Source organism: Paracoccus niistensis, from assembly GCF_042432925.1.
Lineage (GTDB): Bacteria > Pseudomonadota > Alphaproteobacteria > Rhodobacterales > Rhodobacteraceae > Paracoccus > Paracoccus niistensis.
The window spans coordinates 169,327-225,810 of the sequence record NZ_JBHLWE010000047.1 but is presented as its reverse complement, the minus strand read 5'-3'; the positions used below and the strand labels follow the sequence as shown (position 1 = coordinate 225,810).

The following is a 56,484-nucleotide window of genomic DNA, read 5'->3' as shown; positions in this document are numbered from 1 at the left end:
TCCGCAGGATGATCGCGCCGGCGCCGGATTCGCCGTCGTCGGCCTTGAGCCCCTCGCCGCCCAGCCGCGCGGCCCAGCTGTTGTGGGTGGCCTTTGCAAAGCGGCGGACGGATTTCAGCTCGGCCAGCCGCGCGTCGATCCCGGCGCGGTCCGCCACCGCCCCGCCCGAGACCGCATAAACCGATCCCCGGTCCGAGATGATGCGGTCGAAGACGGCCAGTGGCGGGGCGGACATTCAGAACAGTCCCTCGATCCGGCCATGCGAGTCGAGGCCAATGCGATTCGCGGCAGGCTCGCGCGGCAGGCCCGGCATGGTCATGATGTCGCCGCAGATGGCGACGACGAAGCCCGCCCCGGCAGCCAGCCGCACCTCGCGCACGGGGATGGTGAAGCCGGCGGGCGCCCCGTGCAGTGTCGGGTCGGCCGAGAAGCTGTAGGGGGTCTTGGCCATGCAGACCGGAAGGTGTCCATAGTCCGCCTGCCATGCGTCCAGCCTGGCCCGCACGGCTGGGGGCGCTTCGACCCGCGCGGCGCCGTAGATGCGGGTGCAGATCGTCTCGATCTTGTCCCACAGCGGCATCCCGTCGGAATAAAGCGGGCGGAAGTCCGAGGGCTGGGCCGACAGGCGCAGGACCTCGCGGGCGAGGTCCTCGGCCCCTGCCCCGCCCTTGGCCCAGTGGCGGCACAGGATGGCGCGGACGCCCTCGGCTTCGGCGGCATCCTGGACGGCGGCGATCTCGGCGGCGGTGTCGGTGGCGAAGTGGTTGATCGCGACGACGACCGGCAGGCCATAGCCCTGCAGGTTGCGGATGTGGCGGGTCAGGTTCGCCGCACCCGCGCGGACGGCCGTGACATTCTCGGACCCCAGGTCGGCGCGGGCGACGCCGCCGTTCATCTTGAGCGCCCGAACGGTCGCGACCAGCACGACGGCGGCAGGCGACAGTCCCGCCTTGCGGCACTTGATCCCCAGGAACTTCTCGGCCCCCAGGTCCGCACCGAAACCCGCCTCGGTCACGACGAAGTCGGACAGCCGCAGCGCCGTGCGGGTGGCGATGACCGAGTTGCAGCCATGCGCGATATTGGCGAAGGGGCCGCCGTGGACCAGCGCAGGGTTGTTTTCCAGCGTCTGCACCATGTTCGGCTGCAGGGCGTCGCGCAGCAGCACCGTCATGGCGCCGTCCGCTTGCACGTCGCGCGCCGTGACCGGCCGCCCGGCGCGGGTCTGCGCCACGATGATGCGCCCCAGCCGGTCCTGCAGGTCCGCGAGATCGTCGGCCAGGCACAGGATCGCCATCACTTCCGAGGCCACGGTGATGTCGAAGCCCGATTCGCGCGGCACGCCGTTGGCCGCCCCGCCCAGGCCCAGCACCATGTCGCGCAGGGCGCGGTCGTTCATGTCCATCACGCGCCGCCAGGTGATCCGGCGCGGGTCGATGTCCAGCGCGTTGCCCCAGTGGACGTGGTTGTCGATCATCGCCGCCAGCAGGTTGTGGGCGCTGGTGATTGCGTGGAAATCGCCCGTGAAATGAAGGTTCATGTCCTCCATCGGGATCACCTGGGCATGGCCTCCGCCCGCCGCCCCGCCCTTCATGCCGAAGTTCGGGCCCAGCGAGGCCTCGCGGATGCAGACGGTTGCGCGCTGGCCGATCCGGTTCAGCGCATCCCCAAGGCCCACGGTGGTCGTGGTCTTGCCCTCGCCGGCGGGCGTCGGATTGATCGCGGTGACAAGGACCAGCTTCCCCTCGGGCCGGTGCCGAAGGCCGTCGATGAAATCGCGCGAGATCTTGGCCTTGTCATGGCCATAAGGAAGGATCTCCTCGGACCCGATCCCCAGCCGTTCGGCGATCCGGGCGATGGGCAGTTTCGTCGCCGCGCGGGCGATCTCGATGTCGGTCTTCATTGGCGTCCCCTGTTCCGCGCCCGAACCTAGCCTGCGTCGCGCGCGCACAAAAGGCATCGCCGCCCGGACAGGCCGGGCGGCGATCGGTCACGTCCCTCGTGTTATCTTGTGTGACCTTGTCTCAGCTGCAGCCCGAGGTTCCGCCGCAGGTGTTGCACTTCATGCAGGTGCCGTTACGGACCAGCGTGTAGTTGCCGCATTCGCCGCAGGGATCGCCCTCGTAGCCCTGCATCTTCGCCTTGGCGCGCGGGTCCAGCGTGACCGTGGCGACGCCCACCTCGAAGCTCGCCTGCGTCTCGGCCAGGCTGGAGGACACGGCGACTGTCGAGACCCCGCCCTGCAGCACCATCAGGTCGCGCGGCAGGCGCTTGCGCAGGTAGCCGGTCGAGCTGATCTGGCGCAGCAGTTCCACCGACTTCGAGGCAGTCCCCTCGCCCGAGGTCTCGGGCCGGCCCTCGTTCTCGCCCCCGCCCAGCGTATCGAAGCTGGCGCCGTTCGGCTTCACATGCGCAAGGTCCGTACGGTCCAGGTAGGACACGGCCAGTTCCCGGAAGATGTAGTCCAGGATCGAGGTCGCGTTCTTGATCGAGTCGTTGCCCTGCACCATCCCCGCAGGTTCGAAGCGGGTGAAGGTGAAGGCGTCCACGAACTCCTCCAGCGGGACGCCGTATTGCAGGCCCACCGACACCGCGATGGCGAAGTTGTTCATCATCGCCCGGAAGCCCGCGCCTTCCTTGTGCATGTCGATGAAGATCTCGCCCAGCTTGCCGTCGTCGTATTCGCCGGTGCGCAGGTAGACCTTGTGGCCGCCGATGATCGCCTTCTGCGTATAACCCTTGCGGCGCGCGGGCAGCTTCTGGCGGTTCGAGCGGGCGGCTTCCTTGACGATGATCCGCTCGACGATCTTCTCGGCGAGAACGGCGGCCTTTTCCTGCGGGCTGCCGGATTCCAGCACCTCGGCGGCCTCGTCGTCATCCTCGACCAAGGCTGCAGCTAGCGGCTGCGACAGCTTGGACCCGTCGCGGTAAAGCGCGTTGGCCTTGATGCCCAGCGACCAGGACAGTTCATAGGCCGCCAGCGCGTCCTCGATCGTCGCCGTGTTCGGCATGTTGATCGTCTTGGAAATCGCGCCGGAGATGAAGCTTTGCGCCGCCGCCATCATGCGGATGTGGCTGTCCACCGACAGATAGCGGGTGCCCTTCTTGCCGCAGGCATTGGCGCAATCGAAGACCGAATAGTGTTCCGGCTTCAGGAAGGGCGCGCCTTCCAGCGTCATGGTCCCGCAGACATGGTCGTTCGCCGCGTCGATCTGGGCGCGGGTGAAGCCCAGGTGCCGCAGCAGGTCGAAGCTGGGGTCGGCCAGCTTCTCGGCCGGGATGCCCAGCGTGCCCTTGCAGAAATCCTCGCCCAGCGTCCACTGGTTGAAGACGAAGCGGATGTCGAAGGCCGAGGCGAGCGCCGCGTCCACCTTTTCCAGCTCGCGCGGGCCGAAGCCGTGGCCGACCAGCGCGGGATGGTTGATGCCCGGGCAGTTGCCAAGCGAGGCGTGGCCCACGGCATAGGCGACGATCTCCTCGATCTGCGCCGAGGAATAGCCCAGCACCTCCAGCGCGGCCGGAACCGACTGGTTGATGATCTTGAAGTAGCCCCCGCCGGCGAGCTTCTTGAACTTGACCAGCGCGAAGTCGGGCTCGATCCCCGTGGTGTCGCAGTCCATGACCAGGCCGATGGTGCCGGTCGGTGCGATCACGGTGGTCTGGGCGTTGCGGAAGCCGTGTTCCTCGCCCAGCGCCAGCGCCTTGTCCCAGGCGCGCTGAGCCATGGTGGCAAGCTGCGGATCGGGGCAGTTGTCCACGTCCAGTTCGACCGGGTTGACGTTCACGGCCTCGTATTCGCCGGTGCCGTGGGCGGCCGCACGGTGGTTGCGGATCACCCGCAGCATGGCCTCGGCGTTGCGGGCATAGCCCGGGAAGGGGCCAAGCTCGCCCGCCATCTCGGCCGAGGTCGCATAGGAGACGCCCGTCATCAGCGCGGTCAGCGCGCCGCACAGGGCCCGGCCCTCGTCGCTGTCGTAACCCAGGCCGAGGTTCATCAGCAGGCCACCGATGTTGGCGTAGCCCAGGCCCAGCGTGCGGAAGTCATAGGAGCGCTGCGCGATCTCCTTCGACGGGAACTGCGCCATCAGCACGCTGATCTCCAGCGTGACGGTCCACAGGCGCGTGGCGTGGACATAGCCCTCGGCGTCGAACTGGCCGGCCTTGAGGAAGGTCAGCAGGTTCATCGACGCCAGGTTGCAGGCCGTGTCGTCCAGGAACATGTATTCCGAGCAGGGGTTCGAGCCCCGGATCGGCCCGTCCGCCGGGCAGGTGTGCCAGGCGTTCACCGTGTCGTGGAACTGGATGCCCGGGTCGGCGCAGGCCCATGCGGCGTGCCCGATCTGGTCCCACAACTCGCGCGCCTTGACGGTCTTGGCGGTCTTGCCGTCGGTGCGGCGGATCAGCGCCCAGTCGGCGTCGTCCTTCACTGCCTTCAGGAAGGCGTCGGTCACGCGGACCGAGTTGTTCGAGTTCTGGCCCGAGACCGAGGCATAGGCTTCGGAATCCCAGTCGGTGTCATAGGTCGGGAACTCGATCGAGTCGAAGCCCTGGCGCGCGTATTGCAGCACGCGATTGATGTAGGTTTCCGGGATCATCGCCTTCTTGGCGGACCGGATCGCACCCTTCAGCGCCTCGTTCCTGGCCGGGTCGGTCGCATCCTCGGCGGTGCCATCCCACTGGCGGATCGCGGCGAAGATCTCGTTCAGCTTGGCCTCGTGCATCTTCGAGCCGGCCACCAGCGAGGCGACCTTCTGTTCTTCGATGACCTTCCAGTTGATGAAGGATTCGATGTCGGGGTGATCCATGTCGCAGATCACCATCTTGGCCGCGCGGCGTGTGGTGCCGCCCGACTTGATCGCGCCCGCAGCCCGGTCGCCGATCTTGAGGAAGCCCATCAGCCCCGAGGACTTGCCGCCGCCCGACAGCTTCTCGCCCTCGCCGCGCAGGGACGAGAAGTTGGTGCCGGTGCCCGAGCCGTACTTGAACAGCCGCGCCTCGCGGACCCACAGGTCCATGATGCCGCCCTCGTTCACCAGGTCGTCGGCGACGGACTGGATGAAGCAGGCGTGGGGCTGGGGATGCTCATAGGCCGAGTTCGACTTGACCAGCTCGCCGGTCTGGAAGTCGACATAGAAGTGGCCCTGCGAGGGCCCGTCGATGCCATAGGCCCAGTGCAGGCCCGTGTTGAACCACTGGGGCGAGTTCGGCGCGCCCATCTGGCGGGCCAGCATGAAGCGCATCTCGTCGTAATAGGCGCGGGCGTCGGCCTCGGCCGTAAAGTAGCCGCCCTTCCAGCCCCAATAGGCCCAGGCGCCGGCCAGGCGGTCAAAGACCTGCCGCGCCGAGGTCTCGCCCACGAAGCGCTTGTCTTCGGGCAGCCTGGCCAGCGCGGCCTCGTCAGGGACCGAGCGCCACAGGAACTCGGGCACGCCCTTTTCCTTCACGCGCTTCAGCGCGGCGGGGACACCCGCCTTGCGGAAGTATTTCTGCGCGATGACGTCGGATGCGACCTGGCTCCAGCCCTCGGGCACCTCGACGGACTCGTTGCGGAAGACGACCGTGCCGTCCGGGTTGCGGATTTCCGAGGCCGTGGTGGTGAACGCAACGGCGCCATAGGCCCCGCTGTCTTCCGTCGTGAAACGCCGTTCGATCTTCATGATCCGCCCCTTTATCCTTCGATGCCGCCGTTGTTTCCGTCAGGTCCGAGCCATGACCTGCCGGCCCTGCGGATCGGTTCCGCAGGCCCGGCGAGCCCATGGCGGCTCGGCGTCATGTTTTGCTTGTCCCTCGTTACGTTACCACATGTTGTGGTTCGCAACTTGCGTAGCTACCAACTGCAGCCAGCCGCCCTGAGTTTCAAGAAGATTCTTTGTCCCGCTCTTGTCTCCCCGAGGTTGACAATTGATGGTCTTTTGATCCCGCCTTCCCAGTCCCCAGTCTCGCCTGGAATGGGGTAATTTTGGAGTTGGCGAAGTTTTCAAAGCAGGGACGAAGGGTTGCAGAAGGGGGACAGAAGTTGTCCACAGGTTGTCCCCAGACTCGGACGCCGTTCCGGGCGGTCGCCGCTGGCGAACGGCTGTGACCTGTGAGTCACAGTTCCCGACGTAGCATTCCGGCGTCGGTGACGATCATGTCGAGCGGCTGATCGAAAGGCTCGGCCGGGATGGCGGGAAGGCGCTGGACCTCCCAGGCGAGGCCGATGGCCGCGACCGGGCCGGACGTCCGCAGCAGTTCCAGCGTCCTGTCGTAATAGCCGCCGCCATAGCCCAGCCGGTTCAGCTCCCCGTCGAAGGCCACCAGCGGCACGATCAGCACCTCGGGCCTGACCTCGGGCAGCGAATCAGGCGGCTGGCTGGTGCCCAGCGGGCCGGGCTCCAGGGCCTCACCCTGCCAAAGCCGGAAGACCAGCGGCACGGCGCGGCCCGGCACCACCGGCAGGCACAGGGGGCCGCCATGGGCGCGCATAGCGGGCAGCGGATCGGGCTCATTCCGCATCGGCCAGTAGCCTGCAAGGACGCGGCCGGCGTGGGGTGCCAGCGCTTCGCGCAGGTGGCGGTCCAGTGCCGCCTGGTCGCCCCCCTGCCCGCGCGCGGCCAGCGCCTGCGCCCGCAGCCCGGCCTTGGCGGCGCTCAGATCAGAAGCCATGTCGCGAGTCCCAGAAAAGCGAGGAAGCCCATCACGTCGGTCAACGTCGTGACGAAAGTGCCGGAAGCCAGCGCCGGGTCGAGGCCGAAGCGCTCCAGCGTGAGGGGCACCAGCACCCCCCCCAGCGCGGCCACGATCTGGTTCACGATCATGGCCATGGCCAGCACGGCCCCCAAGCGTGCATCCCCGAAGACAAGCATCCCCACCAGCCCCAGGATCAGGGCCAGCCCGAGGCCGTTCAGGACGCCCGCGACCAGTTCGCGCCGGATCACGCGGGGCGCAGTCGAGCGGTTCAGGTCGCGCGTGGCCAGCGCACGGACGGCCACGGCCAGCGACTGCGTGCCCGCAATCCCGCCGGTCGAGGCCACGATCGGCATCAGCGCCGCCAGGACGACCAGGGTGGCGATGGTGTCCTCGAACTGCGCGATCACCAGGGCCGACAGCGAGGCCGTGAACAGGTTGGCCACCAGCCAGGGCAGGCGCTGGCGGGCAGTGGCCAGGGCGCTGTCGGAGACATGGCTGTCGGTGTTGACGCCCGACAGGCGCAGCATGTCCTCTTCATGTTCTTCGTCCAGGACGGTCATGGCGTCGTCGATGGTGATGACGCCCACCAGCCTGTCGTGATCATCCACCACAGGAGCCGAGATGATGTGGTACTTGTTGAAGGCATAGGCGACGTCGCCCTCGTCCTGCCGGGCCGAGATGGTGCGGAAGCTGTCCTCGGTGATGTCGCGCAGGCGGGTTCCGCGCTGCGATGACAGCAGCCGGCCCAGCGTCACATAGCCCACCGGATGACGTCGCGGATCGACCAGGATCATGTGGTAGAACTGGTCGGGCAGCCAGTCCTCGGATCGCAGGTAGTCGATGGCCTCGCCCACGGTCCAGTGCTCGGGGGCGGCGACCACTTCGGACTGCATCAGGCGGCCGGCGGAATGTTCGGGCCAGTTCAGCGACTGTTCGACGGCGGCGCGGTCGGACTGGTCCAGCGCCGACAGAATCGTCTCGCGCCCGGGGCCCTCCATGTCCTCGACCAGGTCCACGACGTCGTCGCTGTCCATCTCGCGCACGGCGTCGGCCAGCACCTCGGCGGGAAGCTGCTCGATCACCTCCTCGCGGATGGATTCGTCGATTTCCGAGATGATCTCGGCGTCGAACTCTCCGGAATAAAGCCGCACGAGGCGCTGGCGGCGCTGGGGCGTCAGTTGCTCGATCAGGTCGGCGATGTCGGCGCCGTGCAGCGGGTCCAGCAGCGCGTGCAGGCGCGCGCCGTTGTCCTCGTCAATGGCTTCGGCAATCTCCGCCACGAGGATCCGGCTGGGGACGAAGTCGTCGTCGCCCGCTTCGGGTTCGGGGCGGATTTCGGTCATGGGACACCTGCCTTTGGCTTGCGCGCCGCGACCATAGGCCCGGCGCGCCGAGGCGGCAACCGGGCCGGGAAGCCTCAGCCCGCCAGCAGCGTCAGGGCCTGTGCGTGAAGCTCGGGCGTGGCGGCGGCGATCACGCGCCCACCCGCATGGGCCGGGCCGCCGGTCCAGTCGGTGACGATGCCGCCCGCGGCCTCGACGACGGCAATGGGCGCCACGACATCATAGGGCTGCAGGCCCGCCTCGATCACCAGGTCCACCTGCCCCAGCGCCAGCAGAGCATAGGCATAGCAGTCAAAGCCATAGCGCGTGAGACGAACCGCATCCGCCACGCGGCGGAAGGCGACGGTGTCGTCGGGGCCGCCGACCTCCGGGTAGGTCGTCATCAGCGTGGCCTGCGCCAGGGCGACGCCCCGGCGCACGGAGAGTTCGCGGCTTCCCTGCGGGGCCGTCACGCTGCTGACACCGGGGCCGCCCTCGAACCGCTCGCCGGTCCAGGGCTGGTCGATCAGGCCGTAAGCCGCCCCTTGCGCGTCCGTCACCCCGATCAGCACGCCCCAGGTCGGCGCCCCGCACAGATAGGCGCGGGTGCCGTCAATAGGGTCCAGCACCCAGGTCAGGCCGGTGGTGCCGGGCGTGGGCCCGTATTCCTCGCCGAGAATGGCGTCATGGGGCCGTCGCTGGGCCAGGATCGCGCGCATGACGCGCTCGCAGGCGCGGTCGGCCTCGGTCACGGGATCAAAGCCGGACGCCGCCTTGTTGTCGGGCGCAAGCAGAGGGCTGCGGAAATGCCTCAGCGTCTCGATCCGCGCAGCATCGGCCAGGGCGGCGGCGGTTTCCCGGATGGCGGCAAGATCCGCATCCGCGATCCGTGCAGGGGAAAGGGTCGGCATCGGCACACTCGGCTTGGGCCGCATTGGTGCGGCGTCAAGCCAGCCTTAGCCGGGCGCGCGCGTCAAGGCCAGCGCGCGCGCCCGTTGCCGTCAGGCGGCTTCGGACAGGACCCGGGCCAATTCAAAGATCTGGCGGCGCTGCGGCTCGGGCATCGCGTAATAGGCGCGCACCAGTTGCAGTGCCTCCTTGTCACCCAGCAGATCCACCTCGGCGTCATGCGCCTGGTCGCCCAGACCCTCGAAGAAGAACGAGACAGGAACGTCCAGCGCGGCGGCGATGTCCCACAGCCGCGAAGCCGAGACGCGGTTCATCCCCGTTTCGTACTTCTGGATCTGCTGGAACTTGATGCCGACAGCATCGGCCAGCTGCTGCTGAGTCATTCCGACAGTCCAGCGCCGGTGCCGAATCCTCTGTCCGACGTGTACATCGACAACATGCTTCATCGTTAACCTCACACAATCTATCCTTGCACTAGCGCAGGCAAACGCAATCAGCGAGGATTATCAGCAGGAAAACGGCCGATTATGTCCAAAAAGATAGGTCCGGAGCGGGCGTTTAACCCTAATTGTCTCCGGAGGCCGCAAGAGGTGGAAAGCATGAGCCGAATCATCGAGATCGCCGAGCCGGGGGCACCGCCCCGGATGGGTCGGGCGGGGCCGCGCGACCCCGGTCCCGGAGAGGTTGCGGTTCGCCTTCACGCGGCGGCGCTGAACTTCGCCGACCTGCTGATGACCGAAGGACGCTATCAGGATACGCCCCCCACGCCCTTTGTCGCGGGGCTTGAAGGCGCGGGCGAGGTCGTCGCCGCAGGGCCGGGCGTGGACCTGCCTATAGGCGCCCGGGTCGCGGTCGCGGCGCAGGGAACGCTGGCCGATCACGGCGTCTTTTCGGCCGAGGACTGCATCCCGGTTCCCGACAGCATGTCCTGGTGCGACGCGGCAGGCTTCCAGGTCGCCTATGGCACCAGCCACCTGGCGCTGACCGGCCCTGCCCGGCTGCGCGCGGGCGAAACCCTGGCAGTGCTGGGCGCGGGCGGCGGCGTGGGCCTGACGGCAGTCGAGATCGGCGCCGTTCTGGGCGCGCGCGTGATCGCGGTCGCCAGGGGCGCGGACAAGCTGGCTGCCGCGCGCGAGGCCGGCGCCACCGAGACGATCGACAGCGCCGAATGCGAGGACCTGCGCGCCGCCCTGCGCGCCCTGGGCGGCGTGGACGTGGTCTATGACGCGGTCGGCGACGCGCCGGGGCTGGCGGCTTTCGGCGCGCTTCGGACAGGCGGGCGGCACCTGGTGATCGGCTTTGCAGGCGGGCGTCCCCCGGCGCTGCCGCTGAACCATGCGCTGGTCAAGAACATCTCGATCCTCGGCTTCTACTGGGGCGGCTACCGCAAGCTGGACCGGGCGGCCATGCAGGACAGCCTGCGGGCGCTGTTCGCGCTGCACGCGGCGGGACGGCTTCGCCCCACCGCCGGCGCGGTCCTTCCGTTGGAACAGGCGTCCCAAGGGTATGAACTGCTGCGCAGCCGCAAGGCCGTGGGAAAGGTAATCCTGACCATGACACCCGAGGCCGCCGCCGGATAGGCGCTCCCAGTTCAAGAACATGTCAAGGTCTTGGAAATCCGGTCCGAAAGTCCACCCGACGGTTGATAAAAAGGGGCAGAGTTACGATATTCCGCAAACGAGGACCGGCCCCTGCCGGACCGTCCAAGAGGGAACACTGATGGTCGACTACAACACGATCCGCCGCCCGGCCACGACGGCCAACCGTGCTGCGGTCTATGACGAGGGCCTTCGGGCCTACATGAACAAGGTCTACGGCCTGATGACCGTGGGCATGCTGGTCACGGCCGTCGTGGCCTGGAGCTTTGCGCAGATGGCCGGGGGCCCGGGCGCTTGGACCGAGTTCGGACGCGTGATCTACACGACGCCGGTGCGCTGGGTCATCATGCTGCTGCCGCTGGTGATGGTCTTCGCCTTCGGCGCGGCGCTGAACCGGCTGTCGACCCAGGGCGCGACCCTGCTGTTCTACGCCTTCGCCGCGGCAATGGGCGCGTCCGTCAGCTCGATTTTCCTGCGCTATACCGGCAGCTCGATCGCCATGACCTTCGTGGCGACCGCCGCGGGCTTCGCGGGCCTGTCGCTTTACGGCTACACGACCAAGCGCGACCTGAGCGCGATGGGCCGCTTCCTGATGATCGGTCTGATCGGCCTGATCGTCGCGATGCTGGTCAACCTCTTCGTGGGCTCCAGCGCGGTGAACTTCGCCATCTCGGTGATCGGCGTGCTGATCTTCGCCGGCCTGACCGCCTATGACACCCAGAACATCAAGAACACCTACCTGGAGCTGGCGAACTCGGACGCCGACTTCCTGGGCAAGTCGGCGATCATGGGTGCGCTGACGCTGTACCTGGACTTCCTGAACCTGTTCACCTTCCTGCTGAGCTTCATGGGCCAGCAGGAGTGATCCCAGCCTGATCGACGGAAAAGGGCCGGCCCAGCGCCGGCCCTTTTTCATTGCTTGCCGCCCGGCTTCAGAAGACCGTCTCGAAGCGCTCGGGAATGCGGTGAAGCTCCTTGCGAAGCCAGCCTTTCCGCTTCCAGAAGCCCTGCTCATCCTGACTTGCCGAGGACAGCCACTTGGCGCGATCCTTCCTGAAACGGATCTTCCTCATCGGCTCGGACGCCTTGATTGCATAACGCTCGAACTCGTTGGTGCGCTGCCAGCTCGGTCCCCCCAGGCCCTCGATGACCTTGCCGGTTCCGGGATCGGTGACCATCGCCCTGCGGTTGGCCGAGCGTTCCTGGTAGACCCCCCTGTCGAACAGCCGCAGATGGAACAGGACAAGGTCTTCGGACAAAAAGACCTCGCGCTTGTCCGAGTAATGTCCGCCCTTGCTCCAGATGATCGGCTCGGACGTGATGCAGGGCTTGGAATAAGGCGCGCTCGAGCAGACGAAGCTGCGCTGCGACAGGATCGGCCGTGACAGGTCGATGGGCGGCAGGTCCAGTTCCGCGGGCTCGACCACGTCGACGCCGTAGGGAGAGATCACCGCCTCGGTCCTGTTCAGGACATGCTCGACCGGATCGCTGCCGTTCTTCGGGTCCAGCGCGATGATCTCGTCCACGTCCGTGTAGATCACCCGCTCGAACATGAAGGTCAGGCTGGAGGCCAGGCTGGACAGCATGCGCCAGCGGTCCACCTCGAGATCCACGTGTACCTGAGGGCGCGCGATGCGGATCGTGTTGCAGCCCCTCGCCATCTCTTCGTAATGGTCGTGATTGGCGTGGATCAGGACATAAAGGTTGCTGCGCGGAACGAAGCGTTCCCAATAGGCCAGCCAGATCTTCAGGTAGATGTCGTCGTCATAAACCATCGTCAGAATGGCGATCGGCTTCATGATGCACTCGCGGTCGGAAGCTCGGCAGCGGACGGGCTGTAGGCTTGGGAAAAGGTCACATTCGGGAAGGCTTGCTTCAGGGAAGCCTCATAGATCGACCGGTTCTTGAAGTAGGAATTGGCGTAAAGATGCACCCGCCGCCCCATCATCGCGGCGGCGATCGAGACATGCAGGCGGTTCGTGTGGATCGTCTCGAAGCGCGCGATGGCCTCCAGGAAGGCCGCCATCGGGGTGCTTTCCGTCCCCTCGGCCGAGATGTCCCGGTTGCCCGGGGGAAGCGCCATCCCCTCGACCTTCTCGACGTCGCGCCGGAAGAAAAAGCCGGTGCCCGAACCGTTGCCCTGACACGCGATCCGCCCGAGGCTCAGCGCCATGTCGTGACAGAACACGGACTTGGGCGCGAATTCCTTGGAGCCGCTTTCGTCGCGGCGGAACAGGATGTCGGACCTTCGAAAGCCCAGCTTGCGCCGGGGAACCGCGTAGGTATGGGGCAGCACGAGGATGCGTTCGGACCGCTCGACCAGGGCGGGGATGCGGCGGTGCATGTGATACTTGTTCAGGAAGGCCCCGCCGCCGCTGTAGACCATCCGCACTTTCGCGCTGGAGGAAGCCTCCCGCAGTTCCTCGGCCGACAGCGACACGGCGCTGGCCACGGGGATGCTGACATAGCGGAAGCCGTTCTGCCGGAAGAACCGCTCGGTCGCATAGCGGATCAGCCCGTCGCCCCAGTTCCCCTTGTTGACCACGAAGACGAAGGTTTCGCCTTCGGCGAAGTCCCGCAGCGTTTCTTCCAGCCTGATGAACTCGATGGCTCCGGCAAGACCGGAGGGCTGAAAGCGCTCGGCATCCGTCACCCGGTTCCTCCGCGGTTCGGTGACAGCCACCAAGGCAGGGCCGTCCCGGTCACATTTCGGAGGACGCTAGCACCTCGGCAGGCTTTTTCAACCTTGCAGCGGCGGCGCGCTGGCGACCCCGGGAGGGCTCGAACCCCCAACCTTGGACTTAGAAGGTCCCTGCTCTATCCAGTTGAGCTACGGGGCCGCGCAGCCCCGTGATTGCGGCAAAGCGGGCAGCGACGCAAGGCGGAAGCTAGAGCGGTCGGCTCATGAAGACGCTGTTCGGGTCGGGGCCATAGCCCTCGAACGGGCCGCATTCCGCGAAGCCCGCCCCTGCATATAGCGCGCGGGCGGCGCGGAAGCTGTCCTGCGCGCCTGTTTCCAGCGACAGGCGCGTCATGCCGCTGTCGCGCGCCTGGGCAACCAGAGCTTCAAGCATCAGGCGCGACAGACCCTGCCCCCGGCGCTCGGACAGGACATGCATCGACTTGATCTCGCCGTGATCCCCGGACAGCCGCTTCAGGGCGCCCATGCCGACCGGCTCGCCCCCCTTGCGCATCACCAGGAAAGTGATGCGGGGCGAGACGAGATCCTCGCGCGGCAGCATGTGGATCGATTCGGGCGGCGTATCGGCATGCATCGCCTGCACATGCCGCGCAAACAGCAGGTCGAGATCCGGCGACAGCGGGCTTTCGGCCGTGATTGCGACCGTCCCCTGGTGTCTCAGTGCGTCCACGGCAGGCGGCGGTCGGTAGCGAAGTTCTCGCCATAGCCGCGCGGACGGATATTGGGCGCGCGGGGCTTGGGCTCGGTCACGATGTAGTCCAACCCCTTGGCCTTCGCATAGGCCTCGGCTTCGGCGCGGGTGTCGAAGCGCAGGCGCACCTGGGCCTGGGTGTCGTCCGAGGTGGTCCATCCCATCAGCGGGTCGAGCGACGGATGATCCTCGCGAGCGAACTCGAGCACCCAGCCCTTGCTGCGGGCGACGCCGGACTGCATGGCATTGCGGGACGGCTGATAGATGCGGACGCGCATGGGTTCCCCTTCGGCGGCTTGACGCAAGCTGGCCTCTTTTGGCGCAGGTCGCGGCCGCGATCAAGCCGCCCTAGGGGAACGGCGCGGCGGTCCGAGGCGTTGACCCGGCGCAAGGACAGACAGGAGAATCCTCGATGACCCGTTCCCGCGCAGAAACCCGCGCCCTGCCTCATCCTCAAGCCCTTGGCGTGCTGATGCTGGGCGCGGCACTGGCCTTGGTTCCCTTTGGAGGCCATGCGCAGACGGCGCAGCCTGCCGATGCCGCAGCCGGGCAGGCCGCGCCGATCGAGAACGCCTCGCCCGCCGCGACCACCGCCGGGCAATCCGCCGGAGGGGCGACAACAACCGACACCGGTGGAAACGACACCTCGGGCCAGGCAGGGGGCGCCTCGGGCCAGGCGGCTTCGGGATCGGCGGCTCAGGGCGCAGCGGCCTCCGGCACGGGCCAGCTTCGGCAGGCAGGCGGGGTCCTGCGCAATGCCGAGGGCGGCGACATGGGCACCGTTCTTGTCACGGAAACCGAGTCGGGCGTGATGCATTTCGTGCTCGACGTGGCCGAAGGCGCCTTGCCTGCAGGTGCCCAGCGCGCGATCCACATCCACGAGAACGGCGTCTGCGAGGGTCCGACCTTCGAAAGCGCCGGTGGCCATCTTCCGGGCGACAAGGAACATGGCGTGCATTCGGCAAGTGGCCCGCATCCCGGCGACCTGCCCAACATCACCATGGGCGCCGCAGGCGCGCTGCATACCGAATATTTCCTGCCGGGCGTGCTGATGGACCAGATCATGGACGACAACGGCTCGGCCGTGATCATCCATGCCGATGTGGACGATTACACCTCGCAGCCTTCGGGGAATGCGGGGGACCGCATCGCCTGCGCGGTGCTTGAACTGGAAAGCTGACGCCTGCGCCGGGACCACGCGGGGGCCGCCTTCCGGGGCGGCCCTCTGCCTTGAAGCGGACAGGGCCTCGCCCCATGTTCCGTGATCGCCCCTACCCCCAGGATCGTCATGGCCCACAACAACACGAACGCCCCGATGCCCATGCTGCTGCAGCCCCAGCGGCGGGCGAAGCTGGAAGGCGGCAAGCGCTTCGTGATGCAAAGCGAGTTTTCCCCCGCAGGCGACCAGCCCACCGCCATCGCCGAGCTTTCGCAGGGCGTCCTGAACGGCGAGCGGGACCAGGTGCTGCTGGGCGCAACGGGCACCGGCAAGACCTACACCATGGCCAAGGTGATCGAGGAAACCCAGCGCCCGGCGATCATCCTCGCCCCCAACAAGACGCTGGCCGCGCAGCTTTACGGCGAGTTCAAGGGCTTCTTTCCCGACAACGCGGTCGAGTACTTCGTCAGCTACTACGACTACTACCAGCCCGAGGCCTACGTCCCCCGCAGCGACACCTATATCGAGAAGGAATCGCAGATCAACGAGGCCATCGACCGGATGCGCCACTCGGCGACCCGCGCCCTGCTGGAACGCGACGACGTCATCATCGTGGCCTCGGTCAGCTGCATCTACGGCATCGGCTCGGTCGAGACCTACTCGGCCATGACGCAGGACATGATCGTGGGGCAGTCTTACGACCAGCGCGGCTTCATCAACGAACTGGTGGCGCAGCAGTACAAGCGGCTGGACACGGCCTTCCAGCGCGGCGCCTTCCGGGTGCGCGGCGATGTGGTCGAGGTCTGGCCCGCCCACCTGGAAGACCGCGCCTGGCGGTTCAGCTTCTTCGGAAACGAGCTTGAGGCGATCATCGAGTTCGACCCCCTGACCGGCGCACGTGAGGGCGACTACAAGCAGATCCGCATCTATGCCAACAGCCACTACGTCACCCCCCGCCCGACATTGCAGCAGGCGATCAAGGGGATACGCTCCGAACTTCAGGCACGGCTTCAACAGCTGACCGATGAGGGCAAGCTGCTGGAAGCGCAGCGTTTGGAACAGCGCACGAACTTCGACATCGAGATGCTCGAGGCGACCGGCGTCTGCAACGGGATCGAGAACTACTCGCGCTACCTGACCGGCCGTGCGCCGGGCGAGCCGCCGCCGACGCTGTTCGAGTTCATCCCCGACAATGCCATCGTCTTCGCCGACGAAAGCCACGTCAGCGTGCCGCAGATCGGCGGCATGTATCGAGGCGACTTCCGGCGCAAGTTCACGCTGGCCGAGTTCGGGTTCCGCCTGCCTTCCTGCATGGACAACCGCCCCTTGAAGTTCGAGGAATGGGACGCCATGCGCCCGCAATCGGTCTTCGTGTCAGCCACGCCGGGCCAATGGGAACTGGACCAGAGCGGCGGCGTCTTCACCGAGCAGGTGATCCGCCCGACGGGCCTGCTGGACCCGGTGATCGAGATCCGCCCGGTCGAAACGCAGGTGGACGACCTGCTGGACGAGGTGCGCCATGTCTCGAAGCAGGGCTATCGCACGCTGGTCACGACGCTCACCAAGCGCATGGCCGAGGACCTTACCGAATACCTGCACGAACAGGGCATCCGCGTCCGCTACATGCACAGCGACATCGACACGATCGAGCGGATCGAGATCCTGCGCGACCTGCGGCTGGGGGCCTATGATGTCCTGGTCGGCATCAACTTGCTGCGCGAAGGCCTTGATATTCCTGAATGCGGCCTTGTCGCGATCCTTGACGCCGACAAGGAGGGCTTTCTGCGATCAGAGACCTCATTGATCCAGACCATCGGCCGCGCTGCCCGGAATGTCGACGGCCGCGTCATCATGTATGCCGACCGCATCACCGGCAGCATGGAACGCGCCATGCGCGAAACGGAACGCCGCCGCGCCAAGCAGCAGGCCTATAACGAGGCGCATGGCATTACTCCGCAGACCGTCCGCAAGAACGTGGACGACGTGCTGGCCGGACTGTGGCAGGGCGACACCGACCAGTCGCGGATCACGACCAAGGTGGACAAGCCCTTGGTCGGATCGAACTTGCAGGCGCATCTGGACGCGCTGCGCACGCAGATGCGCAAGGCCGCCGAAAACCTCGAGTTCGAGGAAGCCGCCCGCCTGCGCGACGAGGTCAAGCGGCTGGAGGCGGTCGAGCTGGTCGTGTCCGACGACCCGCTGGCCCGGCAGACAGCCGTCGAGGAAGCGGCCGAGGCCGCCGTCCGTGCCCAGGGCCGCTCGACTGCCGGTCGTGCCGGGCAGCGAGGCGGCAACAAGCGCAGCAAGCGGCGGGGCTGACCAGCCCCTGGCGCTACAGCTAGCGGATGGTCGCCGCGCCCTCGATGCCGGCCTGCGCCATGATCTCGTCGGCAAGCGCGGTGATCTCGTCCCGTCCGGGGCCGGAGGGACCCTCGGCAACCGCACCGCCGCGCCCCAGGCTTTCGGCATAAGCCACGCGATGGGCCAATTGCGCCCGGGCCACGTCCACGCCCAAGGCGGCCGCCCCGGCCGCGACCTCGGCGCCCAGGCGCGTGTTCGGGCGTGTCCGGTTCAGGACGATCATCACGGGGCGCTTCTCGCGCGCGGCAAGGTCCAGCACGCCCTCGGTCGCCCACAGGTCCACCTGGCTTGAGGCGACAGGGACCAGCACCAGGTCGGCCACGCGCAGCGCAGGGCGCAGATCGCTTTCGATCTTGGGCGGCGTATCGATCAGCACCACGTCGAAGCGCCGCTTGAGCTTTTCGCCCTCGTAGCTCGCGCCCCAAGCCGACGAGGTCGAGAACTCGAGCCCTCCGTCCTCGCCCACCGCCTGCAGCCGCTCCATGAACCAGCGGCCGAGGCTGCCCTGCGGGTCGGTGTCCAGCACCGCGACAGTGAATCCCTTGCGCCGCAGGGCGACGGCGAGATTCGCGGTCAGCGTCGTCTTGCCCGAGCCGCCCTTCTGCTGCGCCACGGTGATGATGCGTCCCGCCATGCCGTCCCCGCTGCAAGCTCCCTCATCCTTGGGTCGCATGCACCCGCCTTCAGGGCAAGCCCAAGGGGCAATCCTCATGGCGCGGCTTGCATCCCTGCCGCCGTGGTGGTCTTCGTGCCCCGCCAGACACAGCCTTGGGACCCGGCCCGCATGATCCCCGTATTCGACGGACACAACGACTTCCTGCAACGTGCGGTGGCCGCAGGCCCCGAAGCCGGTCGGCTCTGGACCGAAGGGGACGGCACTGGCCACATGGACCTGCCCCGGCTGCGCGCGGGCGGCATGGTCGGCGGCTTCTTCGCCATGTGGGTGCCCGACGCTGAAACCGGCGACGTGGCCGAACTGCTGCGCCAGAAGGAAAACCCGCCCTTCGACCTGCCCCTTCCGCCCGAGGTCGCCTGCGACCAGGCCCTGCCGATGGCCTTCGCGCAGGCCTCGGCGCTGTTTGCCCTGGAACGGACCGGCACGCTTTCGGTCTGCCGCAGCGCCGCCGACATTCGTGCGGCGATGGACGCGGGCCACGTCGCTGCCATCCTGCACATGGAGGGGGCCGAGCCGCTGGCCGATCTGGATGCGCTGCACCTGTGGCACGCGATGGGCCTGCGCTCGATGGGCTTCGTCTGGTCACGGCCGACGGCCTACGGTCACGGCGTGCCCTTCGCCTTCCCGTCTTCCCCGGACCGTGGCGAGGGGCTGACCGACCGGGGCAAGGCGCTGGTCCGCGAATGCAACGCGCTGCGAATCATCATCGACCTGTCGCACCTGAACGAGAAGGGCTGCGACGACGTGGCCAGGCTGACCGACGCGCCGCTGGTCGCGACCCATTCAGGCGCCCATGCGATCTGCGAAAGCTCCCGCAACCTGACCGACCGCCAGTTGCGCCGGATCGCTGGCACGGGCGGCGTGGTCGGCCTGAACTTCAACACAGGCTTCCTGGCCCCCGATGGGCGCCGTGAACAGTTCCGCGGCTTCGACATCCTTCTGCGCCATCTCGACCACATGCTGGCAATCCTGGGCGAGGACGGCGTGGCGCTGGGTTCGGACTTCGACGGAGCCGTGATGCCCGCCGACCTGTCCGACGCCGCAGCCCTGCCCCGGCTGACCGATGCCCTGCTGGCCCATGGCTATGGCCGTGAACTGGTCGAGAAGATCGCCTGGAGAAACTGGCTGTCGCTGGTGGAACGCAGCTGGGGCGGGTGACTGGTGCCGGTTGAGGGATTTGAACCCCCGACCCCCTGATTACAAATCAGACGCTCTACCACTGAGCTAAACCGGCCTGCGCTTCCAGATACGCGCACGCCCACGATGGCGCAAGCGCGGCACTAGACTGCCGCGCATCCCTTGCAAGTTTTTCTGCCCCCCCTCCCTCGCAACCCCTTGACCCTGTGTGCACACAAGGCGACGGGACAGGTCGGCAGCAAAGATGAGGTCTGGCCCATGCAGGTCGCCATCCATTTCGGCACCCACGGCACCGAGCCCGAGCGGATGATCCGCACGCTGATGGAAAACCGCGACTGGCTGCTGGCCAACGGGGTCGAGGTCGTGCCTCCCGGCCGCTACAAGGGCGTGCTGGACGAGGCGCTGAGTTCGCTCAAGGGTGGCGAGGCCTCGCCCGAGATGGAGGACGTCATCTACGACGCCCTGCTCGAGGCCGACAACGTCCAGCGGATGGTGCTGTCGCAGGCCTCGCTGATCGGGGCGCCGGTGCGCTGCCTGTCCGACAGCGGCCTCTTCCCGCAGGCGGGCGCGCGGATGCGGGCGGTGGCCGCGCTGTTCCCCTCGGCCGAGGTCGAGGTCTCGCTGGCGATCCAGAACCCGGCGCTGCAGATCCCGCATCTCGTCTCGCGGATGCCCGACCCCTCGTTTGAGCGCGTGCTGGGCAACTGCGACCCGCGCCAGTTGCGCTGGGGTCCCGCCATGCAGCGCATCGTCGAGGCAATGCAGGGCCGCCGGGTCATCGTCTGGTGCTACGAGGACACGCCGCTGATCTGGCCCGAGGCGGTGCGCCGCATCGCGCGGATGCCCGCCGAAGTGCCACTGAAATCAGGCCTCGCCGTGCTGGGCGACCTGCTGCCGCCCGAGGGCATGGCGGAGCTGAAGGAGGCGCTGACGAAATCCGGCCGCCTGACGGTCGACGCCCGCCGGGCGATCTTCGCCGAAATGCTGGGACGCCACGCTAGGCCCGAGGCCGTCCGCCAGGAGATCACCGCGCCGGGCTGGACGCAGGACCTGGTGGACGAGATCACCGACGCCTACGAGGAGGACGTCGCCCTGATCGCCGCCCTGCCGGGGGTCGAGTTCCTCAGCCCCTGACCGGCGCGGGCAAGTCCAAGGACCTGACCTTGCAAGGCACGACTGGCAGCCGCCACAAGGCCCGCTTTCTTCTTTGCTCAAATATCCTCCGGGGGTGCGGGGGTGGAAAACCCCCGGCTCCAACCCTTCGGCAGACGCTCCGGCCGCTGCCCGAGCATCTATGCCCTCAGGCCATCCCCAGCGCGCTCTTGTACATTTCCAAGATCGCTTCTTCCTCGGCGACATCGTCCTTGTCGCGCTTCCGCAGCGCCACGATCCTGCGCATCACCTTGGTGTCGTAGCCCCGGGCCTTCGCCTCGGCCATCAGTTCCTTCTGGCGCTCGGCCACGTCCTTCTTCTCGGCGTCGAGCTGTTCATACTGTTCGATGAACTGGCGCAGCTCTCCGGCTGCGATGCCATAGGCCTGATCGTCGCTCATGTCGCTGTCCTTCGCCGGCGGAGAATGAGGCGCTGCAATAGGCCGTCTTGCCCGGACGCGCAATCGCCGCTAGGCCGGCAGGGCTTGAGGACTGACGGGGGCGCCATGACCATCCACGACATCCTGATCTGGGGCGGCGCGGCTCTGACGGCGCTGGGACTGGCGGGCATCGTCTGGTGCATCGCGGCCGTCGCGCGGGCCAAGCGCGCGCGGCAGGACGATGCCGCCATGCGGGCCACCATGCAGCGGGTGGTGGCGGTGAACATGGCGGCGCTCGCGGCCTCGATGCTGGGGCTGATGGCTGTCGTTCTCGGCATCATGCTGCGCTGAGACGGCCATGCGGGTCCTGATCCAGCGCGTGTCGCAGGCCGAGGTCACGGTCGAGGGCCGCCCGACAGGCCGCATCGGCGCGGGCCTTCTTGTGCTGGTCTGCGCCATGGGCGGCGATGACCAGGCCACCGCCGAACGTTTGGCGGGCCGGGTCGCGCGGCTGCGCATCTTCCGCGACGACCAGGGCCGGATGAACCGCTCGGTCCAGGACATCGGCGGCGCTGCGCTGGTCGTCAGCCAGTTCACCCTGGCCGCCGACACCCGCACCGGCAATCGCCCCGGCTTTTCCACTGCCGCCCTGCCCGACGAGGGCGAGCGGCTGTATCTGGCCTTTGCCGCGGCGCTGCGTGCCCAAGGGCTGCCCGTCGAGACGGGCGAGTTCGGGGCCGACATGAAGGTCTCGCTGGTCAACGACGGACCGGTGACGATCTGGATGGACTCGGCCGACCGGAACTGAAGCCTAGCCCTCGATCAGCCGCCGGGCCACCGCCTCCAGCGACACCGGCTTCCCGCGTTGGGGCGCCACCCTTTCGGCAAGCTCGGCAGCTGTCCGCAGGTCATAACCATTGGCCGAGCCTTCGCCCTCCAGCGCCTCCCAGGACAGCGGCATGGCGACCGGGGCCCCTGCCCTTGCGCGGACGGAAAACGGAGAAATCGCCGTAGCTTGTTCCTCGTTCCTCAGCCAGTCCACGAAGATCTTTCCGCTGCGCTTGGCCTTGGACATGGTGGCGACGTAGCGGTCAGGCTCCTCGGCCGCGACCAGATGGGCGAAGGTGCGGGCGAACAGCTTGACCGTTTCCCAGGTCGCCGTTCGGCGCAGGTCGGCCACGACATGGATACCCTTGCCGCCCGTCACCATGGGCCAGGTCGGCAGGCCCAGCGCCGCCAGCCGGTCGCGGAACTGGAAGGCCGCTGCCTTGACCGCGTCGAAGCCCAGCCCCTCGTCGGGGTCGAGGTCGAAGACCAGCCGGTCGGGCCGGTCCATGCGGTCGCGCCGCGTGCCCCGGATGTGGTATTCCACCACCCCCATCTGCGCGCCTGCGACCAGGCCGGCGGGGGTCGAGACATAGATCGCGGGCTCCTCCTCGCCCTCGATCTGCGTCTGGCGCATCTCGGCCGGAAAGCCCTTGCCCGCGTGCTTCTGAAAGAAGCGCTCGCCCCCCATACCTTCGGGCAGCCGCACCAGCGCCAGAGGCCGGTCGGCGCAGTGAGGCAGCATCAGGGGCGCGATCCGCTCGTAATAGGCGGCGAGGTCGCCCTTGGTCACGCCCGCCTCGGGGAAGACCACGCGGTCGGCGCTGGTAATGGTCACGCCCGCGATCTTGAGGCTGCGGCCCGTGGGTTTCTCGACACGGATGACGGGGGTGGGCGAAGTCGGCGCCATCTTGTCCTCGCGCAATCCCAGAAAACTCGCATGGCGCAGGATGTCATCGCGCGTCATTTCCGCATAGCGGACTTCGGCGACCAGACGCGGTTCGACCCAGGTTGCGCTGCGGGATTCCACCTTCGGGACGCGCGTGGCGGCTGTCTTGCGGACCAACGGGCGCATGAGCGCGGCAAGCTCCGCCTGTGTTTCCGCCGAGAAGCCGGTGCCGACGCGCCCCCGATAGCGCAGGGCGCCGTCCGGCCCGTCGGGACTGGCCAGCAGCAGCGAGGCAAAGGGCCGCCCGGCGCTTTCCGACGGCGTCCAGCCGATCACGGTCATGGCCGTACGATGTTCGCATTTCGTCTTGCGCCAACTGTCGCCTCGTCCCTGCACATAGGGGGCGCGGGCGAGCTTGCTGACGATCCCCTCGCCCCCCGCCGCGCAGATCGCCGCCAAGGCGGCCGCGCCATCGCCGGGCACTGCCTCGCTCAGCTGCACCAGCCCTAGGGGCGGGACACCCGCCAGCAGGCGCTCCAGCGAGGCGCGGCGCTCGACCAAGGGCTGGTCGCGCAGGTCGCGGCCTTCCAGTTCCAGCAGGTCGAAGGCCACGAAGCCAAAGGGCCCGCCGGCCGTGATCGCCGCCTGCAGCGCGGAAAAGCCGAAGGCGCCCGCGCCCGCCACGATCTCTCCGTCGATCAGGGCGGATCGCGGCGGCAGTTCCGCCAGCGCCGGGATCAGCGAGGCGAAGCGGCTCGTCCAATCCAGCCCGTTGCGGGTGCGGATGACCGGCCCTCCTTCCCCCAGATGGACCAGCCCGCGATAGCCGTCGATCTTGATCTCGTGCAACCAGTCCTCGCCCGAGGGCGGCGCCTCGACCAGCCGCGCGAGCATGGGCTCGGCCGATTCCGGCAAGGGCAGCGGATCGGTGGGGCCGAAAGGCTTTGCAGGCACGTCGGCCGTGATCTCGGCGAAGCTGCGGTTGGTCGAGACGCTGGTCCTGTAGCGCTCCACCGGGTCAGGGCAGTGAGCGGCCGCGTCCTCGGCCTTGACCAGCAGCCAGTTCTCGCGCCGCTCGGACGCCTTGCCCTTGATCCGCACCAGATCCCAGATGCCCGTCAGCCGCCGCCCGTAAAGCTGAAAGCGCAGGTGCCCCTTGGCAAGCCCGTGCTCCGCGTCTTCTAGGGGCCGCCAGTGCCCTAGGTCCCACAGCATCACCGTGCCCGCGCCATACTGGCCGCCGGGGATCACGCCCTCGAAGGTGAGATAGGGAATCGGGTGATCCTCGGTCCTGACCGCCAGCCGCTTTTCCGCAGGATCAAGCGAGGGGCCGCGCGTGACGGCCCAACTCAGCAGCACGCCGTCCCATTCCAGCCGCAGGTCCCAGTGCAGCCGCGTGGCGTCGTGGTTCTGCATCGAATAGCGCAGCGCGCCTCCCGAGGGCGTGCCGGCGTCAAAAGGCTCGGGCGTGGCCGAGGGGTCGCGCCGGGCGCGATAGTCGTCCAGCCGCGCCAATCAACTGGCCTTGCGGCTGGGGCGTCGGGCCTTCGCAGGCGCGTCCTCGGACTTGGACTTTGCGCGAGAGGAAGGCTTGCCCTCCTTCTCGGGCGCGCTCCCGCCCGAGGCCTTCAGGCTTTCCCGCAGCGCCTGCATCAGGTCCACCACATTGTCCGACGAGGGCTTGTCGCCCCCGGCCGTCACGCGGGGCGCGCGGCCCTTGCGCTTGTCCTCGATCAGTTGCCGCAGCGCGCGGTCGAAGTTGTCATGGAAGGCCGCGGCGTCGAAGGGGGCGGTCTTCTTCTCGATCAGGGCTGTCGCCACCGTCAGCAGGTCCGAGTCGGCCTCCTCGTCCTCGATGGTGTTGAACAGGGGCTCGGCGTCCTTGATCTCGTCGGCGTAGAACAGCGTCTCCATCAGCAGCCCGTCGCCGCAGGGGCGCACGGCGCAGAGGTGTTCGCGCCCGTGCAGGGTCAGCTGGCCGAGCCCCGTCTTCTGCGACTTGCGCAGCGCGTCGCGGACCACGCGATAGGCATCTTCGGCCAGTTCATCCGCAGGCACGATGTAATAGGGCTGGTCGTAGTAGAGCGGAGAGATCTCGTTGGTGCCGACGAACTGCACGAGTTCGAAGGTCTTCTTCGTCTCGAGCTTGATCGCGTCGATCTCCTCGGGCTGGATCAGCAGGTATTCGTTGTCGCCCAGCGCATAGCCCTTGAGGATTTCGTCCGAGGAGACCTTGCCGATGCCGGGCACAACCTTCTCATAATTCACCGGCTTGCCCGAGGGGCCGTGGATCTGGCGGAAGCTGATGCGCCGGCCCGACTTGGTCGCGGCATGGATCTCGACCGGGATCGACACCAGCGACAGCCGAAGCTGTCCCTTCCAGATCGCCCGCGATGCCATGTGCCGGTCCCCCCTGTCCGTTCCCGGGGGAAACGCCGCGTCCTGTCCGGCGGTTTCCTGTGCCCCGGCAGGCGCTTAGGAAGAGAGAGATTCTTCCGCCTTGTCAGCCAGCGACTCGGCGCGCGCCGCCAATTCGGCCATCGCCTCGGCGACCCGCGGCGGGATCACCGGAACCTCGACACGCGGCGGATTGGCCTTGAGCCGGCCCAATTCGCGCTCGGCCGAGGCCAGGCGGTCCTCCAGCGTTGAGGTTCGGTCGGCCAGCATCAGCCCTGCCAGCAGCAGCAGCCGCGGTTCCGGCATCCGTCCGGCCTGTTCCAGGATCGTGCGCGCTTCGGTGTCCAGCATGGCGGCGGCGCGCTTGAGCAGCCGCTCCTCGCCTTCCTGGGCGGACAGTTCATACTGCTTGTGGCCGATGGTGAACTCGACGACGGGCATCAGCGGTGTTCCTTTTCGCTGTCGGCGGCCTTGGGGAGCGTGGCACCGGCGCGAGGCAGCTGGTCCTCTGCCCCGAGATCCAGCACAGGCTCATCCTCGGGCAGCGGGTCCTCGTCCCGTACGACGCTCAGCTCGCGGATCGGCTCCGAAGAGCTGTCCTCGGGCAATCCGGCCTCCTCCCCGCCGTTCGGCTTGGAGTGGGCCTGCGGCTCGCCCCCGCCCTCCCCGGCCGCCTGCACCCAGGTCCGGGTGGAATGGCTGCGCGGAGTCGTGGTCACACCCAGCATCCGGTCCAGCGCGTCGAGGATTTCGCCCATCTGAGCGACCTCGGCCTCGCGCGCGGCCCGCAGCCCCTCGACCTCGGCCTGAAGCGCAGCCATCGCCGCAGCCTCGCCGCGCTCGGCCCAAGCCTCGGGGCTGGCCGTCGCCTCGATCAGCGCGCGGTTGGCCTGCGCCAGTTCGTCATTCGCCGCGGCAAGTCGCGCCGCCTGCCCGCCCGCCGCCGCGAGCCGTTCATGCGCCTCGGCCAGCCGCGCCTGCATCGCCTCGAGCGTCGCGGCCTGCCGATCGTGCAGCGCGGCAATCTGCGGGGAAAGGCCCGTGTCCGCCCCCTGCGCCGGCGCAGTTGCGGCGGGTCTTGGCGCGGGCATCCGGGCCTGCATCGTGGCCATGCGGTGGGTCGCGCTCTCGACCACGGCGTCCAGGCGGTCCAAGGCGGCGATCAGCCGTCGCTCGGCGGCGGAAAGGTCTTTCATCGACGGGCCTCACTCTGCTTGGCCCTTTGTGGCAAAGCCGGGCGGGCAAGACAAGGCGGCGGCGGTTCCGCAGGGCGCTTGCCGCCGCGCGGCGCGGTTCCTATAACGCGGCTGATGCATTTTGTGGCGCGGATATCCCGAATTAGCGGCCCGGTGGCGTGAGGTTTCGCGCCGCCGGGATGACGCCTGCCCGACCGCATTGCCCCAAGGATTCCGCCCCATGAGCGCCGACCAGACCCCCGACTACCGCGACACCGTCTTTCTTCCTGAGACCGACTTTCCCATGCGCGCGGGACTTCCGCAGCGCGAGCCCGAGTGGCTGGCGCGCTGGGAACGCCTGGGCGTCTATGACCGGCTGCGCAGCGAAGGACAGGACCGCAAGCCCTTCGTGCTGCACGACGGCCCTCCCTATGCCAACGGCCACCTGCACATCGGCCACGCGCTGAACAAGGTGCTGAAGGATTTCATCGTCCGCAGCCAGCAGATGATGGGGCGCGACTCGCGCTATGTGCCCGGCTGGGACTGCCACGGCCTGCCGATCGAATGGAAGATCGAGGAGGAATACCGAAAGCAGGGCCGCGACAAGGACGCCGTGGACGTGGTCGAGTTCCGCCAGGAATGCCGCCGCTTCGCCGAGGGCTGGGTGGACATTCAGCGCGAGGAGTTCAAGCGCCTCGGCATCACCGGCAAGTGGGACGACCCCTACCTGACCATGGACTATCACGCCGAGGCCGTGATCGCGGGCGAGTTCATGAAGCTTCTGATGAACGGCTCGCTGTATCAGGGGTCCAAGCCCGTGATGTGGTCGCCGGTCGAACAGACCGCGCTGGCCGAGGCCGAGGTCGAATACCACGACCACACCAGCCACCAGGTCTGGGTGGCCTTCCCCGTGGCGTCTCAACGCGATTTCGCGCCGCTGGACGGCTGCATGAGGACGGACCTGCTGGGCGCCTCGGTGGTGATCTGGACGACGACGCCCTGGACCATCCCGCAGAACCGTGCTGTCGCCTTCGGCCCCGACATCGCCTACGGGCTGTATCAGGTCACGGGCGACAAGGCGGGCCCCTACCTGCTGGCGGACAAACTGGCGTCCGAAGTCCTCACGGCGGCAAAGCTGGACGCGGACGCATGGCAGCGCCTGCGCGATGTTTCGGCCGAGGAGCTTGGCGCGCTGATCCTTGCCCATCCCTATCGCGGGATCGAAGGCGGCGCGGGCGAATGGGACTATGACGTGCCCCTGCTGCCGGGCGAGCATGTGACCGAGGACGCCGGCACCGGCTTCGTCCACACCGCGCCCAGCCATGGCGAGGACGACTACCAGATGGGCCTGAAATACGGCCTGCCCATGACCTACAACGTCCTGCCCGACGGCAGCTATCGCGCCGACCTGCCGGTCTTCGGCGGCCAAGCGATCCTGACGCCGGATGGCAAGGAAGGCCCTGCCAACGTCGGCAACATCAAGGCGCTGGCCGGACAGGGCGCGCTGTTCGCCAAGGGCAAGCTGAAGCACTCCTATCCGCATTCCTGGCGGTCCAAGGCCCCGCTGATCTACCGGAACACGCCCCAGTGGTTCGCGGCGATCGACAAGCCGCTGGCCGATGGCATGGGCGAGCATGGCGACACGATCCGCGCCCGTGCGCTGGCCTCGATCGACCAGCTGGTCCAGTGGACGCCTCAGACAGGGCGTAACCGCATCTTCTCGATGGTCGAGAACCGCCCGGACTGGGTGTTGTCGCGCCAGCGCGCCTGGGGCGTGCCGCTGACCTGCTTCACCAAGCGGGGCGCCAAGCCCGACGACGCCGACTTCCTGCTGCGGAACGAAACGGTCAACGCGCGCATCCTCGAGGTCTTCGAGAAGGACGGGGCAGATGCTTGGTATCGCTCCGGTTTCAAGGAACAGCTCCTGTCCGGCATCGTGAATCCCGACGACTACGATCAGGTCACGGACGTGCTGGATGTGTGGTTCGACTCGGGCTCGACCCATGCCTTTGTGCTGCGCGACCGCGCGGATGGCGCGCCCGACGGCATCGCCGACCTGTATCTTGAGGGCACGGACCAGCACCGCGGCTGGTTCCAGTCCTCGCTGCTGCAGGCCTGCGCGACCCGAGGACGCGCGCCCTATTGCGGGGTTCTGACCCACGGCTTCACGCTCGACGAAAAGGGCATGAAGATGTCCAAGTCGCTGGGCAACACCGTCGCCCCGCAGGAGGTGATCGCGCAATACGGCGCCGACATCCTGCGCCTGTGGGTGGCGCAGTCGGACTATACCGCCGACCTGCGCATCGGGAAGGAGATCCTGAAAGGGACCGCCGACGCCTATCGCCGCCTGCGCAACACCATGCGCTTCATGCTGGGCGCGCTGGCTGGTTTCTCGGATGCCGAACGGATCGCGCCGGCCGAGATGCCGGAACTGGAACGCTGGGTCCTGCACCGTCTGGCCGAACTCGATGCCCGCGTGCGCGAGGGCTACACAGCCTATGACTTCCAGGGCGTGTTCCGGGCGCTGTTCGACTTTGCCACGGTGGACCTGTCGGCCTTCTGGTTCGACATCCGCAAGGACGCGCTTTACTGCGACGCGTCGGACAGCCCGCGCCGCCGCGCCGTCCGCACCGTCATGGACGCGCTGTTCCACCGGCTGACGCTGTGGCTGGCGCCCATGCTGCCCTTCACGACCGAGGACATCTGGCTCTCGCGCTTCCCGTCCGAAGGTGACAGCGTCCACCTGCACGACTTCCCCGAGACGCCCGTCGCATGGCGCGACGAGGCGCTGGCCGCCAAGTGGGACGCCATCCGCCGCGCCCGCCGGGTCGTGACGGCCGCGCTGGAAGTGAAGCGCGCTGACAAGACCATCGGCGCCAGCCTCGAGGCCGCGCCCGTCGTCCATGTCGAAGACGCCGCGCTGCTGAAGGCGCTTCGCTCGGTCGATTTCGACGACGTCTGCATCACCAGCGCGATCAGCCTGACTGTTGACCCTGTCCCGGCCGAAGCCTTCCGCCTGCCCGAGGTCCCCGGCATCGGCGTCGTCTTCGAGGAAGCCGAGGGCGAGAAATGTCAGCGCTGCTGGAAGATCCTGCCCGACGTCGGCCACCACGACCACGCCGCCACCTGCGCGCGCTGCGACGAGGTGCTGGATGGCATGAAGAACAAGGTCGAGGTTCCGGCCGCAGGCTAGGCCGCTTCAGAACGGCGTATCGGCGCCCCGCTTTTCGCAGCGGCGCCGATACTCTGCCTGCCAATGGACATAGCGCCCCATCACGGCCTGCTGGCTCATCAGCATGGCGATGAAGGCCCGCTTGTGCCGGGCCTTCTTGAGCTTCCTGAACAGCGATTTCTGGTCGCGCGTCATCGAGCAGCCGATGCAGTGCCCCTCGCGCCGGAACTTGCAGACGCTGATGCAGGGCGACAGAACCTTGCCCACCGGGGCTGCCTCAGGCCCGCAGCCCCGCGAAGGTCATGGGATCGAGGCTGACCTGCGCGAAGGTCGGACCTTCGGTCAACAGGCTGACGGCATCGTGGGAATGCAGCGATTCCTGATGGCTGGCGATCACGCGGAAGTCCCCGACGCGGGGTTCCAGTTCAAGCTCATGGGCAAAGGCTCGGACGGCATCCTCGACGAAGATCGGGTTCGCGGCATTAAGCTCGGCAAAGGCCTGCTCGTCCTCGCGCTTGACCATCACCTGCGTCTCGGTCGCGACGGCGCGGCGGCAGAGCGCCACCATGTCCTCGAACCACAGCTTCTCCTCGCCCTCCATCACCGCCGAGATGCGGGCGATGGACCGCTGCGAATGGGGGGTCGCCAGCTGGCTGCGCGATTCGCGGGCATGTTCGGACAGTTCCAGCGAACAGGGGCAGGTCGAGGAATAGACATAGTCGAAATGCATGACCTTCAGGCGCTGCCCGCCCTGGTCGATCAGCTCCATCGCGATGTCGTAATACTGCCAGCCGCTGAGGCCCGAGCGCAGCGAGTCCACCCGCATCGGATAGGACAGCCGCATTTGCAGCCGGGCATCGAAAGAGTCGAGGTGGTCCTTGTAGTCGCTGACCGCCGCCGCCAGCACGCCCAGCGAGAACTGCTTTTCCGCATGGGCGTAGAAGGATCGCATGATGCGGCTCATGTTGATGCCCTTGCGGTCGGCATCCAGGCTGACGCTGCCGGTGACGCTGGTTTCCAGCACGATCTCGCCCCCGTCCTTGCGGCGATAGCGGATCGGCAGTCGGAAGTTGGAAATGCCGACGTGCTGGATGACCTTGCGGGCCCCCACGATCAGGCTGGCCGGGCCGTTCTGCAGGTCGGGCAGGCTGGCGCGATACTGCTCGTCCACCTTGAAGTCGGCCGGATAACTCCGGCTGAGGGCGGGATAAACGGGAACGAACGGCTTGTTGCGGGTCATGGGCGCGTCCAGGGCAAGGGTTGGCCCGAATATGGGGAACCGGCCCAGAAAGGCCAGAGGCTTAGCCCACGGCCCCCAGAAGATCGGCGATCAGGTCGTCCTCGTGCTCAAGCCCCACGGACAGGCGGATCAGGCCCGGTCCGATACCCAGAGTGGCGCGGTCGGACTCGCTCAGCCGCTGGTGGGTGGTTGTCGCCGGATGGGTCGCGATGGACTTGGCGTCGCCCAGGTTGTTCGAGATCGACACCAGTTCCAGCCGGTTCAGCATGGCAAAGGCGGCGTCCTGCGAGCCGAGGTCAAAGGCGACCATCGTGCCGCCCGATCCCATCTGCCGGATCGCCAACTCATGCTGGGGATGCGAGGGCAGGCCCGGATAGATCACCGGCAGCCCTGCGCCTTCCAGCGCCCGCGCCACGGCCAGCGCGCTGTCGGCCATGGCCCGCACGCGCAGATCCATGGTGGTCAGGCCGTTCAGCATGATCCAGGCGTTGAAGGGGCTGATCGCCCCGCCCGTGTGCTTGAGATAGGGCTCGGCTACGCCGCGTACGAAGTCGCGGGTGCCGCAGATCACGCCGCCCAGCGCCCGGCCGCCGCCATCGACGTGCTTGGTCGTGGAGTAAACGATCACGTCGGCGCCCTGCTCGACGGCGCGGGAAAAGACGGGGGTGGCGAAGACGTTGTCGGCCACGACCAGCGCGCCCGCCGCATGGGCGATTTCGGCGATGCCCGTGATGTCCATGACCTGCAACGCGGGATTCGAGACCGTCTCGAAGAAGCAGGCCTTCGTCTCCGGCGTCACGGCCGCGCGCCACTGATCGAGGTCGGTGCCGTCCACCAGCACCACGTCCACGCCGAATTTCTTCAGCACATCCAACACATAAAGGCAAGAACCGAACAACTGACGCGAAGAAACCACCCGGTCGCCCGGCGCCACCATGCTCATCAGCGCACCGTTGACGGCGGCCATGCCCGAGGCGGTGGCGAATGCGTCCTCGGTCCCCTCCAGCGAGGCCATGCGGTCCTCGAACATCCGGCTGGTCGGGTTGCCGTAGCGGGCATAGATGAACTCGTCCTGACCCACCTTCTGGAACCGCGCCTCGGCCTGCTCGGCGGTGTCGTAGGCAAAGCCCTGGGTCAGGAACAGGGCCTCGGCCATCTCGCCATACTGGCTGCGGCGGATGCCGTGATGGACGGAACGGGTGCGGGGATGAAGCTTGCGGTCGGCCATGCGGGGCCGATACTCCCATGGCCGAAAAAGCGCAATCGTCCCCTTGACGGCTCCGACGCCTGCCCTAGGTTGAATGCCTGACCGGGCCCCTCTGGCGATCTCTGCAGATCGTGATGTCGGTCGCATCACGCAACATATCTGCAGGAGACGACATGGAGCTGACCTCCCTCTTTCTTGGCAAACCCGTCTGGTTGTGGGCCATCTTCCTGGCCCTCGTGCTGGTGCTTCTGGTGCTGGACCTCGGCGTCCTGAACAGGGGCCAGCGCGAGATCGGCGTGCGCAAGTCCCTGCTTCTTTCTGCCTTCTACATCGGCATCGGCCTTGCCTTCGGCGGCTTCGTCTGGGCCCAGCTGGGCGAGCAGGCGGCCCTGGAATACTGGACCGGCTTCGTGGTGGAAAAGTCGCTGGCGATGGACAACGTCTTCGTGATCGCCACCATCTTCGGCTTCTTCGCCGTCCCCCGCCACCTGCAGCACCGGGTGCTGTTCTGGGGCATCTTGGGCGTGATCGTCCTGCGGGCCATCATGATCGGCTTCGGCGCGGCGCTGGTGCAGCGCTATGAATGGGTGCTGCTGGTCTTCGCGGTCTTCCTGGTCTTCACCGGCATCAAGATGCTGCGCTCGGGGCACGAGGACGAGTCCGACCTTTCGCAGAACCGCGTCCTTGCCTGGATGCAGCGCCATCTCCGCGTGACCGACGGCTTTGTGGGCAACCGCTTCTTCGTCCGCCAGCCCGGCCGTGGCGGCAAGCTGCAGCTGTTCGTCACGCCGCTGTTCCTGGCGCTGATCGTGATCGAGTTCGCCGACCTCGTCTTTGCCGTCGACTCGGTGCCTGCGATCTTCGCCATCACGACCGACCCCTACCTGGTCTATACCTCGAACATCTTCGCCATCCTGGGCCTGCGGGCGCTGTATTTCGCGCTGGCCGCGATCCTGCACCGTTTCGCCTATCTCAAGCCCGCGCTGGCCGCCCTGCTGATCTTCATCGGCGGCAAGGTGCTGGTGGCCGAGGCGATCGGGATCGAGAAGGTGCCGCCGTCGATCTCGCTGACCGTGACTTTCCTGATCCTGGCCGCGGGCGTGATCGTTTCGCTGGTCAAGACCGCGCCCGGGCACGATGCGGCGCTGAAGAAGGACGAGGCCGCCGAGCGTCTGGCCGAGAAGGCCGTCGGACAGTCGCGCTGATCGAATCGCCGCAAACGTGAACGGAATGGGAACGCGGGCTTTGCAGAAAGGCCCGCGTTCTCTATGTTGCAGCCCATGAGCCAGTTCGACGATCACGACGCCTTCGAGGCCGCCGCCCGCCCCTCCCTTTCCCAGCGGGCGATGACGGGCCGCGCCGCGCCCTACCTGGACGGGCTGAACCCGGCGCAGCGGCTGGCGGTGGAAACGCTTGACGGTCCCGTCCTGCTGCTGGCAGGTGCGGGCACCGGCAAGACCCGCGCCCTGACCACCCGGATCGCGCATCTGCTGACGCAGGGCCGCGCCACCCCCGGCCGCATCCTTGCCGTGACATTCACCAACAAGGCCGCGCGCGAGATGAAGGAGCGGGTGGCCCGCCTTATGGGCGAGACAGTCGAGGGGATGCCCTGGCTGGGCACCTTCCACTCGATCAGCGTCAAGATCCTGCGCCGCCATGCGGAGCTTGTGGGCGACGGGCAGGTGCACCTGAAGTCCAGCTTCACCATTCTGGACACCGACGACCAGATCCGCCTGCTGAAGCAGTTGATCGCGGCCGAGAACATCGACGACAAGCGCTGGCCCGCGCGGATGCTGGCCGGGCTGATCGATGACTGGAAGAACCGGGCGCTTTCGCCCTCGCGCGTGCCGGAAGGCGAATCGCACGCCTATGACAGCAAGGGCGCGAAGCTCTACGCCCAGTACCAGCGGCGGCTCTTGGAACTGAACGCCGTCGATTTCGGCGACCTCTTGCTGCATTGCGTGATGATCTTCCAGGCGCACCCGGATGTGCTGGCGCAGTGGCAGGACCGCTTCCGCTATATCCTCGTGGACGAATATCAGGACACCAACGTCGCGCAGTACCTGTGGCTGCGGCTTCTGGCGCAGGGGCACCGCAACATCTGCTGCGTGGGAGACGACGACCAGTCGATCTACGGCTGGCGCGGGGCCGAGGTCGGCAACATCCTGCGGTTCGAGGCAGACTTCCCCGGCGCGCAGGTCATCCGGCTGGAACAGAACTACCGTTCCACCCCGCATATCCTCGCCGCCGCCTCGGGACTGATTGCGGCGAACAAGGGGCGTCTGGGCAAGACGCTGTGGACCGAGCACACCAAGGGCGAGAAGGTCCGCCTGATCGGCCATTGGGACAGCGAGGCCGAGGCCCGCTGGATCGGCGAGGAGATCGAGGCCTTCCACGGCGGCCACCGCCACTCCGTTGGCCGGCGCAGCCTCAACGACATCGCCATCCTCGTGCGCGCCTCGCACCAGATGCGGGCCTTCGAGGACCGCTTCATGACCATCGGCCTGCCTTATCGCGTGATCGGCGGTCCCCGCTTCTACGAGCGGCAGGAAATCCGCGACGCAATGGCCTATTTCCGGCTGGCCGTCAGCCCCACCGACGACCTCGCCTTCGAGCGGATCGTGAACACCCCCAAGCGCGGCCTTGGCGACAAGGCGATCCAGACGATCCAGCGCGAGGCGCGGGCCGAGGGCCTGTCGCTGCTGGAAGGGGCCGCCGCCGTGGTCGCCTCGGGCGCGCTGACGGGCAAGGGCGCGACCAACCTGCGGCAGTTCACGCAGTTCATGGGCCGCTGGCACGCCGACGCGCTGGATTCCACCGTGAACCATGTCGAACTGGCCGAGCGGATCCTCGACGAATCCGGCTACACGGCGATGTGGCAGAACGACCGCTCGCCCGACGCGCCGGGGCGGCTCGACAACCTCAAGGAACTCGTCAAGGCGCTGGAGGAGTTCGACAACCTCCAAGGCTTCCTGGAACATGTCGCGCTGGTGATGGACGCATCCGAAAGCGAGCAGGCCGAGGAGGTCTCGATCATGACCCTCCACGCCGCCAAGGGGCTGGAATACCCCATCGTCTTCCTGCCAGGATGGGAGGACGGCCTTTTCCCCAGCCAGCGCAGCATGGACGAATCCGGCCTGAAGGGGCTCGAGGAGGAACGGCGCCTCGCCTATGTCGGCCTGACCCGCGCCGAGGAACTGGCGACGATCACCTTTGCCGGCAACCGTCGGATGTACGGGCAATGGCAGTCGTCCCTGCCCTCGCGCTTCATCGACGAGCTGCCCGAGGAGCATGTCGAGGTGCTGACGCCCCCCGGCCTTTACGGCGGCGGCTTCGGGGCCGCAGCGCAGGTCATGGGCCAGCCCTTCGCGCAATCCGCGATGCACGACCGCGCCAGCCGCGCCGATGTCTACAACTCGCCCGGTTGGAAGCGGATGCAGGAACGTGCAGCTGTGCGCTCCGCTCCCTCGCACCGCCCGCCCATCGTGATCGACGCCGAACCCGCCGCGCGCTTTGCCGTGGGCGATCGGGTCTTTCACCAGAAGTTCGGCACCGGCAGCGTCATGGGCATCGCCGAGGACACCTTAACGGTCGAGTTCCCGGCGGGCTTCAAGACCATAAAGGCGGCTTACGTCCAGCCCGCATCGGATGCGGCGTCGGACAACGTGCCCTTCTGAGACCGAAACGAAAAGGCAGCCCATGTCCCCCAAGCTCAAGGCCGCGCTCGACTACGGGCCGCTGATCGTCTTCCTGGCGGTGTTCCTGCTGTATCGCGACCAGACGGTAACGCTGTGGGGCCAGACCTATCCCGGTCTGATCCTCGCCACGCTGGTCTTCGTGCCGCTGACGATCGCTGCCAACGCCGTGCTGTGGAAGCGGACGGGAGAGTTGTCGGTGATGCAGCTGGTCACGCTGGTGGTGGTCGTCGTCTTCGGCGGCCTGACCGTCTGGCTGAACGACCCGCGCTTCATCAAGATGAAGCCCACGCTGATCTACCTGACCTTCGCCGCGCTGCTGGCCATCGGCGCGGCGCTGGGCCGCAACTGGCTGGGCCGCGCGCTGGGCGAGGCGATTCCACTGTCGCCCGAGGGCTGGCGCATCCTGACCCGCCGCATCATCTGGTTCTGCCTCGGCCTCGCCGCGTTGAACGAGGTCATCTGGCGCACCCAGTCCGACACCACCTGGGTCGTCTTCAAAACCGTCGGGCTGATCGTGCTGACGATGCTGTTCTTCGTGGCGAACGCTCCGCTCTTCGGTCGCCACGCCCTGCAGCCGCAGGACAACAGCGATTCGTCACGCTAAGTGACGCAGTCGTCCTGCGACCTGCCATGCGCAACAGCCCGCCTGGCAGGTCGGAACCACCCTGCATGGCGCGCCGCCGCCTTCCCACACTCGGCACGGCCGCCGATCATCTTCTGTCCTGAAATATCCTGGGGGAGGCGCGAAGCGCCGGGGGCAAAGTCCCCATTCCGAAAACAACAAAAAACCGCGCTATGGTCACACCAAGCGCGGTTCCTTTCCTTGCGAACAGGCAGATCTTACTTGATCTTGCCTTCCTTGTACTCGACGTGCTTGCGCACGACCGGGTCGTACTTGTTGACCGTCATCTTCTCGGTCATGGTCCGGGCGTTCTTCTTGGTGACATAGAAGTGCCCGGTGCCCGCCGTCGAGTTCAGACGGATCTTGATCGTCGTCGGCTTCGCCATTGGTCCTGCTCCTGCTTCGGGGCGGCCAGTGGCCAGTCCGATAACCCCGTGTAATCTGTGAAGCCCGCCTTTTAAGGCGAGCGTGGCCCAAGTCAACCCGAATCTGCGCGAAACTCCTTGGAAATCATGCGCGGATGGCCTGTAAGCCGGGTTCTGTCCGGGGCCTTGCGGCCCGTGGATGACCATTCCTCTGGCCCCGCCGTTGCCGACGGGCTCTAGCTGCCAACCCGGATCTGCTGGGGCGCAGGCAGCCCTGCGGGGTTGCCCCCGCGCGCGATCCCTATTCGGCATTGCTCCTGGTGGGGCTTGCCGTGCCGGTCCGGTTGCCCGTCCCGCGGTGGGCTCTTGCCCCACCGTTTCACCCTTGCCCCCGCAAGCGGAGGCGGTCTGTTCTCTGTGGCGCTTTCCCTGGGGTTGCCCCCGCCGGGCGTTACCCGGCACCATGCCTGCATGGAGCCCGGACTTTCCTCGAACGGCCGAAGCCGCCCGCGGTCATCCGGCCATCCGCGCGAGTGCGCAGATAGGCGGAGGCCGCCCTGCGGTCAAGCGTCAGTCCAGCCGCACCGCCGCGAGGATCGGCCCCGGCTCGCCCCCTGCCAGCGCCTGCTGGACCAGGATCGCGTGCAGCGTGTCGGCGGGATAGGCCTCGTCCGGGTCGTTCCCCGGCCGCACGGTCAGGCGCAGCGGCTCGCGCGCGGGCCAGCGGGCCAGCAACTCGCTGTCCACCACGATGTTGCGATAATCGATGGTTCGGCCCCTGTTCTCGCCGGCCTTCACCTGCACCGAGCGGTGGGGAAGATAGCGCACCAGCGCGATCTCGACCCCGCCGGGAACCGCCACCCGGGGCGTGAGGTCGATGACATGGACCTCGCCGTCGGCCGCCGCCGTCACCATGATCGCGGGCGGCCGCGCCGCGTGCTCGTCGATCATCGCCATCAGCGCCGCGCGATGCAGGCTGAGCAGCGTGTCCTGCCCGTCGATGATGATCTGCGGCGTATAAACGCCCCGCTCGCCCGCGGCATCGGCATAGGCCTCCTGCCGGGCGGTATGCTCGGGCCGGGCGAAGACATCGGCCCAGCCGAGGTAATCCCAATAGTCCACGTGCCAGCTGAGCGTCAGCACGCCCGGCTCGTCCGACATCGCCCCGATCAGCGCATCCGCCGGCGGGCAGGACGAACAGCCCTGCGAGGTGAAAAGCTCGACCACCACCGGCGGGCTGCCGATCGGCCCCCGGCGGCCACGTCCCATGGCTTTGTCCTCAGGGGCGGCGAATGTCTGGCGTTCCGGCGCAAGCGAGAAAGCGCCTTCGGGCAGCTCGGTCGCGGCGCCCTCGGGCGCCTCGATGACCGCAACGCCGGCCTCGGCGGTAATGGCGGCCCCGACTCCCTGCCCCGGCGCCATGTCCTGCGCCCCCGAGGGCGCGGCCAGGACGGCCAGCACGACGCCGATTGCCGCTGCAAGCCCCACCGGGCGAAAGCAAAGGATCGAAGTGTCTGTCATCGCCTTCCGCTTAGGCCAGCCGCGCACCCTAGGCCAAATCAATGCTTCGTTAGCATTTGTCTGCGCCCGTGATCCGTGCACTCGCCCTTGAAATGCACACCCGATATGTATACCACGGCATACAAAGAAATGCCGGGCGAGTCTCGATGCATCCTTGCGCTTGCGCCGCGGGATGAGTCGGGGCAATCCGGGCATTGCGTGCCACCTGAGCCCTTGAGGAAGCAAAGCCATGACGATCGTCACCGGAACCGATACCGCCCGAACCCGCCGCGAGCTGGTCGTCGGCGACCAGACCGTGGCCTATTACTCGATCCCCGCGGCCGCAGAGGCGGGCCTGGGCGATTTCTCGCGGCTGCCAGCCTCGCTGAAGGTCGTGCTGGAGAACCTGCTGCGCTTCGAGGACGGTGGCTTCACCGTCAGCGTGGACGACATCAAGGCCTTTGCGGCCTGGGCGCAGAACGGCGGCAAGTCCGACCGCGAGATCGCCTATCGCCCGGCGCGCGTGCTGATGCAGGACTTCACCGGCGTTCCGGCGGTCGTTGACCTCGCCGCGATGCGCGACGGGATCAAGGCGCTGGGCGGCGACGCGCAGAAGATCAACCCGCTGAACCCGGTCGATCTGGTCATCGACCACTCGGTCATGGTGGACGAGTTCGGCAACCCCCGCGCCTTCCAGCGCAACGTGGACCTGGAATACGAACGGAACATGGAACGCTACCAGTTCCTGAAATGGGGCCAGGGCGCGTTCAACAACTTCCGCGTGGTGCCTCCGGGGACCGGCATCTGCCACCAGGTGAATCTGGAGTATCTGGCGCAGACCGTCTGGACCGACACGGACCAGGGCGGCGCGACCGTGGCCTATCCCGACACGCTGGTCGGCACGGACAGCCACACCACCATGGTCAACGGTCTGGCCGTGCTGGGCTGGGGCGTCGGCGGGATCGAGGCCGAGGCCGCGATGCTGGGCCAGCCGATCTCGATGCTGATCCCCGAGGTCGTGGGCTTCAAGATCACCGGCGCGCTGCGCGAGGGCGTGACCGCGACCGACCTCGTTCTCAAGGTCGTCAAGATGCTGCGCGACCACAAGGTCGTCGGCAAGTTCGTCGAGTTCTACGGCGAAGGCCTGGACAACATGCCGCTGGCCGACCGCGCGACCATCGCCAACATGGCCCCCGAATACGGCGCCACCTGCGGCTTCTTCCCGATCGACGACGAGACCCTGCGTTACCTGCGCCAGACCGGCCGGGACGAGCACCGCATCGCGCTGGTCGAGGCCTATGCCCGCGCCAACGGCATGTGGCGCGAGCCGGGCTTCGAGCCGGTCTTCACCTCGACGCTGCATCTCGACCTGGGCGACGTGGTGCCCGCGATCTCGGGTCCCAAGCGCCCGCAGGACCACGTCGCGCTGGATGCCGCCGCCCAGACCTTCAAGGACTACATCGCTAGCCTGCCGCCCGCGCCCACCGCGACGGCTGCCCAGAAGGTCAAGATGATGGCCGAGGGGGGCGCCCCTGCCCCGGCCGAGATTCCCGGCACCACCGGGGACGGCGCCATCGCGCATGGCAAGGTCGAGGGCAAGGATTACATGCTGCATGACGGCTCGGTCGTGATCGCGGCGATCACCTCCTGCACCAACACCTCGAACCCTTATGTGCTGATGGCGGCAGGGCTTGTCGCCAAGAAGGCCAACGAACTGGGCCTGTCGCGCAAGCCCTGGGTCAAGACCTCGCTCGCGCCCGGGTCGCAGGTCGTGGCCGAGTACCTTGAGGCCGCCGGCCTGCAGGAGCACCTGGACGCGCTGGGCTTCAACCTGGTCGGCTTCGGCTGCACCACCTGCATCGGCAACTCGGGCCCTCTGGAGCCCGCGATCTCGAAGGCCATCAACGAGAACGACCTGGTCGCCGTCTCGGTTCTGTCGGGCAACCGCAACTTCGAGGGCCGGATCAGCCCCGACGTGCGCGCCAACTACCTGGCCTCGCCCCCGCTGGTCGTGGCCTATGCGATCGCCGGCGACATGAACATCGACATCACGCGCGAGCCGCTGGCCCGGACGGCGGACGGGCGCGACGTCTACCTCAAGGACCTCTGGCCCTCGTCGCAGGAGATTTCGGACCTCGTGGACCGGATCGTCACGCGCGAGATGTTCCAGACCAAATATGCCGACGTCTTCAAGGGCGACGAGCGCTGGCAGGCGGTCGAGACCACGGACAGCGAGACCTATGACTGGCCGCCGACCTCGACCTACATCCAGAACCCGCCCTACTTCCAGGGCATGTCGCAGGAACCGGGCGTGATCTCGGACATCGAGGGCGCGCGGGTGCTGGCTGTCCTGGGCGACATGATCACAACCGACCACATCAGCCCCGCCGGCTCGTTCAAGCCGACCTCGCCGGCCGGCAAGTATCTGTGCGACCGGCAGGTCGCGCCCGCGGACTTCAACAGCTACGGCTCGCGCCGCGGCAACCACGAAGTCATGATGCGCGGCACCTTCGCCAACATCCGCATCAAGAACGAGATGCTGGACGGGGTCGAAGGCGGCTACACCAAGGGGCCGGACGGGCAGCAGACCTCGATCTATGACGCCGCGATGGCGTGGAAGGACCGGGGCGTGCCGCTGATCGTGGTGGGCGGCGTCGAATACGGCGCGGGCTCGTCGCGCGACTGGGCGGCCAAGGGCACCAACCTGCTGGGCGTCAAGGCCGTGATCGCGGAAAGCTTCGAGCGCATCCACCGTTCGAACCTCGTCGGCATGGGCGTGATCCCCTTCGAGTTCACTGGCGGCGACAACCGCAAGTCGCTGGGCCTGACCGGCGACGAGGTGATCTCGATCCACGGGCTGGCGGGCGAGTTCAAGCCGCTGTCGCTGGTGCCCGCCACGATCCGTTACGCGGACGGCACCGAGAAGACCGTGCAGCTGAAGGCGCGGGTCGATACCGAGGTCGAGATCGAATACCTCAAGAACGGCGGCGTGCTGCATTACGTGCTGCGCAACCTCGCCCGGTCGTAAGAGCGCGCGGTCTCCGACACAAACCCCGGCCTTTGCGGCCGGGGTTTTTTCATGGCGGTGCCGGGACTTGGGGTTGATGGTCAGGGAAGCCGCCTTGCATCCCCCACCCGCGCTTGCCACATCGGAACCATGACCAGCGGAACGACGTGACGATGCAGAAGCTTTCCCTTCCCGAGCGGCCCGGCTGGCGCGACCGCGCGACCGAGCTGGGGTTCACCTTCGCCGACATGGGAGGAGAGCCCTACTGGGACGAGACCTCGGCCTATCGCTTCACGCTTGCCCAGATCGAGGATGACATCGAGGCGCCAGGGGCCGAGCTGCACGCCATGTGTCGCCAGGCCGTGGCCCATGCCGTCACCTCCGAGGAATGGCTGACCCGGCTGGAGATCCCCCGCCCCTACTGGGATTTCGTCGAGCGCAGCTGGGCGCGCGGCGAGCCCGAGCTTTATGGCCGCTTCGACCTGGCCTATGACGGCAAGCGCCCGGCGAAGCTGCTGGAATACAACGCGGACACGCCGACCTCGCTGTATGAATCCGCGTCCTTTCAGTGGCTGTGGTTCGAGGAAAGCCGCGACGCGGGTGTTCTTGGTCCGAACACCGACCAGTTCAACCGCATCCACGAGGCGCTGGCCGAACGCTGGGCCGCCATCTGCGCGCCGGGCGAGCACGTCCATTTCGCCGCGGACAAGCAGAACCCCGAGGATTATGCGACCGTCGAGGCGCTGGCCTGGGCCGCGCGCGAAGGGGGGTTGGGCGCGCATTTCACGCCCCTGTCGGGCATCGGCATCACGGACAAGGGGCAGCTTGCGGACGATCAGGACCGGGTGATCGGCACGCTGTTCAAGCTGTATCCGTGGGAGGACATGCTGCGCGACGACTTTGCGCCGAACCTCCAGCCTTCGGGCGCGCGCTTCATCGAACCGCCATGGAAGGCCGTCGTCTCGAACAAGGGGCTTCTGCCCCTGCTGTGGCATCTCTTCCCCAACCATCCGAACCTCTTGCCGGCGTTCTTCCAGGCGGACATCGAGGCCGCGCGCCGGGGCGAGCAGACCCCCCATGCCGCCGCCATCGCCGCGGCCGAGCCGCTGCTGGCCGGTGGCCATGTCACCAAGCCCATCTTCTCGCGCGAGGGCGCGGGCGTCGTGATCCACGAAGGCGGCCGCGAGACCGATCGCGCGCCGGACGACAGCTATTCGCATCACCCCCATGTGGTGCAGGCGCTGGCGCCGCTGCCCGACTTCGACGGCTTCCATCCCGTCCTCGGCGCCTGGATCGTGGGCGAGGACTGCGTGGGCCTGGGCGTCCGCGAGGACCGCGCGCGGATCACCCACAACCTGTCGCGCTTCAAGCCGCATTTCATCGAAGGGTAAGGCCATGACCGATCTTGCTGACCGCCCCGAGGAAACCTCCGCGCTGCGCCGAAAGCGGTCGCGCCACGTGGCCCTGCTGCTGGCTGGTGCCGCCGTCCTGACGCTGGCCGCCTGCGAGGATGACGCCGTGGACGCGCAGGCCTTCCCCGACCTGAACAGCTGCATCGCCGCCGCCCAGGAAGACGGGCTGTGGTTCACCGAGGAAGACTGCCGCACCCAGTTTGCCGCCGCCGAGCAGACGCATCTGGAAACCGCGCCCCGCTATGAATCGCGCGAGCTCTGCGAGGAACAGCATGGCGCAGGCGCCTGCGGGGCCGATCCGGCGGCGGGCGACCCTGCAACGGCGCAGCAGCAGGGTGGCGGGGGCTTCAGCTTCATGCCGCTGCTGGTGGGCTACATGATGGGATCGATGCTGTCGCGTGGCGGCGGGGTCTTCAGCCAGCCGATGGTGCGGACGCCGACCGGCTACTCGACGCCCTCGGGCAACCAGACCTTTGCCAGCAACTCGGGCTCGGGCCGCGTGCCCGCCACCACCTTCAACCGCGCCCCGACCACCATGGGCCAGCAGCCCATGAGCCGGGCGCAGGTCGCCCAGCGCGGCGGCTTCGGCGCGGGCGCGACGGCGCGCACCCCGACGGGCGGGGCGCGGGGCTTCGGCGGCTGAGATCGGGGGCGGGCGGACGCCGCCCTTGCGTCGGACGCGCGCCCGGCGCAGGGTCGCGCAGGATTTCCGAAAGGTTTCTCCATGACGCCCGAAAGCCAGTCCGCCCGCATCCGCGAGATCTGCGCCATGGCGCCGGTCATCCCGGTGATCGTGATCGAGGACGCCGCCTGGGCCGAGCCGCTGGCCCGCAGCCTCGTCGCAGGCGGCCTGCCCGTGCTTGAAGTCACGCTGCGCACCCCTGCCGCGCTGGAGGCCATTGCCGCAATGGCGCAGGTCGAGGGCGCAGTCGTGGGCGCCGGGACGGTCATTACGACGCAGGACGCCCACCGGGCCAGGACGGCGGGGGCGCGTTTCGCGGTCTCTCCCGGCCTGACCGACACGCTGGTCGGCGCCTGCGAGGAATGCGCGCTGCCGCTGCTGCCGGGGGCCGCCACGGCTTCCGAGGCGATGCAGGCGGTCGAGGCGGGCTTTGACACGCTCAAGTTCTTCCCTGCCGGACCTGCAGGCGGTCCTGCCTATCTCAAGGCGCTGGCAGGCCCGCTGCCGGGCATCCGCTTCTGCCCGACGGGCGGCGTCTCGGCCACGAACGCGCCCGACTACCTTGCGCTGTCCAACGTCCTTTGCGTCGGCGGCAGCTGGATCTCGCCTGCGGACATGATGCGCGCGGGCGACTGGGCAGGGATCCAGGCGCTGGCGCGGCAGGCGGCGGGCCTTCGTCCATGAGCGTCCTTGCCACCGACACCCCCGACAGCCGCCGCCTGGCCTGGGCGAACGTCGGCGTTCTGGTGCTGGCCCAGGCGATCCTGGGCGCGCAGCTGTCGATGGTCTTCATCACTGCCGGGCTTGCGGGGACGATGATCGCGCCGAACCCCTGCTTTGCCACCCTGCCGGTGTCGATGGTCATGCTGGGCTCGGCCCTGTCGGCGCGGTTCCTGTCCGGCTTCATGGCGCGGCACGGGCGCCGCGCGGGCTTCACCGTCGCCTCGCTGGTCGCGGCCCTTGGCGCGGGCATTGCCTTCGCGGGGCTGGAACGCGGCAGCTTCGCGCTGTTCACCCTGGGCTGCACGCTGATCGGGGCGCAGATGTCGGCGCAGGGGTTCTATCGCTTCGCCGCCGCCGATACGGCACCCGAGGCGCTGCAGCCCAAGATGATCAGCTTCGTGCAGGCCGGTGGCCTCGTCTCGGCGCTGATCGGCCCGAAGCTCGCCACCATGACAGCCGAGGCAAGCGCGATCCCCTTCGCCATGACATTTGGCGCCATCATCGGGCTGAACCTGCTGGGGCCCTTCATCTATGCCATGCTGCGCATCCCAGTCCTGCCGCAGTCGCACGGCGGCGCGGGCGGAGGGCGCAGCCTCTCGCAGATCCTTCGCAGCCCCGGCATCGTCGTTGCCATGATCTGCGGCACGGTTTCTTACGCGTTGATGAACCTGGTGATGACTTCGACGCCGCTGGCGATGGTCGGCTGCGGCTTTGCCGTCGCGGATGCGTCCGGCGTCACGCAGGCGCACATGATCGCCATGTTCGGGCCCGCGTTCTTCACCGGCCACCTGATCGCCCGCTTCGGGGCCGAGCGGATCGTGACAGTCGGTCTGGTCATCCTTGCCGGGGCCGGCGCAGTCGCCCTGAGCGGCGTCGAGCTTGACCATTTCTACCTCGCGCTGATCCTGCTGGGCCTAGGCTGGAACTTCGGCTTCATCGGCTCGACCGCGATGCTGACCGCGCAGCACACGCCGGAAGAACGCGGCCGTGTGCAGGGCATCAACGACGCCATCGTCTTCGGCGGCGTGTTCCTCGCCTCGCTGTCCTCGGGCGCGCTGATGGGCTGCGCGGGCGGGACCGCGCAGCAGGGCTGGTCGGCGGTCAACCTGATGATGCTGCCCTTCCTGACGCTGGCGGGGGCCACGCTGATCTGGATGGCCCTGCGCCCGCGTGAGACGCGCTGAGGCGCTTAGAACAGCGAGCCCTGCTCGGGCGGCTTCCTCGCGCCGCGTCGCGGGCTGGGAACATTGCCTTCGGGATGCACCTTCACCCGCCCGTCATGGAACTCGAGTTCCAGCGCGGCTGTCCTGCCCGCGGCCGCAGCCGAGGTGACCAGCCCGTCAGGGCCGCGCACGATGGCAAAGCCGCGGCGCAGGGTCTCGGTATGACCCAAGGTCTGGCGCAGGCGGTCGAGGGCTTCCAGTTGGCCCCGCCGCTCGGCCGTCAGCCGGGGAGCAAGGGCGGCGAGGCGGCGCGCGGCCTCCTGCGCCCGCAACCGCCCCTCGGTCTGCTCGCGCCGGATCTTCGCCTGTGCACGGTCCAGCCGCGTGGTCAGGGCAGAAAGACGCTCCGCCACCTTGGTGGTTGCGCGCTTGCCCGCGCTGTCCAACCGAGGCTGCATGTCCTCCAGCCGCCGCGCTGCCTGCGCCTGCAACATCCGCACCGCACCCGCACGAACCACGGGCAGCGCCGATCGCCTGCGCTGCTGATCCCGAAGGCGCTCCTGCTCCAATGCACGCCCTGCCCGTTCCACGCCCGCGCGGCGGTCGGCCATGAAGCCGCGCAGGGCGAACAGCGGCAGGTGCAGCGCCTCGATGCTGCGGCGGCGGTCGCGGGTGAAAGCGCGCAGCACGGGCTCCAGCCGGGGGGCGGTCAGGTCCAGCCGCTGCCGCGCCGGATCGGTCAGGGCCTGCGGGCGGCCCAATCCGCGTCCCAGATCGCCCAGCCGCTGGGTGGAACGGTCCAGCCGAGCGCGCGTGCCGCGCAGCAGCCGCGCCTGCAGTTCCGACAGCCGGGCGGACAGGTCGGCCAGCACCGGCACCGCCATCTCGGCCGCCGCCGTCGGCGTGGGCGCGCGCAGGTCGGCGGCGTGGTCGATCAGCGTCGTGTCGGTTTCATGCCCCACGGCCGAGATCAGCGGAATCGTCCCGGCCGCGACGGCGCGCACCACCGCCTCGTCGTTGAAGCCCCACAGGTCCTCGACCGAGCCGCCGCCACGCGCCACGATGATAAGATCGGGACGCGGCACCGGTCCGCCGGGCCGTACCGCGTTCAGCCGGGTGATCGCGTCGGCCACCTGCGGCGCGCAGGCAGTGCCCTGCACGGCCACCGGCCAGATCAGCACGCGACTGGGAAAGCGGTCGCGCAGCCGGTGCAGGATGTCGCGGATCACCGCGCCCGTGGGCGAGGTCACGACCGCGATCACGCCAGGCAGATAGGGGATGGGCTGCTTTCGAGCGGCGTCGAACAGCCCCTCGGCCGCCAGCGCCTTCCGCCGCTGTTCCAGCATCGCCATCAGCGCGCCCAGGCCCGCGGGTTCCACCTGCTCGACGATCAACTGGTACTTGGACTGGTTGGCGAAGGTGGTCAGGCGTCCGGTGACGATGATCTCCATCCCCTCTTCGGGGCGGTGCGCCAGTCGGGCGGCCTGCATCTTCCAGCAGACGGCCGCCATGCAGGCGTTGTCGTCCTTGAGGTCGAAGTAGAGATGCCCTGAACCGGGCCGCGACACGCGCCCGACCTCGCCCCTCACGCGGACACGGCCGAATTCGCCCTCGATCACGCGCTTCACGGCGCCCGAGATCTCCGAAACGGTGAGGGGCGGGGCGTTGCTGCCGGCCTCGGCGCCGGGCGCGTCGTCTTCGAAAAGGTCCATGGGGGATAGATGGACCGGCCGGGCCGCGGGGGCAAGCGCCGGACCGGGGCGCTGCCCCGCACCCAAGGATACTTGCACGAAGAAGAAGCCCAGACCGCGCCTTGTCCGGCGCGGGGCTTTCGGCCACAAGCACGCGCAAGAATGGAGGTCTTGCGCATGAACATCCTGATCCTCGGCGGCGGCGGACGCGAACATGCGCTGGCCTGGGCCATCCGGCAGAACCCCAAGTGCGACCGGCTGATCGTGGCGCCGGGGAATGCGGGCATCGCCGCCATTGCGCGCTGCGCCGAACTGGCGATCGAGGATGGGGCGGCGGTGGTCGCCTTCTGCGAGGAGCACGCCATCGACCTTGTGGTGATCGGCCCCGAGGCGCCCCTGGCCGCGGGCGTGGCGGATGCGCTGCGCGCGGCGGGGATCGCGGCCTTCGGGCCGTCGCAGGCGGCGGCGCGGCTGGAAGCGTCCAAGGCCTTCACCAAGGAGATCTGCGACGCCTGCGGGGCGCCGACCGCCGCCTGGGCCCGCTTCGACGAGGCCGAGCCCGCGCGTGACTACATCCGCAGCAAAGGTGCGCCCATTGTCGTCAAGGCCGACGGGCTGGCCGCCGGCAAGGGCGTCACCGTCGCCATGACCGAGGCCGAGGCGCTGGAAGCCGTTGATGCGGCCTTTGGCGGCGCCTTCGGTGCAGCGGGTGCCGAGGTGGTCATCGAGGAATACATGGAAGGCGAGGAGGCGAGCTTCTTCGTCCTCGTGGACGGCACGACCTGCCTGCCCATCGGCACCGCGCAGGACCACAAGCGCGTGGGCGAGGGCGACAGCGGCCCGAACACCGGCGGCATGGGCGCCTATTCCCCCGCGCCCATCCTGACCGGGGACCTGCAGGCCCGCGTCATGGCCGAGATCATCCAGCCCACCGTCGATGAGATGGCGCGGCGCGGGATGCCTTTCCAAGGCGTTCTATATGCCGGACTGATGATCAGGGACGGACGGGCGCGGCTGGTGGAATACAACGTCCGCTTCGGCGATCCGGAATGCCAGGTGCTGATGATGCGGCTGGGCGCGCAGGCACTGGACCTGATCCAGGCTTGCGCCGAGTCGCGGCTGGACAGCGTCAGCGTGAGTTGGGCCGACGATCACGCGCTGACCGTCGTGCTGGCCGCGCAGGGCTATCCCGGTGATTATGCCAAGGGGACGGCGATCCGGCTGCCGGAAGACCTGGCCGAAAGCTCGTCCGCCATGATCTTCCATGCGGGCACGGCGGAACGCGAGGGGCGGCTGGTCTCGGCGGGCGGACGGGTGCTGAACGCGACCGGCCGGGGGGCCACGCTGGCCGAGGCGCGCGACCGCGCCTATGCGCTGGCCGAGCCGGTCGACTGGCCCGAGGGCTTCTTCCGCCGCGACATCGGCTGGCGGGCGCTGTAACGACAAGGGGCGCGTGATCGTCACGCGCCCCTTCTTTCGGGTCAGAGGATGCGCCGCTCAGACTGCGGCGTACATTCCTTCATAGATCGGCTGCAGCGTTTCCAGCTCGAACAGCGAGGACACCGAGGTTCCGTTCCAGGTGGACATGATCGCCTGCGCAAACAGCGGCGCAGTCGGCACGATACGGATGTTGCGGGCGTTCTTCACCGCCTCGGGCTGGGCGATCGAGTCGGTGACGACCAGCGACTTCATGACCGAGTTCTCGATGCGGCCAACCGCCGGGCCGGACAGGACGCCGTGGGTGATATAGGCATGGACCTCGGTCGCGCCGTGGTCGGCCAGCAGTTGCGCGGCCTTCACCAGCGTCCCCGCCGTGTCGCAGATGTCGTCCACGATGATGCAGGTCTTGCCCGAAACATCACCGATCACCGTCATCTCGGCGATCTCGCCCGCCTTTTCGCGCCGTTTGTCCACGATCGCCAGGGGCGCGTCGATCCGGGCCGCGATCTCGCGCGCGCGCGCCACGCCGCCCACGTCGGGCGAGACGATCATCAGGTCGTCCATGCGGCCCTTGAAGTGGTGCATGATGTCCAGCGAGAAGATCGGCGCGGCGTAAAGGTTGTCCACGGGGATGTCGAAGAACCCCTGGATCTGGGTCGCGTGCAGATCCAGCGTCAGGACGCGGTCCACCCCGGCCTCGGTCAGCAGGTTCGCCACCAGCTTGGCGCTGATCGGCGTGCGGGCCTTGGCGCGGCGGTCCTGGCGGGCATAGCCGAAGTAGGGGATCACCGCCGTGATCCGGTTGGCCGAACTGCGCCGCAGCGCGTCGGCCATGATCAGCAGCTCCATCAGGTTGTCGTTGGCCGGGTTCGACGTCGACTGGATGATGTACATGTCCTCGCCACGGACGTTTTCATACACCTCGACGAAGATCTCCTGGTCGTTGAACCGCTCGACCCGCGCGTTCACCAGGTCCACGTTCATGCCGCGGTGCATCGACATCCGCCGTGCGATTCCGGTGGCCAGCGGGCGATTCGCGTTACCCGCGATCAGCTTGGGTTCGGTCATTGCAGGCATGGGAGTCCTTGGTCGCTAGGGTCGCCCGGCCGGGATTCGCCGGATTGCGGCCCGATTAGCACCGCGATAGCGTCCGGGTAAACCGCAGGAGGACCGGAACGTGGCGCAGATCGACTATTACCTCAGCACGATCAGCCCTTGGGCCTACCTTGCGGGCGACCGGCTGGAGCGGATCGCCGCGCGCCACGGGGCAAGCGTCACCTACCGCCCCATCGACGCCATGCAGCTTTTCGACCGCACCGGGGGCACGCGCCCGCAGAACCGCCACCCCTCGCGCATGGACTATCGCCGGCAGGAGCTGACCCGTTGGTCCGAGCACCTGGACCTGCCGATCCGGATCGACGTCCCGATGACGAACCCCGCCCCGGCGGCCTATGCGATCATCGCCGCGCAGGAGGCAGGGGGCGACGTGGCCGGGCTGGTGCGGGCGATCCTGTCCGCGCGCTTTGCCGAGGGGCGCGACATCGCCGAGGACGAGGTGATCCGCGCGGCGCTGTCGCAGGCGGGCTTCGATCCGGGCCTTGCCGACCGTGGGCTGTTCGTGGGCGCCGAAACCTATGCCCGCAACCTCGAGCGCGCGGTCGAAGCCGGGGTCTTCGGCGTTCCCTTCTATCACGTCCTTGACTCGGACCAGCGGTTCTGGGGCCAGGACCGGCTGGACTTCCTTGACCGGCACCTGGCCACGCTGTGAGCGCGGTTCACGTCCGGCACTGGCCGAGCGATCCCGCGCGCCCCGCGCTGGCGATCCATTGCATGATGGGCAGCGGCCGTGCCTTCGATCCCATGGCGCGGCGGCTTGGCGGCAAGGTGGACCTGACCGCCTTCGACCTGCCCTCGCACGGGCGCAGCGAGGCGTGGCGTCCTGCCGGTGGTGAGGACTACCACACGACCGTCACCCGCATCGCGGAAGGGCTGCTGGGCACGGGGCCCGTGGACCTGATCGGCCATTCGCTCGGGGGCACGGTCGCCCTGCGGCTGGCAGTGGCTGCGCCGCAGCGGGTCCGCTCGGTGACGCTGATCGAGCCGGTGCTGTTCGCCGCCTCCCGCTCGGGCCGTGCGCTGGACAGCGCGCTTTCCGCCCTCGCCGCGGCCGGAAAGATGGAGGAGGCCGCGCGGCTGTTCCTGGACGTCTGGGGGGCACCCGGCGGGTTCGAGGCGCTGCCGCGCAGTCTGCAGCAGGCGGCGGTGGAACTGATGCCCCTCGTGCTGGAAACGGACGCCGCGCTCAGCGCCGATGCCCACGGCATCCTGCGGCGCGGGCAACTCGAAGGTGTGACCGCCCCGACGCTGCTGATCGCAGGGGCGGATTCGCCCGCCGTCATGGGCGAGATCCTCGACGCGCTGGCCGCGCGCCTGCCAAATGCGCGCAGGGCAACGGTGCCGGGCGCGGGGCACATGGTCCCTGTGACGCATCCCACCGAGGTGACGGAACTGGTGGCCGGGCACCTCGACCGCAGTTGAGGTTCAATCGACGGCGAAGTCGTCCACGTGGTCGGCCGGGCCGATGGCCAGCCAGTCTGCGCGGACCCGCGCAACCCGCGTGTCAGCCCAGGTGCGGAAGACCAGCGTGAAGCCGCTGGCGGTCACGTCCTCGGCGGCGATGTCCACGCGCTGGTTTGCCGCGACCGAGATGTCCCACATCGACAGACCCACATGAACCACCGGCGGGCCACGAAAGGGCGTGGCGAAGCTGACCGGGACCCGCTCGACCCTCGGACCCGTGCCGGTCCACATCGGCCCGTTGTCCTCGAAAGCCGAGAACAGGAAGGCGCGGCCCTGTTGCACGCCGACGGCAGTATGGCTGAAGCGCAGCATCCGTCCCCCTTGGGCAGGTGTTTCTCGGCCCGCCGCATCCACGGGACTTAAACAGCAACACCCCGCCCGACGGAACGGGCGAGGTGCCTAACTTTTTGTCGGTCTGACCAGGCCGGAGCTATTCCGGAACGGTCGACTGGTTGGGGTCAAGCCCGATATGGGTTCCCAGCGCATGCATGTCGCCCAGCATCTTGGCCGAGGCGGCAACCACCTCGTCCCCGACCGACTCGCGCCGCGCCTCGACGCCACGATGCGCACGCTGCGCGTCGCGCATCATCTCGTTGTAGACGTCCTGCGTGATCTCGGCGCGGGCGTGGCCCCGCTCGGCCAGCAGGCTGACCGACTCGCCGTTGATCTCGGCAAAGCCGCCGGTCACGGCGAACTCGCTCGCCGTGCCCTGCGCGTCCACCACCGTGACGATCCCCGGCCGAAGCGTGACGATCGTCGCGGCGTGACCCGGCATCGCCGTCAGGTCGCCATCCGTGCCCGGCAGGCGAACCTCGCGCACCGGGACCGAGACGAGCCTGCGTTCCGGCGAGACGAGGTCGAACTGCATCGTGTCGGCCATGTCGCCCCCTTACGCCGCGTCAGCGGCGAGGCGCTGCGCCTTGGCTTTCACGTCCTCGATGCCGCCGACCATGTAGAAGGCCGCTTCCGGCAGGTGGTCGTATTCGCCGGCCACGACCGCCTTGAACGAGCGGATCGTGTCTTCCAGCGGGACCTGCACGCCGTCCGAGCCGGTGAAGACCTTGGCCACGTCGAAGGGCTGCGACAGGAAGCGCTGGATCTTCCGGGCGCGGGCCACCGTCAGCTTGTCCTCTTCCGACAGTTCGTCCATCCCGAGGATGGCGATGATGTCCTGCAGCGACTTGTACTTCTGCAGGATGCCCTGGACGTCGCGGGCGACCTGGTAGTGCTCTTCGCCGACAACGGCCGGGTCGAGGATCCGGCTGTTCGAGTCGAGCGGGTCCACGGCCGGGTAGATCCCCAGTTCCGAGATCGCGCGCGACAGAACGGTCGTGGCGTCGAGGTGGGCGAAGGTCGTTGCGGGCGCCGGGTCGGTGAGGTCGTCGGCCGGAACGTAGACGGCCTGGATCGAGGTGATCGAGCCCTTCTTGGTCGAGGTGATGCGTTCCTGCATCGCGCCCATGTCGGTCGCCAGCGTCGGCTGGTAACCCACGGCGGACGGGATGCGGCCCAGAAGCGCCGACACTTCGGAACCTGCCTGCGTGAAGCGGAAGATGTTGTCCACGAAGAACAGAACGTCCGTGCCGGTCGCGTCGCGGAACTGTTCCGCCACGGTCAGGCCGGTCAGGGCCACGCGCATCCGCGCCCCCGGAGGCTCGTTCATCTGGCCATAGACCAGTGCCACCTGCGACTCGGCCAGGTTGTCCGGCTTGATGACGCCCGATTCCACCATCTCGTGGTAAAGGTCGTTGCCTTCGCGGGTCCGCTCGCCCACGCCTGCGAACACGGAGTAGCCCGAGTGCACCTTGGCGATGTTGTTGATCAGTTCCATGATCAGAACGGTCTTGCCCACGCCGGCGCCGCCGAACAGGCCGATCTTGCCGCCCTTGGAATAGGGGGCCAGCAGGTCGATGACCTTGATGCCGGTGACAAGGATTTCCGAGCTCGTCGCCTGCGCGGCGAAGTCCGGTGCGGGCTGGTGGATCGCGCGGGTCTCGGTCGCCTGAACCGGGCCGCGTTCGTCCACGGGCTCGCCCACGACGTTCAGGATGCGGCCCAAGGTGGCCTCGCCCACGGGAACCGAGATCGGCCCCCCGGTGTCGGTCACGGCGGCGCCGCGGACCAGGCCCTCGGTCGCGTCCATGGCGATGGTGCGGACGGTGTTCTCGCCCAGGTGCTGGGCGACTTCCAGGACCAGCTTGCGGCCGTTGTTCTCGGTTTCCAGCGCGTTCAGGATCGCCGGCAGGTGATCGTCGAACTGGACGTCCACGACCGGGCCGATGACCTGGGTGATCTTGCCCTTGGCGCCGGCGCGCGACGGTTCGTCGGCCAGGATGTTGCGGGCTTCAGCCTCTGCCATCTTCTTACCTCTTTGTTTCCCGTCAGAGCGCTTCGGCGCCCGCGATGATTTCGATGAGTTCGGTGGTGATCGCCGCCTGACGCGAGCGGTTGAACTGCGTCGTCAGCCTGTCGATCATCTCGCCGGCGTTGCGCGTCGCGTTGTCCATGGCGGTCATCCGCGCGCCCTGTTCCGAGGCCGCGTTTTCCAGCAGCGACGCGAAGACCTGCGTGGTGATGGACCGCGGCAGCAGCTCGGACAGGATTGCTTCCTCGCCGGGCTCGTAGTCGTAAAGGGCCGAGGCACCCTCGCCCGCCTGCCCTTCCTCGACCACGGCCGGGATGATCTGGCGTGCGGTGGGCACCTGGCTGATGACGGATTCGAAGCGGCTGTAGAACAGCGTGGCCACGTCGAACTCGCCGCTGTCGAAGCGTTCGAGGATTTCGCGCGCGATGTCGCGGGCATTCTCGTAGCCGATGCGCTTGACCTCGGACAGATCGACGTGATGCACGAAGAACTGGCCCATGTCGCGGCGCAGCTGCTCGCGGGCCTTCTTGCCCACGGTCAGGATGGCGACCTGCTTGCCCTGGCCCAGCAGTTCCTCGGCATGCTGGCGCGCCAGCTTGACGATCGAGCTGTTGAAGCCGCCCGCAAGGCCACGTTCCGACGTCAGCACCACCAGCAGGTGGCGCCGGTCCTCACCCGTGCCGGCCAGAAGGCGCGGCGCGCCTTCAGACCCGGCCGCCGCGGCGGTCAGGCCGGCCATGACGGCCGACATGCGCTCGGCATAGGGACGCGCGGCTTCCGCCGCGTCCTGCGCCCGGCGCAGTTTCGCGGCGGCGACCATCTGCATCGCCTTGGTGATCTTCCGCGTGTTCTTGACGCTTCCGATCCGGTTCTTGAGAGCCTTGAGGCTGGGCATCTGTCCCCTCTCCTCAGGCGTAGGTCTTGGCGTAGGCGTCCAGGACCGACTTCAGCCGAGCTTCCGCGTCACCCTTGATCTTCGGGTCTTCGCGGGTGAGCCAGTCGAGAACGTCGGCGTGCTGGTTGCGCAGGAACGAGATCAGACCCTCTTCCCAGCGGCCGACCTCGCGCACCGGGATGTCGTCAAGGTAGCCCTTGGTGCCGGCATAGATGACGGCGACGATCTCGGCGTTGGTCAGCGGCGAGTACTGCGGCTGCTTCATCAGCTCGGTCAGACGCGCGCCGCGGTTCAGCAGCTTCTGCGTCGCCGCGTCGAGGTCAGAACCGAACTGCGCGAAGGCCGCCATCTCGCGGTACTGCGCCAGTTCCAGCTTCACCGGGCCGGCGACCGACTTCATCGCGTTGGTCTGCGCGGCCGAGCCCACGCGCGACACCGACAGACCGGTGTTCACGGCCGGGCGGATGCCCTGGAAGAACAGGTCGGTTTCCAGGAAGATCTGGCCGTCGGTGATCGAGATCACGTTGGTCGGGATATAGGCCGACACGTCGCCCGCCTGCGTCTCGATGATCGGCAGGGCGGTCAGCGAGCCCGCGCCGAAGTCCTCGTTCAGCTTGGCCGAACGCTCCAGCAGGCGCGAGTGCAGGTAGAACACGTCGCCCGGATAGGCTTCGCGCCCCGGCGGACGGCGCAGCAGCAGCGACATCTGGCGGTAAGCCACGGCCTGCTTGGACAGGTCGTCATAGATGATCAGCGCGTCCATGCCATTGTCGCGGAAGTATTCCGCCATGGCGGTCGCGGCATAGGGGGCGAGATACTGCATCGGCGCAGGCTCGGAGGCGGTCGCGGCGATCACGGTGGTGTAGGCCATCGCGCCGGTTTCTTCCAGCTTCTTGACCAGCTGGGCGACGGTCGAACGCTTCTGGCCGATCGCGACATAGAAGCAGTGCAGCGTCTTCATGCCGTCCGCTTCGCGGCCGTTGTAGTTGCGCTGGTTCAGGATGGTGTCCATCGCAATCGCCGACTTGCCGGTCTGGCGGTCGCCGATGATCAGTTCGCGCTGGCCGCGGCCGACGGGGATCATGGCGTCCACCGACTTGAGGCCGGTCGCCATGGGCTCGTGCACCGACTTGCGCGGCATGATGCCGGGCGCCTTGACGTCGGCCACGCGGCGCTCGGTCGCGTCGATCGGACCCTTGCCGTCGATGGGGTTGCCCAGCGCGTCGACCACGCGGCCCAGCAGGCCGCGGCCCACGGGCACGTCCACGATCGAGCGGGTGCGCTTGACGGTGTCGCCTTCCTTGATCGAGCGGTCGTCACCGAAGATCACGACGCCGACGTTGTCGGTTTCAAGGTTCAGCACCATGCCCCGGATGCCGCCGGGGAATTCCACCATTTCGCCGGCCTGCACCTTGTCCAGGCCGTGAACGCGCGCGATGCCGTCGCCCACCGACAGCACCTGGCCGACCTCGGCCACCTCGGCGTCCTGACCGAAATTCTTGATCTGATCCTTGAGGATCGCCGAAATCTCGGCAGCCTGGATTCCCATTATCCGACCTCTTTCATGACATTCTGGAGAGAAGCGAGCTTCGAGCGGATCGAGCTGTCGATCATCTGCGAGCCCAGCTTGACGATCATTCCGCCGATGAGGCTTTCATCGACGCGGGTGTTCAGTTTCACGGTCCGGCCGGATTTCTGCGCCAGCGTCTCGATCAGGCGGCGCTGCTGCTCCTCGGACAACGGGGCAGCGGCGATGACATCGGCGGTGACCTCGCCGCGTTCCTCGGCGATCAGCTCGCCCAGACGCTCGACCAGTTGCGGCAGTGTGAACAGGCGGCGGTTCTGCGCCATCAGCCGCAGCGTGTTGGTCATGATGCCCGAAAGGCCCATCCGCCCGGCAATGGCCACGATGGCCGATTCCTGGTCCTCGCGCGAATACAGGGGCGAGCCGATCAGGGTGCGCAGGTCGGCGCTGTCGTTCAGCGTCGTGCGCAGGCTTTCGACCTCGGTGGAGAGACGGTCGAGGGCGCCTTCCTCCTTGACCAGGTCGAACACGGCTTGCGCATAACGGCCGGCGATGTTTGCGGAAATCGAAGCGGTATTGGCCACGGACACCCCTTTGGTTTGCGCCAAACCCCGCGGGCGGGCCGCCCTTGGGGCGGTCAGTCACGGGGCGCGGACAACGGCAGGGCAGGCCTGTGGACGGCGCGCCCCTGAATCTGGCGCGTCTCTAACAGCAGTCGCCCTCCGCGCGCAACAGGTCGCGGGGCTAAAATGACACCGCCGCCGGCTGAACTCTGTCCGGCATATGGGGGGCCGGCCTGCGAGCAGCAAGGATGCGTGCGGACCCCGCCCGGGGGCGTGACAGCGTGTCTCAAGCAGCCTGGCGCGACACCGGTTCCCTTGCGACGGAAAAATCGCCCGCCACAGCTGTCACCTTCCCGGCGGGTCCATGCCGGACCTGCCCTGCCCGCCCGAAGGATGCGGCGCCGGCCGCACGAGAGGCCGTGGCTTGCGGATTCCCCCCAGCACCTCGAGGGGGCTTGGCACCAGGATCTTCTGCGCGGGCCCGATCATGGCGGGGACCTGCTTGGCGAACTCGGCGATCACCACGCCCGCGATCAGGACAGATGCGATGCGGCTGCCCGTCCGCTCCCACATCTGTGCGCTTTTCAGCCAGAAGCG

Annotated in this window: 51 protein-coding genes, 2 tRNA genes and 1 other RNA gene (2 of these 54 cut by a window edge); 20 read left to right on the top strand and 34 right to left on the bottom strand. The window is 67.8% G+C overall.

The features are described 5' to 3' along the window. From ACFFII_RS16240 to ACFFII_RS16210, 7 genes are all read right to left on the bottom strand, one after another. A protein-coding gene (locus ACFFII_RS16240; RefSeq protein WP_377699907.1) for a YigZ family protein crosses the window boundary here: on the bottom strand, positions 1-235 show its 5' portion. The gene continues 134 nt to the left of window position 1, outside the view; only the first 235 of its 369 coding nucleotides appear in the window; it begins with the start codon at positions 233-235; the stop codon falls past the left edge of the window. Then, positions 236-1,900: a formate--tetrahydrofolate ligase gene (locus ACFFII_RS16235; RefSeq protein WP_377699906.1), complete on the bottom strand. Its 1,665-nt coding sequence runs from the start codon at positions 1,898-1,900 to the stop codon at positions 236-238. A gap of 121 nt (positions 1,901-2,021) precedes the next feature. Then, complete coding sequence (locus ACFFII_RS16230) at positions 2,022-5,654, bottom strand: vitamin B12-dependent ribonucleotide reductase (RefSeq protein WP_377699905.1); 3,633 nt, start codon at positions 5,652-5,654, stop codon at positions 2,022-2,024. 433 nt (positions 5,655-6,087) lie between these two features. Beyond that, complete coding sequence (locus tag ACFFII_RS16225; protein ID WP_377699904.1) at positions 6,088-6,642, bottom strand: 5-formyltetrahydrofolate cyclo-ligase; 555 nt, start codon at positions 6,640-6,642, stop codon at positions 6,088-6,090. Then, positions 6,627-8,009 (bottom strand): magnesium transporter, encoded by a 1,383-nt coding sequence (mgtE, locus tag ACFFII_RS16220; protein WP_377699901.1) that lies wholly within the window; start codon positions 8,007-8,009, stop codon positions 6,627-6,629. Before mgtE ends, ACFFII_RS16225 begins: the two co-directional genes overlap by 16 nt. Positions 8,010-8,083: 74 nt before the next feature. Beyond that, positions 8,084-8,899: an inositol monophosphatase family protein gene (locus ACFFII_RS16215; protein ID WP_377699899.1), complete on the bottom strand. Its 816-nt coding sequence runs from the start codon at positions 8,897-8,899 to the stop codon at positions 8,084-8,086. Positions 8,900-8,989: 90 nt separating this feature from the next. Then, on the bottom strand, positions 8,990-9,343 hold the full coding sequence (locus ACFFII_RS16210; protein ID WP_090754631.1) for a helix-turn-helix domain-containing protein: 354 nt from the start codon (positions 9,341-9,343) through the stop codon (positions 8,990-8,992). 153 nt (positions 9,344-9,496) lie between these two features. Here ACFFII_RS16210 and ACFFII_RS16205 point away from each other — a divergent pair, with 153 nt between their 5' ends. Both ACFFII_RS16205 and ACFFII_RS16200 read left to right on the top strand, forming a co-directional pair. Next, a complete protein-coding gene (locus tag ACFFII_RS16205) occupies positions 9,497-10,477 on the top strand; it encodes an NADPH:quinone oxidoreductase family protein (protein ID WP_377699898.1) in 981 nt (326 codons plus the stop codon). 139 nt (positions 10,478-10,616) lie between these two features. Beyond that, positions 10,617-11,360, top strand: a complete 744-nt coding sequence (locus ACFFII_RS16200; protein WP_090754635.1) for a Bax inhibitor-1/YccA family protein — start codon at positions 10,617-10,619, stop codon at positions 11,358-11,360. Positions 11,361-11,427: 67 nt separating this feature from the next. Here ACFFII_RS16200 and ACFFII_RS16195 read toward each other — a convergent pair whose 3' ends face one another. The 5 genes from ACFFII_RS16195 to ACFFII_RS16175 form a co-directional block, all read right to left on the bottom strand. Then, entirely contained in the window at positions 11,428-12,294 is an 867-nt protein-coding gene (locus ACFFII_RS16195; protein ID WP_377699896.1) for a hypothetical protein, read from the bottom strand. Then, positions 12,291-13,148, bottom strand: a complete 858-nt coding sequence (locus tag ACFFII_RS16190; RefSeq protein ID WP_377699895.1) for a polysaccharide pyruvyl transferase family protein — start codon at positions 13,146-13,148, stop codon at positions 12,291-12,293. The genes ACFFII_RS16195 and ACFFII_RS16190 overlap by 4 nt, the downstream gene beginning before the upstream one ends. Positions 13,149-13,258: 110 nt before the next feature. Continuing rightward, positions 13,259-13,335, bottom strand: a tRNA-Arg gene (locus tag ACFFII_RS16185). Positions 13,336-13,383: 48 nt separating this feature from the next. Further along, a complete protein-coding gene (locus ACFFII_RS16180) occupies positions 13,384-13,866 on the bottom strand; it encodes a GNAT family N-acetyltransferase (protein WP_377699894.1) in 483 nt (160 codons plus the stop codon). Beyond that, the gene (locus ACFFII_RS16175; protein WP_090754642.1) at positions 13,854-14,165 is read right to left on the bottom strand and encodes an ETC complex I subunit; all 312 of its coding nucleotides are present in this window, start codon (positions 14,163-14,165) and stop codon (positions 13,854-13,856) included. Before ACFFII_RS16175 ends, ACFFII_RS16180 begins: the two co-directional genes overlap by 13 nt. A gap of 134 nt (positions 14,166-14,299) precedes the next feature. Between ACFFII_RS16175 and ACFFII_RS16170 the strand changes: the two genes are divergently transcribed. Beyond that, entirely contained in the window at positions 14,300-15,067 is a 768-nt protein-coding gene (locus ACFFII_RS16170) for a superoxide dismutase family protein (RefSeq protein WP_377699893.1), read from the top strand. Between the two features lie 108 nt (positions 15,068-15,175). Continuing rightward, positions 15,176-17,365: an excinuclease ABC subunit UvrB gene (uvrB, locus tag ACFFII_RS16165; protein ID WP_377699970.1), complete on the top strand. Its 2,190-nt coding sequence runs from the start codon at positions 15,176-15,178 to the stop codon at positions 17,363-17,365. 19 nt (positions 17,366-17,384) lie between these two features. Here the strand turns inward: uvrB and parA are convergent, their stop codons facing one another. Beyond that, on the bottom strand, positions 17,385-18,041 hold the full coding sequence (parA, locus tag ACFFII_RS16160) for a ParA family partition ATPase (protein ID WP_377699892.1): 657 nt from the start codon (positions 18,039-18,041) through the stop codon (positions 17,385-17,387). 150 nt (positions 18,042-18,191) lie between these two features. Here parA and ACFFII_RS16155 point away from each other — a divergent pair, with 150 nt between their 5' ends. Next, on the top strand, positions 18,192-19,241 hold the full coding sequence (locus tag ACFFII_RS16155) for a dipeptidase (protein ID WP_377699891.1): 1,050 nt from the start codon (positions 18,192-18,194) through the stop codon (positions 19,239-19,241). Position 19,242: 1 nt separating this feature from the next. On the opposite strand, the gene ACFFII_RS16150 is transcribed toward ACFFII_RS16155, so the two are convergent. After that, a tRNA-Thr gene (locus ACFFII_RS16150) sits at positions 19,243-19,317 on the bottom strand. Positions 19,318-19,478: 161 nt separating this feature from the next. Between ACFFII_RS16150 and ACFFII_RS16145 the strand changes: the two genes are divergently transcribed. Then, on the top strand, positions 19,479-20,354 hold the full coding sequence (locus ACFFII_RS16145) for a hypothetical protein (protein WP_377699890.1): 876 nt from the start codon (positions 19,479-19,481) through the stop codon (positions 20,352-20,354). A gap of 166 nt (positions 20,355-20,520) precedes the next feature. Here the strand turns inward: ACFFII_RS16145 and ACFFII_RS16140 are convergent, their stop codons facing one another. Next, positions 20,521-20,772: a DUF2312 domain-containing protein gene (locus ACFFII_RS16140; RefSeq protein ID WP_377699889.1), complete on the bottom strand. Its 252-nt coding sequence runs from the start codon at positions 20,770-20,772 to the stop codon at positions 20,521-20,523. A gap of 105 nt (positions 20,773-20,877) precedes the next feature. Between ACFFII_RS16140 and ACFFII_RS16135 the strand changes: the two genes are divergently transcribed. Together ACFFII_RS16135 and dtd are read left to right on the top strand one after the other, a co-directional pair. Then, on the top strand, positions 20,878-21,102 hold the full coding sequence (locus ACFFII_RS16135) for a hypothetical protein (RefSeq protein WP_377699888.1): 225 nt from the start codon (positions 20,878-20,880) through the stop codon (positions 21,100-21,102). Between the two features lie 7 nt (positions 21,103-21,109). Then, complete coding sequence (gene dtd, locus ACFFII_RS16130) at positions 21,110-21,559, top strand: D-aminoacyl-tRNA deacylase (RefSeq protein ID WP_377699887.1); 450 nt, start codon at positions 21,110-21,112, stop codon at positions 21,557-21,559. Between the two features lie 3 nt (positions 21,560-21,562). On the opposite strand, the gene ligD is transcribed toward dtd, so the two are convergent. From ligD to ACFFII_RS16110, 4 genes are all read right to left on the bottom strand, one after another. Next, positions 21,563-23,980: a DNA ligase D gene (gene ligD / locus ACFFII_RS16125; protein ID WP_377699886.1), complete on the bottom strand. Its 2,418-nt coding sequence runs from the start codon at positions 23,978-23,980 to the stop codon at positions 21,563-21,565. Next, on the bottom strand, positions 23,981-24,865 hold the full coding sequence (gene ku, locus ACFFII_RS16120) for a non-homologous end joining protein Ku (protein WP_377699885.1): 885 nt from the start codon (positions 24,863-24,865) through the stop codon (positions 23,981-23,983). It abuts the gene before it with no gap. Positions 24,866-24,940: 75 nt separating this feature from the next. Next, positions 24,941-25,303, bottom strand: coding sequence for a cell division protein ZapA (gene zapA, locus ACFFII_RS16115; protein WP_377699884.1), 363 nt, complete (start codon positions 25,301-25,303; stop codon positions 24,941-24,943). Continuing rightward, entirely contained in the window at positions 25,303-26,058 is a 756-nt protein-coding gene (locus tag ACFFII_RS16110; RefSeq protein ID WP_377699883.1) for a hypothetical protein, read from the bottom strand. Before ACFFII_RS16110 ends, zapA begins: the two co-directional genes overlap by 1 nt. A 220-nt stretch (positions 26,059-26,278) precedes the next feature. Here ACFFII_RS16110 and ileS point away from each other — a divergent pair, with 220 nt between their 5' ends. Beyond that, a complete protein-coding gene (gene ileS, locus ACFFII_RS16105) occupies positions 26,279-29,230 on the top strand; it encodes an isoleucine--tRNA ligase (RefSeq protein ID WP_377699882.1) in 2,952 nt (983 codons plus the stop codon). A gap of 6 nt (positions 29,231-29,236) precedes the next feature. Here the strand turns inward: ileS and ACFFII_RS16100 are convergent, their stop codons facing one another. The 3 genes from ACFFII_RS16100 to metZ form a co-directional block, all read right to left on the bottom strand. Continuing rightward, a complete protein-coding gene (locus tag ACFFII_RS16100; RefSeq protein WP_377699881.1) occupies positions 29,237-29,476 on the bottom strand; it encodes a DUF1289 domain-containing protein in 240 nt (79 codons plus the stop codon). A 10-nt stretch (positions 29,477-29,486) separates the two neighbouring features. Next, complete coding sequence (folE2, locus tag ACFFII_RS16095) at positions 29,487-30,449, bottom strand: GTP cyclohydrolase FolE2 (protein WP_377699880.1); 963 nt, start codon at positions 30,447-30,449, stop codon at positions 29,487-29,489. A 61-nt stretch (positions 30,450-30,510) separates the two neighbouring features. Beyond that, complete coding sequence (metZ, locus tag ACFFII_RS16090) at positions 30,511-31,677, bottom strand: O-succinylhomoserine sulfhydrylase (RefSeq protein ID WP_377699879.1); 1,167 nt, start codon at positions 31,675-31,677, stop codon at positions 30,511-30,513. 152 nt (positions 31,678-31,829) lie between these two features. On the opposite strand from metZ, the gene ACFFII_RS16085 reads away from it, so the two are divergent. The 3 genes from ACFFII_RS16085 (at position 31,830) to ACFFII_RS16075 (ending at position 35,958) form a co-directional block, all read left to right on the top strand. Then, positions 31,830-32,861 carry a TerC family protein gene (locus ACFFII_RS16085; RefSeq protein WP_377699878.1) on the top strand — a complete coding sequence of 344 codons (1,032 nt, stop codon included), beginning with the start codon at positions 31,830-31,832 and terminating at the stop codon, positions 32,859-32,861. Positions 32,862-32,936: 75 nt separating this feature from the next. Continuing rightward, positions 32,937-35,333: an ATP-dependent helicase gene (locus tag ACFFII_RS16080; RefSeq protein WP_377699877.1), complete on the top strand. Its 2,397-nt coding sequence runs from the start codon at positions 32,937-32,939 to the stop codon at positions 35,331-35,333. Between the two features lie 22 nt (positions 35,334-35,355). Next, positions 35,356-35,958, top strand: a complete 603-nt coding sequence (locus ACFFII_RS16075; protein WP_377699876.1) for an inner membrane-spanning protein YciB — start codon at positions 35,356-35,358, stop codon at positions 35,956-35,958. Positions 35,959-36,194: 236 nt separating this feature from the next. Here ACFFII_RS16075 and rpmG read toward each other — a convergent pair whose 3' ends face one another. From rpmG to ACFFII_RS16060, 3 genes are all read right to left on the bottom strand, one after another. Beyond that, a complete protein-coding gene (rpmG, locus tag ACFFII_RS16070) occupies positions 36,195-36,362 on the bottom strand; it encodes a 50S ribosomal protein L33 (protein ID WP_011750518.1) in 168 nt (55 codons plus the stop codon). A 126-nt stretch (positions 36,363-36,488) separates the two neighbouring features. After that, positions 36,489-36,870: RNase P RNA component class A (gene rnpB, locus ACFFII_RS16065), an RNA gene on the bottom strand. A 41-nt stretch (positions 36,871-36,911) separates the two neighbouring features. Continuing rightward, complete coding sequence (locus ACFFII_RS16060) at positions 36,912-37,862, bottom strand: DUF1223 domain-containing protein (RefSeq protein WP_377699875.1); 951 nt, start codon at positions 37,860-37,862, stop codon at positions 36,912-36,914. A 229-nt stretch (positions 37,863-38,091) separates the two neighbouring features. Between ACFFII_RS16060 and acnA the strand changes: the two genes are divergently transcribed. The 5 genes from acnA to ACFFII_RS16035 all read left to right on the top strand — a co-directional run bounded on the left by acnA (position 38,092) and on the right by ACFFII_RS16035 (position 44,849). After that, positions 38,092-40,869 (top strand): aconitate hydratase AcnA, encoded by a 2,778-nt coding sequence (gene acnA, locus ACFFII_RS16055; RefSeq protein ID WP_377699874.1) that lies wholly within the window; start codon positions 38,092-38,094, stop codon positions 40,867-40,869. Positions 40,870-41,021: 152 nt separating this feature from the next. Continuing rightward, the gene (locus tag ACFFII_RS16050) at positions 41,022-42,239 is read left to right on the top strand and encodes a glutathionylspermidine synthase family protein (RefSeq protein WP_377699873.1); all 1,218 of its coding nucleotides are present in this window, start codon (positions 41,022-41,024) and stop codon (positions 42,237-42,239) included. 4 nt (positions 42,240-42,243) lie between these two features. Beyond that, the gene (locus tag ACFFII_RS16045) at positions 42,244-42,903 is read left to right on the top strand and encodes a DUF1190 domain-containing protein (RefSeq protein ID WP_377699872.1); all 660 of its coding nucleotides are present in this window, start codon (positions 42,244-42,246) and stop codon (positions 42,901-42,903) included. An 81-nt stretch (positions 42,904-42,984) separates the two neighbouring features. After that, the gene (gene eda, locus ACFFII_RS16040; protein ID WP_377699871.1) at positions 42,985-43,626 is read left to right on the top strand and encodes a bifunctional 4-hydroxy-2-oxoglutarate aldolase/2-dehydro-3-deoxy-phosphogluconate aldolase; all 642 of its coding nucleotides are present in this window, start codon (positions 42,985-42,987) and stop codon (positions 43,624-43,626) included. Then, a complete protein-coding gene (locus tag ACFFII_RS16035; protein WP_377699870.1) occupies positions 43,623-44,849 on the top strand; it encodes an MFS transporter in 1,227 nt (408 codons plus the stop codon). The genes eda and ACFFII_RS16035 overlap by 4 nt, the downstream gene beginning before the upstream one ends. 5 nt (positions 44,850-44,854) lie before the next feature. Here the strand turns inward: ACFFII_RS16035 and xseA are convergent, their stop codons facing one another. Beyond that, positions 44,855-46,540: an exodeoxyribonuclease VII large subunit gene (gene xseA, locus ACFFII_RS16030; protein WP_377699869.1), complete on the bottom strand. Its 1,686-nt coding sequence runs from the start codon at positions 46,538-46,540 to the stop codon at positions 44,855-44,857. A gap of 156 nt (positions 46,541-46,696) precedes the next feature. Between xseA and purD the strand changes: the two genes are divergently transcribed. Continuing rightward, positions 46,697-47,959 carry a phosphoribosylamine--glycine ligase gene (gene purD / locus ACFFII_RS16025; RefSeq protein ID WP_377699868.1) on the top strand — a complete coding sequence of 421 codons (1,263 nt, stop codon included), beginning with the start codon at positions 46,697-46,699 and terminating at the stop codon, positions 47,957-47,959. Positions 47,960-48,016: 57 nt separating this feature from the next. Here the strand turns inward: purD and ACFFII_RS16020 are convergent, their stop codons facing one another. Continuing rightward, positions 48,017-49,036 carry a ribose-phosphate pyrophosphokinase gene (locus ACFFII_RS16020; protein WP_377699867.1) on the bottom strand — a complete coding sequence of 340 codons (1,020 nt, stop codon included), beginning with the start codon at positions 49,034-49,036 and terminating at the stop codon, positions 48,017-48,019. A gap of 100 nt (positions 49,037-49,136) precedes the next feature. Here ACFFII_RS16020 and ACFFII_RS16015 point away from each other — a divergent pair, with 100 nt between their 5' ends. Both ACFFII_RS16015 and ACFFII_RS16010 read left to right on the top strand, forming a co-directional pair. After that, entirely contained in the window at positions 49,137-49,727 is a 591-nt protein-coding gene (locus ACFFII_RS16015; RefSeq protein ID WP_377699866.1) for a 2-hydroxychromene-2-carboxylate isomerase, read from the top strand. Continuing rightward, a complete protein-coding gene (locus ACFFII_RS16010; protein WP_377699865.1) occupies positions 49,724-50,497 on the top strand; it encodes an alpha/beta fold hydrolase in 774 nt (257 codons plus the stop codon). The genes ACFFII_RS16015 and ACFFII_RS16010 overlap by 4 nt, the downstream gene beginning before the upstream one ends. Positions 50,498-50,500: 3 nt before the next feature. Here the strand turns inward: ACFFII_RS16010 and ACFFII_RS16005 are convergent, their stop codons facing one another. From ACFFII_RS16005 to ACFFII_RS15975, 7 genes are all read right to left on the bottom strand, one after another. Next, positions 50,501-50,851, bottom strand: a complete 351-nt coding sequence (locus ACFFII_RS16005; protein WP_377699864.1) for an H-type lectin domain-containing protein — start codon at positions 50,849-50,851, stop codon at positions 50,501-50,503. A gap of 118 nt (positions 50,852-50,969) precedes the next feature. Then, the gene (locus ACFFII_RS16000; RefSeq protein WP_377699863.1) at positions 50,970-51,419 is read right to left on the bottom strand and encodes a F0F1 ATP synthase subunit epsilon; all 450 of its coding nucleotides are present in this window, start codon (positions 51,417-51,419) and stop codon (positions 50,970-50,972) included. A 9-nt stretch (positions 51,420-51,428) separates the two neighbouring features. Then, positions 51,429-52,898 carry a F0F1 ATP synthase subunit beta gene (gene atpD, locus ACFFII_RS15995; protein WP_377699862.1) on the bottom strand — a complete coding sequence of 490 codons (1,470 nt, stop codon included), beginning with the start codon at positions 52,896-52,898 and terminating at the stop codon, positions 51,429-51,431. A gap of 22 nt (positions 52,899-52,920) precedes the next feature. Beyond that, positions 52,921-53,799, bottom strand: coding sequence for a F0F1 ATP synthase subunit gamma (locus tag ACFFII_RS15990; protein ID WP_377699861.1), 879 nt, complete (start codon positions 53,797-53,799; stop codon positions 52,921-52,923). 13 nt (positions 53,800-53,812) lie between these two features. Next, complete coding sequence (atpA, locus tag ACFFII_RS15985) at positions 53,813-55,348, bottom strand: F0F1 ATP synthase subunit alpha (protein ID WP_090754713.1); 1,536 nt, start codon at positions 55,346-55,348, stop codon at positions 53,813-53,815. Then, positions 55,348-55,908: a F0F1 ATP synthase subunit delta gene (locus tag ACFFII_RS15980; protein WP_377699860.1), complete on the bottom strand. Its 561-nt coding sequence runs from the start codon at positions 55,906-55,908 to the stop codon at positions 55,348-55,350. Before ACFFII_RS15980 ends, atpA begins: the two co-directional genes overlap by 1 nt. Positions 55,909-56,232: 324 nt before the next feature. Beyond that, positions 56,233-56,484 carry the 3' portion of a class I SAM-dependent methyltransferase gene (locus ACFFII_RS15975; RefSeq protein WP_377699859.1) on the bottom strand. 558 nt of this gene lie beyond the right edge of the window, so the window shows 252 of its 810 coding nt (coding positions 559-810); its start codon lies beyond the right edge, outside the window; the stop codon is at positions 56,233-56,235.

Bases quoted from the DNA above. Each gene is read 5' to 3' on its own strand.
- ACFFII_RS16235 (WP_377699906.1), bottom strand. From the start codon at position 1,900: ATGAAGACCGACATCGAGATCGCCCGCGCGGCGACGAAACTGCCCATC.
- ACFFII_RS16230 (WP_377699905.1), bottom strand. From the start codon at position 5,654: ATGAAGATCGAACGGCGTTTCACGACGGAAGACAGCGGGGCCTATGGC.
- ACFFII_RS16225 (WP_377699904.1), bottom strand. From the start codon at position 6,642: ATGGCTTCTGATCTGAGCGCCGCCAAGGCCGGGCTGCGGGCGCAGGCG.
- mgtE (WP_377699901.1), bottom strand. From the start codon at position 8,009: ATGACCGAAATCCGCCCCGAACCCGAAGCGGGCGACGACGACTTCGTC.
- ACFFII_RS16215 (WP_377699899.1), bottom strand. From the start codon at position 8,899: ATGCCGACCCTTTCCCCTGCACGGATCGCGGATGCGGATCTTGCCGCC.
- ACFFII_RS16210 (WP_090754631.1), bottom strand. From the start codon at position 9,343: ATGAAGCATGTTGTCGATGTACACGTCGGACAGAGGATTCGGCACCGG.
- ACFFII_RS16205 (WP_377699898.1), top strand. From the start codon at position 9,497: ATGAGCCGAATCATCGAGATCGCCGAGCCGGGGGCACCGCCCCGGATG.
- ACFFII_RS16200 (WP_090754635.1), top strand. From the start codon at position 10,617: ATGGTCGACTACAACACGATCCGCCGCCCGGCCACGACGGCCAACCGT.
- ACFFII_RS16195 (WP_377699896.1), bottom strand. From the start codon at position 12,294: ATGAAGCCGATCGCCATTCTGACGATGGTTTATGACGACGACATCTAC.
- ACFFII_RS16175 (WP_090754642.1), bottom strand. From the start codon at position 14,165: ATGCGCGTCCGCATCTATCAGCCGTCCCGCAATGCCATGCAGTCCGGC.
- ACFFII_RS16170 (WP_377699893.1), top strand. From the start codon at position 14,300: ATGACCCGTTCCCGCGCAGAAACCCGCGCCCTGCCTCATCCTCAAGCC.
- uvrB (WP_377699970.1), top strand. From the start codon at position 15,176: ATGGCCCACAACAACACGAACGCCCCGATGCCCATGCTGCTGCAGCCC.
- parA (WP_377699892.1), bottom strand. From the start codon at position 18,041: ATGGCGGGACGCATCATCACCGTGGCGCAGCAGAAGGGCGGCTCGGGC.
- ACFFII_RS16155 (WP_377699891.1), top strand. From the start codon at position 18,192: ATGATCCCCGTATTCGACGGACACAACGACTTCCTGCAACGTGCGGTG.
- ACFFII_RS16145 (WP_377699890.1), top strand. From the start codon at position 19,479: ATGCAGGTCGCCATCCATTTCGGCACCCACGGCACCGAGCCCGAGCGG.
- ACFFII_RS16140 (WP_377699889.1), bottom strand. From the start codon at position 20,772: ATGAGCGACGATCAGGCCTATGGCATCGCAGCCGGAGAGCTGCGCCAG.
- ACFFII_RS16135 (WP_377699888.1), top strand. From the start codon at position 20,878: ATGACCATCCACGACATCCTGATCTGGGGCGGCGCGGCTCTGACGGCG.
- dtd (WP_377699887.1), top strand. From the start codon at position 21,110: ATGCGGGTCCTGATCCAGCGCGTGTCGCAGGCCGAGGTCACGGTCGAG.
- ku (WP_377699885.1), bottom strand. From the start codon at position 24,865: ATGGCATCGCGGGCGATCTGGAAGGGACAGCTTCGGCTGTCGCTGGTG.
- zapA (WP_377699884.1), bottom strand. From the start codon at position 25,303: ATGCCCGTCGTCGAGTTCACCATCGGCCACAAGCAGTATGAACTGTCC.
- ACFFII_RS16110 (WP_377699883.1), bottom strand. From the start codon at position 26,058: ATGAAAGACCTTTCCGCCGCCGAGCGACGGCTGATCGCCGCCTTGGAC.
- ileS (WP_377699882.1), top strand. From the start codon at position 26,279: ATGAGCGCCGACCAGACCCCCGACTACCGCGACACCGTCTTTCTTCCT.
- folE2 (WP_377699880.1), bottom strand. From the start codon at position 30,449: ATGACCCGCAACAAGCCGTTCGTTCCCGTTTATCCCGCCCTCAGCCGG.
- metZ (WP_377699879.1), bottom strand. From the start codon at position 31,677: ATGGCCGACCGCAAGCTTCATCCCCGCACCCGTTCCGTCCATCACGGC.
- ACFFII_RS16085 (WP_377699878.1), top strand. From the start codon at position 31,830: ATGGAGCTGACCTCCCTCTTTCTTGGCAAACCCGTCTGGTTGTGGGCC.
- ACFFII_RS16080 (WP_377699877.1), top strand. From the start codon at position 32,937: ATGAGCCAGTTCGACGATCACGACGCCTTCGAGGCCGCCGCCCGCCCC.
- ACFFII_RS16075 (WP_377699876.1), top strand. From the start codon at position 35,356: ATGTCCCCCAAGCTCAAGGCCGCGCTCGACTACGGGCCGCTGATCGTC.
- rpmG (WP_011750518.1), bottom strand. From the start codon at position 36,362: ATGGCGAAGCCGACGACGATCAAGATCCGTCTGAACTCGACGGCGGGC.
- ACFFII_RS16060 (WP_377699875.1), bottom strand. From the start codon at position 37,862: ATGACAGACACTTCGATCCTTTGCTTTCGCCCGGTGGGGCTTGCAGCG.
- acnA (WP_377699874.1), top strand. From the start codon at position 38,092: ATGACGATCGTCACCGGAACCGATACCGCCCGAACCCGCCGCGAGCTG.
- ACFFII_RS16050 (WP_377699873.1), top strand. From the start codon at position 41,022: ATGCAGAAGCTTTCCCTTCCCGAGCGGCCCGGCTGGCGCGACCGCGCG.
- ACFFII_RS16045 (WP_377699872.1), top strand. From the start codon at position 42,244: ATGACCGATCTTGCTGACCGCCCCGAGGAAACCTCCGCGCTGCGCCGA.
- eda (WP_377699871.1), top strand. From the start codon at position 42,985: ATGACGCCCGAAAGCCAGTCCGCCCGCATCCGCGAGATCTGCGCCATG.
- ACFFII_RS16035 (WP_377699870.1), top strand. From the start codon at position 43,623: ATGAGCGTCCTTGCCACCGACACCCCCGACAGCCGCCGCCTGGCCTGG.
- xseA (WP_377699869.1), bottom strand. From the start codon at position 46,540: ATGGACCTTTTCGAAGACGACGCGCCCGGCGCCGAGGCCGGCAGCAAC.
- purD (WP_377699868.1), top strand. From the start codon at position 46,697: ATGAACATCCTGATCCTCGGCGGCGGCGGACGCGAACATGCGCTGGCC.
- ACFFII_RS16020 (WP_377699867.1), bottom strand. From the start codon at position 49,036: ATGCCTGCAATGACCGAACCCAAGCTGATCGCGGGTAACGCGAATCGC.
- ACFFII_RS16005 (WP_377699864.1), bottom strand. From the start codon at position 50,851: ATGCTGCGCTTCAGCCATACTGCCGTCGGCGTGCAACAGGGCCGCGCC.
- ACFFII_RS16000 (WP_377699863.1), bottom strand. From the start codon at position 51,419: ATGGCCGACACGATGCAGTTCGACCTCGTCTCGCCGGAACGCAGGCTC.
- atpD (WP_377699862.1), bottom strand. From the start codon at position 52,898: ATGGCAGAGGCTGAAGCCCGCAACATCCTGGCCGACGAACCGTCGCGC.
- ACFFII_RS15990 (WP_377699861.1), bottom strand. From the start codon at position 53,799: ATGCCCAGCCTCAAGGCTCTCAAGAACCGGATCGGAAGCGTCAAGAAC.
- atpA (WP_090754713.1), bottom strand. From the start codon at position 55,348: ATGGGAATCCAGGCTGCCGAGATTTCGGCGATCCTCAAGGATCAGATC.